We start from the raw sequence: 56,621 nt of genomic DNA, 5'->3' as shown, positions 1-56,621 counted from the left end.
ATGGGGGCCGTTCGCCTCCTTCTCCCCCCGGGACCACTGCGGAGACCCTTCGCGCACCCTGCGCGAGAACCTCGAGGAGTTCCTCACCGGGCACGGGATCGCGTCCCCCGCGCAGATCCTCATGCTGTGCCACGCCCGGGTCTTCGGGTACGTCTTCAACCCCCTGACCGTCTACTGGTGCCGTGACGCTGCGGGGGAACCCCTCTGCGCCGTCGCCGAAGTCCACAACACCTACGGCGGACGCCACCGCTACCTGCTGCGACCCGGGCCCGGCGGAGAAGCCGAGGCCGCCAAGGACTTCTATGTCTCGCCCTTCCTTCCGGTGGCGGGCTCCTACCTGCTGAGCCTGCCGGAACCCGGCGCCCGCCTCGACCTCTCCGTCCGCCTCGAGACGCCCGGCGCACCGCCGTTCACCGCCGCGGTGCGCGGTGAGCGCCGCCCCGCCGCCTGGCCCGGCGTCCTGGCCGCCTTCCTCCGGCACCCGTTCGCGCCCCTGGCGGGAGCGGCCCGCATCCGCGTCGAGGGCGCCGGCCTCTACCTGCGCGGGGTGCCCCTCGTCCCGCGCCCCTCCCCCCCTCAAGGAGAAGCCCATGACCATGACCGCCGAAACGCCGGGGACACGCCGGTGGCCGGATCTGGAACCGGTCCCGCGCGCGCCGCTGCGGTCCCTGGCGGCGCGGAAGCTGCTCCGCAGGGCGGTCCGTGACCTGCCCCTCCGGGTCGAGCTCGTCGGCGGGCCCTCCTTCGGACGCGGCGGCCCCGTCCTTCGCGTCCTGCGGCCGGAGGCGTTCTTCACCCGGATCGGCGGATCCGGCCTGATCGGGTTCGGCGAGTCCTACATGGCCGGGGAGTGGGAGGCCGACGACCTCGTCGGGGTGCTCACCGTGCTCGCCTCCCGGGTGGGATCCCTGGTCCCGCGCGGAGTCCGGTGGCTGCGCCCGCTGGCGGTGCCCCGGCGCGGCCCCGCCGAGGACGGCACGCCCGGCAACGCCCGGCGAAACGTGAGCAGCCACTACGACCTGTCCAACGACATGTTCGCCCTCTTCCTCGACGAGACGCTCAGCTATTCCGCCGCGCTGTTCCCCCAGGAGCGGGGGCTGCCGGTCGCCGGCGACCTGGCCGCCGCCCAGCGCCGCAAGATCGACCGGCTGCTCGACCGGGCGGGCGCCGGACCGGGGACCCGGCTGCTGGAGATCGGGACGGGCTGGGGCGAGCTGGCAATCAGAGCCGCTCTGCGCGGCGCGGACGTGCGGACGGTCACGCTCTCGGCCGAGCAGCGCGGCCTGGCCCTGCGGCGGGCCGCGGCGGCCGGGGTGGCCGACCGGGTCCGGGTCGACCTGTGCGACTACCGCGACCTCACCGGCGAGTACGACGCGATCATCAGCGTGGAGATGATCGAGGCCGTCGGCCACCGGCACTGGAAGGCCTACTGCGCCGTCCTGGACCGGCTGCTCGCCCCGGGCGGGAAGGTGGCGCTGCAGGCCATCACCATGCCGCACGACCGGATGACCGCCTCCCGCGGCACCTGGACGTGGATCCAGAAGTACGTCTTCCCCGGTGGTCTGATCCCCTCCAAGAGGGCGCTGGAAGAGGCGCTTTCGACCACCGCCCTGCGCATCGGCGAGGACTTCCGCTTCGGCGCGCACTACGCGGAGACGCTCCGGCTCTGGCGGGAGGCGTTCGACGCGCACGGCTTCCAGGTACGGGAGCTGGGATTCGACACCACGTTCCAGCGCATGTGGCGGCTCTACCTCGCCTACTCGGAGGCCGGTTTCCGAGCGGGATACCTGGACGTCCGGCAGCTCCTGCTGACGCGGGAGGAGGCGCCGTGATCTGGGTGAACCTGCTGGTCGCCGTGCCGGTGGTGGCGGTCCTCGTCGGCGCCACCTTCGCACTCGGCGTCAGGCGCGACGTCCACAGCCTGATCGACGTCACCTGGGGCCTGCTCTTCGCCGCGGTCGCCGTGGTGAGCCTGGTCCTCTCGAGCGGCCACGGCGATCCCGTCAGGCGGTGGACCGCGGCGGCGCTGACCGTGGTGTGGGGTGTCAGGCTCGCCGTCCACCTGGGGCGGCGCAACTGGAGAGCGCCAGAGGACCCCCGCTACACCGACCTGCTCTCGGCCGCGCCGTCCAGCCGGGCCCTTTACGCAGTAAGGCGCGTCTACCTGCCGCAGGGGCTGTCCGCGCTCCTGGTCTCGCTGCCCGTCCAGGTCGCGATGTACCAGGACGCCCCGCCCGGGTTCTTCTTCTGGCTCGGCGCGTCCGTGTGGGCCGCGGGGTTCGCCTTCGAGGCGGTCGGCGACCACCAGCTCGCCGCGTTCAAAGCCGACCCGGCGAACCGGGGCCGCATCCTGGACACCGGCCTGTGGCGCTACACCCGGCACCCGAACTACTTCGGCGACTTCCTCGTCTGGTGGGGCCTGTTCCTCCTGGCCTGCGACGACCCCGCCGGCCTGGCCACCGTCGTCTCGCCGCTGGCCATGACCTGGTTCCTCACCCGCGTCACGGGCCAGCGCCTGCTGGACGCGCGGATGGCCGCCACCCGCCCCGGCTACCGGGAGTACATGGCCAGGACGAGCGGCTTCCTTCCACGGCCTCCCAGGATCAGGACTTGACCTCCAGCGCCACCACGCAGGTGTCGTCGTCGGTGTCCGACGCCCCCTGCCTCAGCAGGCTGTCCAGATGGGGCTCCAGCTCCACGCCGTCGGTCGCGGCGATCGACAGGAGGTGGCTCAGCGCCTCCTCGACGCTGCTGTCCCGGCGTTCGATGAGGCCGTCGGTGTACAGCAGGATGCGGTCCCCCTGCGCCAGCTCGACCGAGCCCTCGTCGAAGTCCAGGTCCGGCAGGACGCCCAGCACCACGCCGTCGATCGGCGGCAGCGGCGCCGCCGCCCCCTCGCGCAGCAGGATCGGCTGGGGGTGGCCCGCCCGCGCCCAGCGCAGCACGCCGTCCTCGGGGTCGAAGATCCCGCAGACCGCGGTGGCGGTGACGTTGTCGGTCAGGTGGACGGTGACGTTGTTCAGCCAGTACAGCAGCTGGGCCGGGCCCGCGCCGGTCGCCGACAGGCCGCGCAGCGCGTTGCGCAGCACCACCATGTCGGTGGCCGACTGGATGCCGTGCCCCGCCACGTCGCCGACGGAGATGAGGACCTTGCCCGTCGGCAGCGACAGCACGTCGTACCAGTCGCCGCCCACCAGCAGCTCGTTGCCGGCGGGCCGGTAGCGCACGCCGACCCGCAGCTGCGGGGTGTCCAGCGGGCCCTGGCTCGGCGGCATGATCGCGTGCTGGAGGCGGAGCGTGAGCTTGGCCTGCTCGGCCGCCTGCTGCTGGGTGTGGTTGAGCTCGTCGCGGGTCGCCTCCAGGGCGATCTCCGTCCAGTGCTGGGAGGAGATGTCCTGGTAGGCACCGCGGATCGCGATCGGCCGCACCCCGCCGTCCATGACGGGCTCGGCCGAGACCCGCATGTGCCGGTAGGAGCCGTCCTGGCGCTGGAGCCGGAACGCCGCCGTCGTGGCGTGCCCCTGGTCCAGCAGCGTGCTCAGGAACGTGCTGACCGCCGCGGCGTCGTCCGGGTGGGCCCTGCCGGGCAGCTCGGCCAGCGCCAGCGGGCCCGAGCCCGCCGGCAGCCCGTGCAGCTCGAACAGGTGGTCGTTCCAGATGATCTCGCCGGTGAGGAGGTTCTCCTCGAAGCCGCCGATCCTGCCCAGCCGCTGGGCGTGCTGCAGCAGCTCGGCCAGCCGCGTCGACTCGTCGTGCAGCCGCCACATCACCAGGAGGTCCTCGCCCTGGCGCAGGATGCTGTAGGTGGCCGGGCCCGAGAGCATCAGCTCGTCCACGTGCGCGAGCATCGGGGCGCTGACCCGGCGCAGCGCGTCACCGGTGGCGTGCACGTAGACGAGCTGCTCGAACAGCCCGCCGGCGCGGGCCGCCATCGGATACGACTCCAGGAAGCGGGTGCCCATGATGGCCGGGCGCGGCCGCCCGGCCAGGTCGGAGAACTTCTCGTTCACATGGTGGACGACGAAGTCGACGACCTGGTCCCCCTCCAGCACCGGCCGCAGCACCAGCGCCGAGTCCAGCGCCGCGTCCGCGAGGTCGGCGAGCGGGGAGACCTCCTGCGGCTCGCCGCCCGGCCGGTGGTCCAGGGTGTAGGCGCACAGCTCCGCCAGGGAGTCCAGCTGCCGGTGCACCGGCGCGGGCTGCTCCTCCAGCGGTCCGGGCCAGCAGACCTCCAGGACGCCCAGCAGCCTGCCGCCCGTGCCCGCGGGCACCGCGACCCGCGCGCCGACCGGGAACTCGGTGCGCCCGATCGAAGGCGGGTACTGCTGCCCGGCCGCCAGCCACACCGGCTGCCGCTCGGTGAGCGCCTGGCGGGCCAGGGTCGTGACGGCGGGCGGGACGTGCCGCCAGCGCCGCGCCTCCGGCGGGGTGAAGCCGGCGGCGCCGGCCAGCCGCAGCGAGCCGTCGGCGTCGGCCGCCCACACCGCGACGGTCTCGGCCTCCAGCTGCGCCAGCGCGTACTCCAGCAGCGAGACGGCCATCGCCTGGGTGTCGTCGGCGGCCAGCGCGGCGCTCTCGGCCGCCCGCATCCGCTCCTCGGCCGCGACCGGATCGCCGGGCTCCTCCTCCTTCGTCCCGGCGAGGAAGGCGTGGGCGACGGCGGCGAGCTCGCTCTTGGCCGCCTGCGCCACGATGTCCGCGGCGATCTCCAGCTGCGAGACGCCCGCGCGCTCGGCGAGGGAGTCCAGCTGCTGGTGCGCCGCGACGAGACCGGAGCCGAGCCGTTCGGCGAGCACGCCCGCCGCCAGTTCGACCAGGGCCCTGCCCCCGGTGGAGTACTGGGCCTCCCGCACCTCGCGGCGCAGCCGCTCGACGGTCGTGGCGAGCCTGCCGAAACCGTCGTCGAGCGGCTGCCCCCGGGTCCCGGGCGGCCGCACGGCTGAGGCTGAGGCGTCCATGGACATGGCGCTCACCGCTCCAGCAGCCGCTGGATGGCCGCGATGAGGAGGTCCGCGTCCACCGGTTTGGTCACGTAGTCGCTGGCGCCCGCCGCGAGGCTCTTCTCCCGGTCGCCCTGCATCGCCTTGGCGGTGACCGCGATGATCGGCAGGTCGGCGTACCGGGGCATCTCCCGGATCGCGGTGGTCGCCGCGTAGCCGTCCATCTCCGGCATCATCACGTCCATCAGGACGAGCTCGATCTCGTCGTGCGCCCGGAGGGTCTCGATGCCGGCGCGGCCGTTGTCGGCGTGCAGGACCCGCATGCCGTGCAGCTCCAGCATCCCGGTCAGCGCGAAGACGTTGCGGGCGTCGTCGTCGACGACCAGGACGGTCCGCCCGGCCAGGCCGCTCTCGCCCGCCGGAGGCTGCTGGGACTCCTCGCCCGCGTTCTCGGCGGCGGCCAGCAGCGGCAGGACGTCACCGGGCTCGGCCGCGGTGAGGTGCAGCGCGATGCGCTCGCGTAGCTCGTCCAGGCTCGGCAGCACCTCGATCGGGCGGTTGCGGGAGCGCTCCTGCAGCGTCCGCCGGATCTGCGGGTCCAGGCCCCGGTTGTTGTGCACCAGCACCGGCACCCCGGCCAGCGCGCTGTCGCCGTCGAAGGCCTCCAGCAGGCGCAGCGCCTCCCCGCCGGGCATGTCGAGCCCGAGGACCACGCAGTGGCAGGGCTCGGTCGCCAGCAGCGACGCCGCCTGGGTGGAGCTGACCGCGGTGAGTACCCGGGCCACCCCGAAGTCGCGTCCCGCCAGCTCGGCGACCGCGCTCTCGGCGACGAGGGTCAGCAGGCCGCGCGGCTGCTCCTCGACCACCAGCAGGCGGCGGACCAGCTGCTCGGGCTCGGCGGCCTCCGGCTCGGCCGCCACCGGGGCGGGGCCGACGGGAAGGGTCAGCACGGCGGGCTCCGCCGTCCCCGCCTCCTCCATGGCGGAGGAGAGCTCGAGACCGGTGGCGGCCACCGGGAGGTAGAGCGTGAAGGTGCTGCCCTTGCCGGGCACGCTCTGCGCGGTGATCGCGCCGCGCAGCAGGTAGGCGATCTCCCGGCTGATGGATAGGCCGAGGCCGGTGCCGCCGTACTTGCGGCTGGTCGTGCCGTCCGCCTGCTGGAACGCGCCGAAGATCGTCTCCAGCTGGTTCTCGGGGATGCCGATGCCGGTGTCGGTGACCCGGAAGGCCACGACGGAGCCGTCCCGCGCCATGTCCGGCGGCAGCTCCTTGTCCGAGGCCGGTTCGATCCGCAGCTCCACGCTGCCGTTCTCGGTGAACTTCACCGCGTTCGACAGCAGGTTGCCCAGGACCTGGCGCAGGCGTGCGTCGTCGGTGACGATCTCGTCCGGCACGCCCGGGGCGCTGGTGACCCCGAAGTCGAGGCTCTTCTGCACCACCAGCGGGCGGAACGTGGCCTCCACGTAGTCGGCGACCCGGCGCAGCGAGACCCGCTCGATGTTGACGTCCATCTTGCCGGCCTCGACCTTGGACAGGTCCAGGATGTCGTTGATCAGCTGGAGCAGGTCCGAGCCGGCCGAGTGGATGACGCCCGCGTACTCCACCTGCTTGGGGGTGAGGTTGCGGGTGGGGTTCTGGGCCAGCAGCTGGGCGAGGATGAGCAGGCTGTTGAGCGGGGTGCGCAGCTCGTGGCTCATGTTCGCCAGGAACTCGGACTTGTACTTGGAGGCCAGCGCCAGCTGCTGGGCGCGCGCCTCCAGCTCCTGGCGGGCCTGCTCGATCTCCAGGTTCTTGGTCTCGATGTCGCGGTTCTGGGTGGCCAGCAGCGCCGCCTTCTCCTCCAGCTCCGCGTTGGCCAGCAGCAGCTCCTCCTGGCGGACCTGCAGCTCCTGGGAGCGGGCCTGCAGCTCGACGGTGAGCCGCTGGGACTCATCCAGCAGCTCGTCGGTGCGGACGTTGGCCAGGATGCTGTTGACGTTGACGCCGATCGTCCCCATCAGCTGGTCGAGGAAGGCCCGCTGCACCTCGGTGAACCGGTGCAGCGCGGCCACCTCCAGGACGCCCAGGACCTGGTCCTCCACCAGGATCGGCAGCACGATGAGGCTGGCCGGGGCGGCGCCGCCCGAGGCCGAGGAGACGAGGTACCCGGCGGGCACGTCGTCCACGGCGATGGCGCGCCGGCTCCGCGCGGCCTGCCCCACCAGGGACTGGCCGAACCCGAGCCGCTCGGGCGCCCTCTGCGCGCCGGCCGTGCCGTAGGAGGCGATGAGCTGCAGCACGGGCCCCTCGCCGCCCTCCTCTGCGAGGTAGAAGGCGCCGTACTGGGCCGAGACCAGCGGCACCAGCTCGTCCATGATCAGATCGGCGACGGCCGAGAGGTCGCGGCGGCCCTGCATCAGGTCGGTGATCGCCGCCAGGCTGGACTTCAGCCAGTCCTGCTCCTGGTTGGCGCGGGTGCTCTCGCGCAGCGAGAGCACCATCGAGTTGATGTTGTCCTTCAGCTCGGCGACCTCGCCGGAGGCCTCCACGGTGATGGAGCGGGTGAGGTCGCCCTGGGTCACGGCGCTGGTGACCTCGGCGATCGCGCGGACCTGGCGTGTGAGGTTGCCGGCCAGCTCGTTGACGTTCTCCGTCAGCCGCTTCCAGGTGCCCGAGACGCCCTCGACCTCGGCCTGGCCGCCCAGGCGGCCCTCGCTGCCGACCTCGCGGGCCACGCGCGTGACCTCCGCGGCGAACGAGGACAGCTGGTCGACCATGGTGTTGATGGTCGTCTTCAGCTCCAGGATCTCGCCCCGGGCGTCGACGTCGATCTTGCGGGTGAGGTCGCCCTGGGCGACGGCGGTGGTGACCTGGGCGATGTTGCGCACCTGGTTGGTCAGGTTCGTCGCCATCGAGTTGACGTTGTCGGTGAGGTCCTTCCAGGTGCCCGCGACGTTGGGCACCCGGGCCTGGCCGCCGAGGTCGCCCTCGGTGCCGACCTCGCGCGCCACGCGCGTGACCTCGTCGGCGAAGACCGAGAGGGTGTCGACCATCGTGTTGATGGCGCCGGCGAGCGCGGCGATCTCGCCCTCGGCCTCGACGGTGATCTTCTGCGAGAGGTCGCCCTTGGCCACTCCCGTGGCCACCTGGGCGATGGAGCGCACCTGCGTGGTCAGGTTCGACGCCATGACGTTGACGTTGTCGGTGAGGTCCTTCCACGTGCCGGACACGCCGCGGACCCGGGCCTGGCCGCCGAGCTTGCCCTCGGTGCCGACCTCGCGGGCCACGCGGGTGACCTCGTCGGCGAACGCGCCGAGCTGGTCGACCATCGTGTTGATGGTCTCCTTCAGCTCCAGGATCTCGCCCCGGGCGTCCACCGTGATCTTCTGCGTCAGGTCGCCGCGCGCCACGGCGGTCGTCACCTGGGCGATGGAGCGCACCTGCGTGGTGAGGTTGCCCGCCATGGCGTTGACGGACTCCGTCAGCGCCTTCCAGGTGCCCGAGACGCCCTCCACGTCGGCCTGGCCGCCCAGGCGGCCCTCGCTGCCCACCTCGCGGGCCACGCGCGTGACCTCCGCGGCGAACGAGGACAGCTGGTCGACCATCGTGTTGACGGTGTTCTTCACCTCGAGGATCTCGCCCCGGGCGTCCACCGTGATCTTCTGCGTCAGGTCGCCGCGCGCCACGGCGGTCGTCACCTGGGCGATGTTGCGGACCTGGTCGGTGAGGTTGCCGGCCATGAAGTTCACCGAGTCGGTGAGGTCGCGCCAGGTGCCGCCGACGCCCGGCACCTGCGCCTGGCCGCCGAGCCTGCCCTCGCTGCCCACCTCGCGCGCCACGCGCGTGACCTCGTCGGCGAACGAGGACAGCTGGTCGACCATCGTGTTGACGGTGTTCTTCAGCTCCAGGATCTCACCGCGCGCGTCGACGTTGATCTTCTGGGTGAGGTCGCCCTCGGCGACGGCGGTGGTCACCTGGGCGATGGAGCGCACCTGCGTGGTGAGGTTGCCCGCCATGGCGTTCACCGAGTCGGTGAGGTCGGCCCACGTGCCGGACACCCCGGGGACCTCGGCCTGACCGCCGAGCCGCCCCTCCGTGCCGACCTCGCGGGAGACCCGCGTCACCTCGGACGTGAACAGGGACAGCTGGTCGACCATGCCGTTGAAGACGAGCGCGATCTCGCCCAGCAGCCCTTCCCCGTCGCTGGGCAGCCGGGTCCCGAAGTCCCCGTCCCGTACCGCCGTCAGTCCCGCGAGCAGCTGCCGCAGCTCTGGTTCCGCGACGCCGGCCACGCTCGTCGTAGTGCTGCTCATACGGCCCCTGCCGTCATCACTGGTTCCCATCTCCGGCCGGGCCTCGGAAGCACCTTGTGGCACCACCATCCCGAACCGTTATCAGTTTAAGACCCGATCTCCCTCGATCGGCCACATGTTCTAAACCTCCCGCCATCGCCGGCGCGGGTGGCGGGAGGGCGGGGGCAACGCGAGAGGCCGGATCCGTGATCGGATCCGGCCTCTGTCCCGGGTGGGCGATACTGGGTTCGAACCAGTGACCTCTTCGGTGTGAACGAAGCGCTCTCCCACTGAGCTAATCGCCCGGGTTCTGCTCTGCGGTCTCCCGCTCGGCGGTGGCCCTACATTAGCGCGAAACGGGGGTGGTTCGCACATCGATTGCGCCGGAGGGGCTCAGCGCGTGCTGGGGCGGCTCCAGTCGACGTTCCAGGGCAGCTCAGTGCCGACGTAGTAGAGGTAGGCGATGAGGGCCGCGGCGCAGACGAGGCCGAGCAGGACGGCGAGGATGATGTTGCGCCGCCGGGCGCGCGGGTCGAGCGCCTTCTCCTTGGCGCGCTCGGCGGCGGCCTTGGCCTTGCCGAGGGCGCGCTGGGCCCAGACGAACTCGGTGGCCAGGATCGCCAGGCCGACGACGATGGCGAGCATGCCGGGCCCCGGCATCACCATCATGACCACGCCGGCGAGCAGGACCACCGCGCCCACGGTGAAGACGCCGATCCGCCAGGTCGTGTAGAGCAGGGGATTCTGGCGCATGACCTCGCGGAAGCGGTGGTAGCGGCCGCCTTCGCGCAGCTCTTTTTCCTGGTTCATCGACACGCTTTTACCCTACGGGACGGGGCGGGGAGCAAAGAGCCGCACCACGGGTGACAGGGGGTCAAACCTTACCCCCCGCACGGAGATCGAGTTCCCCTTTCCTTCGCGTTTGTCCTGGTCATCGGCGTGTCGATCGCCCGAGAGGGGAAGTTCGCGCAAACGGCTGCTGGGAATGTTCTGACGACTTGCAGCAGTTACGTGTCTGAGATCGGGGGGACATCCGTTGAAGAGACGAAGTCCTCGAAGTCCTCATCATCGAGATCATCGAGATCGCTCACCACGGGCCCGACGCTGAAGGAATGGCGATGAACAGCAGCACCACCATCTCCGCCGAGCTTGGCCTTCGTCTCGTCGTGCCCGACCGCTCGACGGTCCCGCTCATGGCCACGCTCGAGTACGCGGCCGACGACCCGTACGCCATCAGGATGGCCTTCCACGTGGGCAACGAGGATCCGGTGGAATGGATCTTCGCCCGCGAGCTCCTCACGGTCGGCATCGAACGCAGGGCCGGGTTCGGCGACGTCCGGGTCTGGCCGTCGGGCCGGGAGGACGACAGGACGCTGCAGCTGGCGCTGTCCTCCCCGTTCGGGGACGCGCTGTTCGACGTCCCGCTGATCCCGATGGCCGACTTCCTGCACAAGACGTACGACATCGTGGCGGCGGGCCGGGAGTCGGAGTTCGTCGACATGGACACCGAACTCGAGCACCTGCTCTGGTCGTCCTGAGGGACGCCGCTCACGCCTCCCCGGTCAGCCTGGCGATCGCCCGCATCTTGTTCATCGCGTCCAGCGCCGCCACCTTGTAGGACTCCGCCAGCGTCGGGTAGTTGAAGACGGCGTTGACCAGGTAGTCGATCGTCCCGCCGCAGCCCATGACCGTCTGCCCGATGTGCACCAGCTCGGTGGCGCCCGTCCCGAACACGTGCACGCCCAGGAGCCTGCGGTCCTCCGGGGAGACCAGCAGCTTGAGCATGCCGTACGAGTCGCCGATGATCTGGCCGCGGGCCAGCTCGCGGTAGCGGGAGACGCCCACCTCGAACGGCACCCGCTCCCGGGTCAGCTCGTCCTCGGTGCGGCCCACGAAGCTGATCTCCGGGACGGTGTAGATCCCGATCGGCTGGAGCCCGTGCATGTCGGCCACCGGCTCGCCGCAGGCGTGCTGCGCCGCGACCCTCCCCTGCTCCATGGAGGTCGCCGCCAGCGCGGGGAAGCCGATCACGTCGCCGACCGCGTAGATGTGCGGGACCGCGGTGCGGTAGTTCTCGTCCACCGAGATCCGGCCGCGGGCGTCCGCGGCCAGCCCGGCCGCCTCCAGGCGCAGCTCGGCCGTCTTGCCCTGCCGCCCGGCCGAGTACATGACGCAGTCGGCGGGGATGCGCTTGCCGCTCTCCAGGATGGTCAGCGCCCCGCCCGCGCGCCGCTCCACCGCCGCCACGCTCTCGCCGAACCGGAACGTCACCGCCAGGTCGCGCAGGTGGTACTTGAGCGCCTCGACGATCTCCAGGTCGCAGAACTCCAGCATGCGCTCGCGCCGCTCCACCACGGTGACCTTGGTGCCCAGCGCCGCGAACATCGAGGCGTACTCGATGCCGATGACCCCGGCGCCGACCACCACCATGGTCTCCGGGACGCGGTCCAGGTGCAGGATCGCGTCGGAGTCGATGACGGTGCGGTCGTCGAACTCCACGCTGCCGGGGCGGGCCGGGGACGTCCCCGTGGCGATCACGATCCGCTCGGCGGTGACCTTGCGCTCCTCGTCGCCCTCGCCCAGGACCCCGACGGTGTGCTCGTCCAGGAAGCGGCCGGTGCCCTGCAGCAGGGCCACCCGGTTGCGGGTGAGCTGGCTGCGGATCACCTGGATCTCGCGGCCGACCACGTGCCGGGTGCGCAGGCCCAGGTCGGCGACGGTGATCTCGTCCTTGACGCGGTAGCTCTGGCCGTACAGCTCGCGCTGGTTGAGGCCGGTGAGGTAGAGCACCGCCTCGCGCAGGGTCTTGGACGGGATCGTCCCGGTGTTGATGCAGACGCCGCCCAGCATGTGGCGCTTCTCGATGATCGCTGCTCTCCTGCCGAGCTTGGCCGCGGCTATCGCCGCCTTCTGGCCGCCCGGCCCCGACCCGATGACGAGGAGATCGAAGTCATACACGCCGTCCAGTCTGAACCCCGGGCCTTCCCGAGATAAGGCCTTGGACGTAACAAGCCTCATACTTCGCCTCAAGGGTCGACCTTTCCGCACCCCGGGTGTCGACCTTTTCCCCTTCGCGTTCCCCTTCGCGCCTCAGGGGTCGACCTTTTCCGCCGCGCGGAGGGCGAAGGCCTCCTGCGCCTTGCGGGTGACGGGGCCCACCGGCAGCTCCCGGCCGTCGATCAGGGCGATCGGCTGGATGTCGCGGGTCGTGGACGTGAGGAAGGCCTCCTCGGCGTCGGCGAGCGCGGCCAGGGGGACGTCGACCTCCTCGGCGCCGATCCACTCCAGGACCAGCGCCCGGGTGACGCCGGCCAGGCAGCCGCTCGCCAGGGTCGGGGTGACCAGGCGGCCTCCCAGGACGAGGAAGATGTTCGAGCCGGTGCCCTCGCACAGGTTCCCGGCGAGGTTGCCGAAGATCGCCTCGCCCGACCTGCGCTCCTTGGCGTAGGCCAGGGCCACCACGTTGTCGGCGTAGGAGGTGGTCTTGAGGCCGGTGAGCGGGCCGTGCTCGTTGCGCGGCCAGGGCACCGAGGTGACCGCGGCCGTGGCGGGGAACGGCTTCTGCTCGCCCGCGATGATGATCGTCGTGGGGCCGTCGGGACCCCGGTCGGAGCCGAGCGGGCCGGGGCCGCCGGTGTAGCTGATCCGCAGCCGGCCCAGCTCCCACGGCTCGGCGGCGGCCAGCACCTCGGCGGCTCCCGCGCGCACCAGCGCCTCGTCCGGCTCGGGCAGCCCCAGGCCGCGCGCCGAGGACGCCAGGCGCTCCAAGTGGCGGGTCAGCGCGAACGGCTCGCCCCGCACCAGCTTGACCGTCTCGAACACGCCGTCGCCCACGGTGAGGCCGTGGTCGAAGACGCTGACGGTGTCCCTGCCGAGCTCACCGTTGATCCAGACCTGCACCCGCCACCTCCAGGAGGTTCTTCGCCTTCAGCTCCGTCTCCCGCCATTCTCTCGCGGGATCGGAGCCCCACGTGATGCCCGCCCCCGTGCCGAACCGCAGCAGCCCGTCCTCCACCCAGAACGTGCGGATCCCCACGGCCAGCGCCGCCGTGCCGCGGTCGGCGTCCACCCAGCCGACCGCCCCGCAGTACGGGCCGCGCGGCACCGGCTCCAGCCGCTCGATCAGCTCCAGCGCCGACGACTTGGGCGCGCCCGTCACCGAGCCCGGCGGGAACGTCGCGGCGATCAGCTCCGGCCAGCCGGCGGCCGTGCGGGCCCGCACCGTCGAGACCAGGTGCACCAGGCCCGGATGGGCCTCCACGGCGCACAGCTCGGGCACCTCGACCGTGCCGGGCCGCGCCACCCGGCCCAGGTCGTTGCGGACGAGATCGACGATCATCACGTTCTCGGCCTCGTCCTTGGGCAGCAGGTCCGCCTCGGTGCGCCCGGTGCCCTTGATCGGCCGGGACGTCACCAGCTCCCCGTCCCGCGCCAGGTACAGCTCCGGGCTCGCGCAGGCCACCTGGAGGTCCGGCAGGCTCAGCGTCATCGCGTGCGGCGCCGGGTTGCCCGCGGCCAGCCGCCGCCCCAGCCCGGCGATCTCCCCGCGCACCGGCGCGGACAGCACCCGGCACAGGTTGGCCTGGTAGACGACGCCCTCGGCGATCGCGGCGCGGATCTCCGCCACGCCGCGCTCGTAGGCCGCCCGGTCCAGCGAGCTCGTCCACTCCCCCGGCGCCGCCCACGCCCCGTCGGGGTGCGGCGCCGGACGCACGTGCTCGAACCTGGCGCAGACGGCCTCGCCCTCGTAGGTGACCACCACCGCCCACCAGCCCCGCGTCCCCAGCACGCGGAGATCGTCGGAGACCTCGGCCAGGCCGGTCGCCAGCAGGCCGTCCACATGGGCGAACGCTTCCATATCGCCCAGTCTCCCGCCCCCGCCGACCCGGCGCATCCCGCCCCCTCCGGTATTCGGTTTGGCACCCGGGCCGGAGTTTGGCTATGGTTTTCCTCGTCGCCAACGGAGGGGAAGCCCCCCGGAAAGCACACGCGGAAGTGGCTCAGTGGTAGAGCATCACCTTGCCAAGGTGAGGGTCGCGGGTTCGAATCCCGTCTTCCGCTCGGAGAGGCCGCGAGGCCTTACCACGGTGGAGTGGCCGAGAGGCGAGGCAGCGGCCTGCAAAGCCGTGCACACGGGTTCAAATCCCGTCTCCACCTCGCAGTACCCTGGACGATTAGCTCAGCGGGAGAGCGCTTCCCTGACACGGAAGAGGTCACTGGTTCAATCCCAGTATCGTCCACTGCTCGGCCCCGTGGGCCATCGAATTCCGTTCGATGACCCACGGGGCCGCTGTGTTTTTCGGGTCTCCCGCGCCTCTCGGCGGGGTTTCGCCCTCGCGGCCCTGTCACCGTCAAGCGCCGTCACCTTGTCCGCAACCGATGGGCGCCGGTTTCCCGTACCCCACGGAGCGTGGATCTCCTGATCGAAACCGGGTGTGGAATTCCGGCTGGATCAGATGCGGAATTCCCCGCTCAACCTGTTCGATGCGGGGTTCCCCGCCTCACCGGCAGTGGCCGCCGTGTCCGTGACCCGGTGATTCACAACCCGCTCGGATGCTCGGAGAGCCAGGACGCATAGCGGGACTTCAGAGCATCACGCTCCCGCACCGTCGCGGCGATGACGTCCCCGCCTCCGTCATACGGGTGGTAGAGCCACCTCAGGTCCGGCGGGGAGATGATCGCGTGGCCGAGCCGCTCGTCGGCCACGCCCCGGAGGAACGGATCCAGCGTCGCGCTCCCGTAGACGACTTCGCTGACATAGAGCTTCAAAGGGATCTCGAAGAACGAACGCTCATCGGGCATGACCGTCAGCCACGGGACCGCGCCCGGGTGGTCCGGACCCGGGCGGTCCGGGTCTGGACGGTCCGGGTCTGGGTGGTCCGGATGAGGAGACGCGGGACCTTCGGCCTCCTCGAAGTAACCGGCGATCAGGCAGAGCCGGTCCTCGACTCCCAGTGCCCGGAGCAAGGTGCGATGACGGTCGAGGACGACGCCGTACTCTGCTTCGGTCTCCGCATAGCGCTTCGATTCCGGAAGGCTGTGGAACCTCACCCAGCGATCCGCGAAACGCTCACGGAGCTCGTACCCGACCGGCGAACCACCCCACCGGGCCCGCCACACCGCCGTGAGCCCCGCCAGATCGCCTTCGGTCACAAAACTCCCCCAAACGCGCGAAACAGACGACCTCATGGTGCCAGGTGAGCCGTTCACCCCGCTGCGCCAACGACAGGTGGATCCCGGCCTCCACAGGTCAAAGCACTCGGGAACGAGCCCGGTCACATGCGGCAGCCCCAGGACACGGCTCCCGGAGAGCCATCCGGCGCGTGGTGGAGGAGGTTGGCCGACACGTCGCTTCCGGCCCTCGAGACCTGACGGTTGCCGTAGATCCTCGAACTACTCCTCCCTCGCGGTCAGGGAGACAGATGAACAGATGAGAAGGAGAGCGGCCCTTGGAGGCGGGGCGATCCGCTTCCAAGGGCCGCTTGGTCATATCGGGAACAGGGTGCCGGGCCCTCTGATCGGGGGCCTGGCCGTCTAATCAGAAGCCGGGCCCTCTGATCAGGGGCCGGGCCGCTCGTCCGGCCGGAGGTGCTCCGGGCCGGGCGGGTGGGTCAGGAGACGGGTTCGAGCTCCTCTTCCGAGCTGGGGTCCTTGGTTCCGGTCGCCTTCTGCGCGGCCTTGGCGGCCTTGCGGGCCTGGCGGGACTCTCGGTGGGTCTCGACCATGGTGTAGAGGACCGGGATGAGGACGAGGGTGAGGGCGGTGGAGCTGAGCAGGCCGCCGATGACGACCACGGCCAGGGGCTGGGAGATGAAGCCGCCGGAGGCGGTCAGGCCCAGGGCCATGGGGATCAGGGCGAAGATCGTGGCCAGCGCCGTCATGAGGATGGGGCGGAGCCTGCGGCGGCCGCCCTCGGTGACGGCCTCGGCGACGCTCATGCCCTGGGCGCGGTACTGGTTGATCAGGTCGACCAGGACGATCGCGTTGGTGACGACGATGCCGACGAGCATCAGCATGCCGATCATCGCGGCGACGCCCATGGGGACGCCGGTGATCAGCAGCAGCAGGATCGCGCCGGTGGCGGCGAACGGCACCGACACCAGCAGGACCAGCGTCTGGCGGATGCTGCCGAAGGCGGCGACCAGCAGCAGGAAGACGATCGCGATGGCGGCGGCGATGGCCAGGCCCAGCTGGGCGAAGGCCTCCTCCTGGTCGGCGGTGACGCCGCCCAGGGTGTAGGTGACGCCGTCCGCGGGCTTCAGGGAGTCCAGCTTCTTCTGGATCGCCTGCGACGCCTTGGCCAGGTCGTCGCCGACCGGGACCGCGGTGACGGTGGCGGTGCTCTCGCCGTCCTGCCGGGTGCGCTCGACCGGGCCGTCCACCTGGGCGACGGTCGCCACCTGGCCGAGCCGGACCGCGCCGCCCGGCACGCCCGGGACCCGCAGCGCCTTGAGCTCCTCGACCGAGGCGGGCGCCTGGGCCGAGGCCCGGACGACGACGTCGGTCTCACCGCGCTCGAGGTTGACGGTCGTGACCGTGTTCCCCTGGACGGCCTGCGCCACCACCTGGGCCAGAACCGCGTCGCTCAGCCCCATCCGCGCCGCGGAGTCCTTGGCGCGGACGCTGAGCATCGGCACGCTCTCGGACAGGTCGCTGCCGACGTCCTTGACCTCCGGCACCCCGGACAGGGCGTCCTGCAGCTGCTTGACGGCGGTGGCGCGCGCCTCGTCGTCGGGGGCGTCCACCTGCACCTCGACGTTGTTCCCGCCGCCCATGCCGGTGTTGGGAGCGACCTTGAGCTCACCGGCGCCGGTGAGCGCCTTCAGGTCGTCCTCCAGCACGGACTGGACGCGGTCGGAGTCGGCGTCCTCGGCGAGGGCCACGCTGTAGGTGGCCTCGCTCGAACCGCCGCTCATCAGCGCGCCCATGATGCCGCCCGGGGAGCCGACGGTCACCTGGTAGGACTCCACGCCCTCGGTGTCGGCCAGGACCGCCTCGACCTTGCGGGTCGCCGCGTCGGTGGTCTCCAGCGCGGTGCCCGCCGGCAGGGTCTGGGTGACGCTCAGGGACTGGGTGCCCGAATCGCCGAGGAAGTCGGTCTTCAGGCCGAAGGCGAGCACGATGGTCAGGCCCAGGACGAGCGCGGCTCCGGCCAGCACGGTCTTGCGGAACCGCACGGCCCAGCCGATCAGCGGCACGTACACCAGCTGCAGCACGCCGGTGCGCTCCTCCTCCTCGACACGGCGGCGGAACACCTCGGGGTCGTCGCCGACGTCGGGGACCTTCAGGAACCAGTACGCCAGCACCGGGATGATCGTCAGGGAGACGACCAGGGAGGCGATCATCGCCACGGTGACGGCGATGGAGAACGAGCCGAACAGCTCCCCGACCATGCCGCCCACCAGCGCGATCGGCAGGAACACCGCGACGGTCGTGAGCGTGGAGGAGGTGACCGCGCCGGCCACCTCGCGGACCGCGTCGAGGATCGCCCGGCGCTTCTCCTCGCCGTAGCCCAGATGGCGCTTGATGTTCTCCAGCACCACGATCGAGTCGTCGACGACCCGGCCGACGGCGATGGTCAGGCCGCCCAGGGTGAGCATGTTGAGCGAGTAGCCGTTGAACTTCAGCACGATCAGCGCGACCACCAGCGACAGCGGGATCGAGATCGCGGTCACCAGGGTGGAGCGGGCCGAGCGCAGGAAGAGCACGATCACCAGGACGGCCATGACCAAGCCGAGCAGGCCCTCCTCCAGCAGGCCGAGGACGGCCTCGCTGACGGCGGGCCCGGTGTCGGAGACGATGGTGATCTCGGCGGTGCCGCCGAGCGCCTTCTCCAGCTCGGGCAGGAGGTCGCGCACGTCCCCGGAGACCGACGAGGAGCTGCCGTCGCGGTCGAGCATGAGGGAGATGCCGAGGCTCTCCTTGCCGTTGGTGCGGGTCTTCGAGGTGGCGTCGGCCTCGACCAGGGAGACCGACGCGACCGAGCCGAGCTGCACCGGCGTCTTGGACCCGGTCAGCCACAGGTCCTTGATCTGCTGAACCGAGGTGATCGGCCCGCCGATCTGGACGCTCAGGCTCTGCTCCCCGGAGGTGATGGCCCCGCCCGGAGCGGTACGGCCCGCGGTGCTCAGCGCGGTGCCGAGCGCGGAGGCGTCCAGACCGCTCGCAGCGAGTTTGGCCGGGTTCGGCATGATCCGTACGACTTGCTCGCGCTCACCGGAGACGGTGACCTCGTTGACGCCGTCCACGGACCGCAGTTCCGGCGCCACCTTCGCCTCGACCGCGGCCGCGAGCCCGTCGAGCCCGCCCTGGCCGCCGGAGGTGACGGCGAGCGTCATGGTCGGCAGGTCGTCGGTGGAGAACGTCATCACCTCGGGTGTGACGCCGGCGGGCAGCCTGCCCGAGATCCGGTTGACCGCCTGGCGGACCTCCGTGACGAGGGTGTCCGAACCGGTGCCGTACTCGAACATCAGCGCCACGGTCGCCATGCCCTGCCGCGACGTCGCCGTCATGGACTCCAGGCCGTCGATGCCCTTGACCGCGTCCTCGAGCGGTTCGACCACCTGTTCCTCCACCACCTCGGGCGAGGCGCCCGGGTAGGGGGCCATCACGAGGCTCGCGGGGACGGAGATGTTGGGCAGCAACTGCTGCTGCAGGGTGGGGATCGCATACGCGCCGAGCGCGAGCAATCCGAGGGTGATCAGCAGCACCAGCTTGCGGTGCGTGAGACTGATCTTGGACAGCCAGGACACGGTGGGACTCGTTTCGCGCGGGGAGTCGGACTCGGGTTTCACGGTAAGGCAAGGTCAGGGGCGCGCCGGACGCCCTGTGGACAAGCGGTGGATCACCTCGGGGGTTCTCCCCCGATCCCGGTGATCTGTTCGAGTTCGGCGAAGGTGAGGGCGGGCTCGGGCAGCGGGGTGAGGCCGGGGCGGGGGCGCAGGCCGTCCAGGACGAGGGTCAGGTAACGCCGCCACACCTCGGGCCGAGCGCTCTGGGCCAGGAGGCCGACGGAGCCGATCATCCCGTGGAGGAGGGGGATGTCGGTGGGGCTGAAGTCGGCGCGCAGCACCCCGGCCTCCTGGGCGCGGTGGACGATCGCTTCGGTGAGCGGGACGAGCCGGTCGCGGATCCGGCCCAGCCGGTCGTGGGCGTAGGCGTCGGAGAGCATCACCTCGCGCAGCCCCTGGTCGCAGGCCATGTGCTCGGTGCCGTCGACCAGGAAGTCGACGAAGGACCTCCAGGGGTCGGCCTCCTCCAGCGCCTGCTCCGCCCTGGCCACCAGGAGGTCGATCTCCTCGGCGAACAACGCCTCGACGAGGTCCTCCTTGCCGGGGAAGCGCCGGTAGACGGTGCCGACGCCGACTCCGGCGTGCCGGGCGACGTCGTCGAGGGTGACGTCCAGGCCGTGTGCGGCGAACAGCTCGCGAGCGGCCGCCAGGATGCGGCGGCGGTTGCGCTCGGCGTCCTTGCGCAGAGGACGGTCCTCCCCCGGGGTGCGGGAGGCCACAGGCGGTTCCATATCGCCCATCCTACGCAAACGGAGGACATGCCTCCGCTTCTACCGCGCTCGGCCACCTCGGAGGAGCCTCCTCCGCTTCTACTGCGCTCGGCCGACCCTGCGGAGCCTCCTCTGCTTCATTCGTTTCGTCCGGCCGACCCGCGGCCCGCCGACCTCACGGAGTCATCGCCATGTCCTTCACCCCCGCCCCGGCGGGCCCGAGACCAACGACCACCCGAGCAGGCCGCGCAACTTCGGGCCGATCTTCGCCGCGCCGATGCCCACCATGCTGCTCGGCGCACTGAACCAGACCATCTTCACCGCCGCACCGCCGACGATCGTCGGGGAGTTCGACGGCCTGGAGCACATGGCGTGGATCGCCACCGCCCGCATCCTCGCCGCGACCATCGGCATGCCGCTCTACGGTCCGCAGCCCGATCTTCACCGTGGCGGCCCTGCTGGGCATTCTCCATCGGGCTCGGCGTGTTCGCGACCGTCGGCTACCTGCCCGGCCGCTCGTCGACCCCGGCGCTGGTCCGCTCTCTGCAGCCGGAGCCGCAGCCGCAGGAAATCGTCGTGCGCTCCTGCCAGGAGGCGCTCGTGCCGATCTTCCTCTACCCGACGCCGGTGTTCCTGATCGGTGTGGTGACGGCTTTCCTGCTGCCGGAGAAGCCGTCGGCCGACGGCGACGACCGGCACGCCGCGAACGCCGATGGGAACGTGAAGAAGCTCACTCCGGCCCTCTGACCTTCGAATTCGGACCCGAAATGTGCGCATTCCAGCGAGTGGCCCGGGTCCTCATCTTTTCGGGGAAAGGCATTTATGTAGGATGCATATTAAGTGCACCATGCACATGAAGGGCCTGTGCCACACAAGGCGCGCACGCGCTTCCCCCCGGTTGGAGCACCCTTGTCCTCGCCCTCCCCCCATGCCGAGCGCAGCGGCGCGATCGTCGCCGTCCTCGCCGGCGCCGGCATCACGGTCTCCCTGATGCAGACCCTGATCGTCCCGCTGATCGGCGAACTGCCCGTCCTGCTGGACACCACCGCCACCGACGCCTCCTGGACCCTCACCTCGACCCTGCTGGCCGGCGCGGTCGCCACCCCCGTCTTCGGCAGGCTCGGCGACCTCTACGGAAAACGCCGGCTCATGCTGGCCTGCGCCGCCCTGCTCACCCTCGGCTCCCTGATCTGCGCGCTGAGCAGCACACTGGTACCGGTCGTGGCCGGCCGCACCCTCCAGGGCTTCGGCCTGCCCCTCATCTCCCTGGGCATCAGCGTGATGCGCGACGTGCTGCCGCCCGAGCGGCTCGGCTCCGCGATGGCGCTGATGAGCTCCTCGCTGGGCGTCGGCGGCGCGATGGGCCTCCCCCTCGCCGCGGCCATCGCCCAGAGCGCCGACTGGCACGCCCTGTTCTGGCTGTCGTCGGCGGGCGGCGTGCTGATCGGCGTGCTGCTCCTGGCGGTCGTGCCCGAGTCCCCCGTCCGCGCCCGCAGCCGGTTCGACCTTCCCGGCACGATCGGGCTCGCCACCGGCCTGGTGTGCCTGCTGCTCGCCGTCACCAAGGGCCAGGACTGGGGCTGGACCAGCGGCACCGTCCTCGGGCTGCTCGCCGCCGCCCCGATCGTGTTCGCGGTGTGGGGGTTCTGGGAGCTGCGGACCGACGCGCCGCTGGTCGACCTGCGGGTCAGCGCGGGGCGGCAGGTCCTGGTCACCAACCTGGTCTCCGTCCTGATCGGGTTCTCCATGTACGCGATGTCGCTGGTCGTCATCCAGGTGCTGCAGCTGCCCGAGAGCACCGGCTACGGCATGGGGCAGACGATGATCCAGGCCGGCCTGTGGATGGCCCCCGGCGGACTGGTGATGATGGCGGTCTCCCCGCTGGCGGCCAGGCTCGTCGCCGCCCGGGGCCCGAAGATCGCGCTGACGCTCGGCGCGCTGGTCATCTCCGCCGGCTACGCCCTGGCCGCCCTCATCATGGACCGGCCCTGGCAGATGCTGCTCTTCACGATGCTGATCAGCGCCGGAGTCGGCCTGTCCTACGCCTCCATGCCCGCCCTCATCATGGGCGCGGTCCCCCTCACCGAGACCGCCGCCGCCAACGGGCTGAACTCCCTGGCCCGCTCCATCGGCACCTCCGTCTCCGCCTCGGTCGTCGGCGTCATCCTCGCCCACATGACCGTCCCCCTCGGCCCCGTCTCCGTTCCCTCCGAGGCCGGCTTCCGTACGGGCCTCGCCATCGGCGCCGTCTCCGCCCTCCTCGCGGCCCTCGTCTCCCTCGCCCTCCCCCCGCGGAAGTCGGCGCCCTCCCTCCTCCTCGAACCTCCCGTGAAGGCCGCCGCCTGACCCTCCGTCCCTCCCCGAACCTCCCATGAAGGCCACCACCTGACCCTCCGCGAGCCCGTCGCCTCCATAGGTGGCGGCGCGGCAGCTTCGCGAGTGGCAGGCAGAGCGACGGCCTCGCGGATAACAGGAAGAACGTCAGCTTCGCAAAGGTGGCGGGCGGAGCATCGGCTTCGCGGGCTGCAGGCCGAGCGGCGGCCTCGCAAAAGCGGCGGACGGAGCGGCGACTTCGCGAAGGCGGCAGGCGGAGCATCAGCTTCGCGGGGATGGCGGGCCGGGTAGCGACTTCGCGAAGATGGCAGACGGAGCATCAGCTTCGTGAAGGCGGCAGGCCGGGCAGCGGCTTCGCGGGGAAGGCAGGCCGGGCAGCGGCTTGGGGGGAAGGGCCGGCGGGGCGGCGGGGTCGTGGAGGGTGGGCGAAAAGTGCCGGTGCTGGGCCTTTGAACGGGCAGGAGCCGGTGTTAGCGTCACCCGCATGTTGCGAATGCGGACTCCTTCCCTGAGCGGTCGCCGGGTGCTCATCACCGGCGCGGCCCGCGGTATCGGCGCGGCCCTCGCCCGCCGCCTGCACCGGCGCGGAGCCCGCGTCCTGCTCACCGGGCTGGAACCGGAGCTGCTGGCCAAGGTCGCCGCCGAGTGCGGCGACGCCCCCTGGCTGCCCGCCGACGTCGCCGACCGCGCGGGGCTGGCCTCCGCCATCGACGACCTCGTCGAGACCGCCGGGGGCCTGGACGTCGTCGTCGCCAACGCCGGCATCGCCTGCCAGTGGCCCGTCCTCACCGGTGACCCGGCCGTGCTGGAGAAGACGCTCCAGGTCAACGTCCTGGGCACCTACAACACCCTGCGCGCCGCCGGACCGCACATCTCCCACCCGAGGGGCTACGCCCTCGCCGTCGCCTCCCTCGCCGCCGCCGTCCGCGCCCCGCTGCTGGGCGCCTACAGCTCCTCCAAGGCCGCGGTCGAGGCCCTGGGCGACACGCTGCGCGTCGAGCTCCAGCCCACCGGCGCCAAGGTCGGCGTCGCCTACTTCGCCGAGCTCGACACCGACATGACCCACCGGGGCTTCGACACCCGGGCCGTCTCCGCCATGCGCACCGGCGGCTCCACCTTCACCGGCGTCACCCCCCTCAAGGCCGGCATCGACGCCCTGGAGTCCGGCATCGCCTGGCGCTCCCGCCGCGTCTACGCCCCCCGCTGGGTCGGCCCCCTCCTCCCCGCCCGCGCCATCGCCCAGCGCGTCTTCGAACTCCTCATCGCCCCCTCCGTCCCCGAAGCCGTCCGCCTCGCCTCCGAAGAGCGCCCTCCTTTCACCACCCCCCAGCCCTGACCCCTTTCACCACCCCCAGCCCTGACCCCTCCGCCCCGGCCCGCCCTCCTTTCCAGCCCGGAGTCCGCCTTTCCGACCCGCCCGCCGGTCGGCCCCTCGCCACGCCCGGGGATCGTGGTGCGGGAGCGGGCGAGGGCTCCGTGCGGTGATCGGACGGTGTCCGCGCCTGCAATAGCATGAACGGCGGAAACGGGACTCTGTGGAGGGAATGGAATGTCGGGGAACGCGCGGCCGATCACGCTCATCGGGGAACCGGTCCTGCACCGGCCGCTCAAGGAGGTCACCGAGTTCGACCAGGCGCTGCGCGACCTGGCCGACGACATGTTCGCCAGCATGTACGAGGCGAACGGGGTGGGCCTGGCCGCCAACCAGATCGGCGTCGACCTGCGGATCTTCGTCTACGACTGCCAGGACGCCGAGGGCGCCCAGCACAAGGGCGTGGTGGTCAACCCGACCATCGAGTACCCCGACCACGACCGCGTCCTGGACAACGACTCCGAGGGCTGCCTGTCGGTCCCCGGCCCCTACGCCGACGTCGCCCGGGTCGCCCACGTGCACTGCAACGGCTTCGACCTCGACGGCAACCCCCTCAGCCTGCACGGAACCGGCCAGCTGGCCCGCTGCTTCCAGCACGAGACCGACCACCTCAACGGCAAGCTCTACGTCGACCGCCTCTCCACCAAGGCCCGCAAGCAGGTCCTCAAGGAATACGAGGCCCGCCGCACCAAGACCACCTGATCCCCGCACCCGCCCAGCACGGGACGACCTGACCGACCGCGCCAAGCCCACCCAGGGCAGGGCGTCCGGGGATCCCGGTCCGCCCGACGCAAAGGCGCCCTGACCACGCCCCGCTCATCGGGACGAGGTCCCCTGGCCTCGCTCGGCCCGCCCAGGACGGGAGGCGTCCCGACCGCACCCAGACCTACCCAAGGCCGGGGTCGAACCGGGGAACTCGATCCGCCCGGCACGAAGACGTCCTGACCGCGACCCACCCGCTCAGGACGGGAGGCGTCCTGAGCGCGCCCAGTCCGCCCAAGGCTGTCAACGCGGGGAGTTCGGTCCGCCCAAAGCGGGGGTCGGGGAGCCCGGTCCGCACAGAGGCGGGGTCGACCTGGGGTACTCAATGCACCCAGCACGGAGACACCCTGACCACGTTCCGCCCTCCCAGAGCGGAGCGCCCTGGCAACGCCTGGTCCTCCCAAGGCGGCCAACCCGGAGAGCTCGATCCGTCCAAGGCAGAGGGTCGGGCAACCAGGGAGCCCGGTCCGCACAGGGCTGGAGGTCGGGCAACCAGGGAGCCCGGTCCGTCCAAGGCAGGGGTCGGGCAGTCGGGGAGCTCGGTCCGCGCAGGGCTGGGGGTCAACCCGGGGAGAGGGAGTCGCGGAGCAGGACGGTGAGGCCGTCGAGCTGGGTGAGCGTCTGACCGAAGAGGGCTCGTGCCTCTTCCAGCTGTTCCAGGGCCGAGCCCAGTTCGGTGCGGTCGTCGGCAAGGAGGATCTCGGCGAAGAGCACGGAGGTGCTGGCCAGCAGGCCGGTGGCGGCGCCTCGGGCGGCGACGCCGGGGAGGGCGGTCAGCTCGCGGACGGTGCGCATGAGGCGTTTGAGCGCCACGGTGGAGCGCTGCTCTTCGGGGAGGACCGAGCGGTAGCCCTCGTCGAAGAGCGACCAGTCGCGGCAGCGGCCTCCGGAGCCGGCGGCCAGCTCCACCGCCGCCACCAGACGGCCCGCCAGGTAGGCCTGGTCCTCCGGCTGGGTGGGGAGGGGAGAGAGCTCCGGCTCCTCGGGACGCAGGAGAGCCAGTGCCTGCCGCGCCGCTCCGGGGTCGAACGCGAAACCGTGATCTGCCATCGGTGCTTCTCTTCCTTCGGGGTCTTCGTACGCGTCGACGATCAACGCGATCCATGCATCACATGGTGCGCCGCGCCTGCGCCTTCCAACGCACCGAATCAGATTCTGTGGATTCCGAAGCCGATGCCTCAGGCTTGCGGGCCGGGACATGCATCATTCGGGGCCGTTTTGTCCGACTTATCCCGTGGCTGGCCTGCCGCCGTCCTGTTCGTCAGCAGCCGCCAGAACCCGGCAACGCTCCGCCAAGCGTGCGTCCTTCTGGACGTGCGTCCTTCTGGAATCGTGCGATGTGCGTCAGCGCGCATTCGATTGCGGGCAGCACGCCGCCAAGCGTGTGTTCTTCTGGGGGTGGCGGGATTCTGTAGGGCAGGACTTCGGACCGGGAGAGCGTGAGCTGCCTGAAGGCGGATCGGTTCACGGGTGGAGGCCCGGCAGCGGACGGTGAGTGCTGATGACCTGTGGTTTTCGCCGGAGGGACGAGGACTGCGAGGGACCGACGGCCGTCAGGTCGACGTTATCCACATCAAGGGGAGACGGCATCGGGGCTCTCCGCGTCCGTCCTAGAGTGAGCGTTGTCCTGAAGGACGACGACTCACCGCCGGGGGCGGGGACATGGAGGAGAAGAAGTGCTGGAGATCGGACCGGAGATGCTCGCCTTCTGGCGGGAGCGGCACCTGTGCACCCTGACCACGATCAGGCCTGACGGGACGCCGCATGTGGTGCCGGTCGGCGTGACGCTCGATCCCGAGGCGGGGGTCGCTCGCATCATCTGCGACGGGGCTTCGCGCAAGGCCCGCAACGCCGGGCGGGAGGGGGCGCGGGCCGCGGTGTGCCAGGTCGACGGGAGCCGCTGGGCCACGCTGGAGGGAACGGCACGGGTCCTGCGCGATCCGGAATCCGTCGCGGACGCCGTCCGCCGCTACACCGAGCGCTACCGTCCGCCCCGGGAGAACCCGAACCGCGTGGTGATCGAGATCAAGATCACCCGTGTCCTCGGCAACGCCCGCGCGTTCGCACCGTCCTCCCGCTGACCGCCCTCCGCCACCCGGCCCTTGGCCGTAGCCCACCGCCGACCTACCGCCCGACCACCGTCACTCACCGTCCGCCGTCACCCACCCGCCCGTCTGCCGTCCGTCCGCCGTCACCCGCCCACCGTCGCTCATCGCTCCCCCGCTGCCCATGCGTCGTCACCCGTCGCTCGGCCACCGTCAGCCCGACACTCACCTGCCGCCCAGCGGCCGATGCCCATGGCTCAGCCGCCACTCGGCCACCAAAAATCCAGCGTTCGCCCGACTGACCGACCACCGTCGCCTACCAGCACACGCCCGCCATCCACCTACCGCCCGACCACCATCACCCCTCACTCACCCGTTACCCGGGCACCGTCACACACCGCTCCCCGCCGCCCGACCGCCGTCAATCCGACACTCGCCCGCCGCCCAGCGGTCGATGCCCATAGTCGCCCACCGCTCGGCCACCAAAAATCCAGCGTTCGCCCGACTGACCGACCACCGTCGCCTACCAGCACACGCCCGCCATCCACCTACCGCCCGACCACCATCACCCCTCACTCACCCGTTACCCGGGCACCGTCACACATCGCTCCCCGCCGCCCGACCGCCGTCAGCCCGACGCTCGCCTGCCGCCCAGTGATCGATGCCCATGGCTCAGCCGCCGCTCCGGCCATTGCTCGGCCGCCGAAATCCAACGCTTGCTCGGCCGCCGTCGGCCCATGGCCCGTCTGCTGCCCTACCGCTGTCAGCCCAGTGTCCACCTGCTGCCCGGTGGACGGCCTGCCTGGTGGACGGCGTCCTTGGCTCACCTGTCGTTCGGTCGCCGGGGCACGTGGGTCATCCGTCGACAGGTCGTCGACGGGCATGGCTCGTGCGTCGTTCGCCGCCTGGCCGTCGTCGCCTGTCGTCCGGTCGGCGTTCGGTCGGGCGGCGGTGGGGCGGGTGGGGTAAAGGGGGTCGTGGCTCACGCATGGAGTGGGGGGAATGCGGTTAGGGTTCTCGGTGTGACCACCGGTTCGGGAGTGCGAGGAGACCGCGCGTGAAGATCCGATTCGGCGTGGTGGCCGCCGCTGCGGTCACGTGGGCCTTTCGCGATGTGCCGGTCGCGGTGGGGGCGCTGGATCCGGGGGTGCGGGTGCGCCGTTCGCCGCACTACCGGGACGGGGCCTTTCACAATCTCGACGCGGGGGACGCGGCGCCGCCGGACACGCGGGTGGCCGCGCGGGAGATGCTGCGCAGGGAGCGGCGCAGGCCGCTGCTGCCGGTGCCGGTGGTGGCGCCGCGGTTCGGGCCGCCCGGCGAGCTGGAGGTCTGCTGGCTGGGGCACGGCACCTCGCTGGTGGACGTCGAGGGCAAGCGGGTGCTGTTCGATCCGGTGTTCTCCGAGCGGTGCTCGCCCAGCCGGCTGCTGGGGCCGCAGCGGGTGCATCCGGTGCCGGTGGCGGTGGCGGACCTGCCGAAGGTCGACGTGATCGCGATCTCGCACGACCACTACGACCATCTGGACCTGCCCTCGGTGAAGGCGCTGCTGCGCACGCAGACCGCCCCGTTCGTGGTGCCGCTGGGCGTCGGCGCCCACCTGGAGTACTGGGGGGTGCCGTCCTCGCGGATCATCGAGCTCGACTGGGACGAGTCCGCGGTCGTCGCCGGGCTGAAGGTCACCGCGACGCCCGCCCACCACTTCTCCGGCCGCGCCTTCGCCCGCAACCCGACGTTGTGGTGCTCCTTCGTGGTCGCGGGCGGCCGGCGCCGCCTCTACTACAGCGGAGACTCGGGGTATTTCTCCGGATACGCCCAGATCGGTGCCGCGCACGGCCCGTTCGACGTGACCCTCATGCAGGTCGGCGCCTACAGCCCGGCCTGGCCCGACATCCACATGACGCCGGAGGAGGGCCTGGCCGCCCACCGCGACCTGCGCGGCGACCTGTTCGTCCCGGTGCACTGGGGAACGTTCGTGCTCGCCCCCCACGCCTGGAACGACCCGCCGAACCGGGTCCGCGCCGAGGCCAAGGCGCTCGACCTGCGCGTGGCGATCCCCCGGCCCGGCGAGCGCGTCACCGTCGCCAGCCCGCCCGACCCCGACGGCTGGTGGGAGTCCCTCAGCTGACCCCCGGCTGAACACCCCGACCTCGACGACCGACGAGCGCCTTCAACCGAACACCACCACTCCCACACACGCCTTCAACCGAGCCTCCGGCCGAACACCGCGGCCTCAACGACCGACAGCGGCCTTCAGCCGGGCTCCAGTCCGGCACCGTGCTCCCCACAGCCGCGTGAAGAACCCCGCCCCGGCACCGCGGTGCCGGGGGGCGGGCTCAGCCCGGGTCGCGGTCGGATACCGGGACGCCGGTGGAGAGGGCCTCCTTCTGGGGGGCGCGGACCAGCAGGCAGGCCGCGGCGCCCATGAGGACCGCCACGATGGCGAAGGCCTGGGTGGGGCGGACGGCGTTGATGAGGGCGGTGCCGAAGACCTCCTCGGCCAGGGCGCGTACCTGCGGCGGGGCGTCGCCCGCCGCGGTCTGGTGGTTCGCGCCCAGTTCCAGGCCGCCCGCGGCGGCCCGGGACAGTCCCGCGACGAAGCCCTCGCGCAGGGGCTCGGGGAGTTCGCCGGACCGCTCCAGCGCGCCCGCCCGCAGTTCGGCGGCCATGCGGTTCTGCAGGATCGCCCCCGCCACGGTGCCGCCCAGCACCGAGCCGATCTGGCGGACGGTGTTGTTCACGCCGGAGGCCGATCCCGCCAGGGCCGGCGGGATCTCGCGCATCGCCTCGGTGGCCATCGGGGCGAACATGCAGCCGGTGCCCAGGCCCGCGACGAGCATCGGGGCGAGGAAGACCGTCCAGTGGGGGTCCAGGCCCAGCACCAGCGACAGCCAGGTCAGGCCCAGCGCGTACACCACCAGCCCGAACATCAGGATGCGCTTGCCGCCGATCCGGTCGGAGAGCCGCCCCGCGCCGGGCGCCACCACCATCGACACCACCGAGCAGGGTGCCAGCAGCAGGCCCGTCTTCAGCGCCGAGTAGCCCAGCACCGCCTGCAGGTACAGGGAGATCGGCAGGAACATCCCGATCATGCCGATGGACACGGTCAGGCCGACCATGCTGAGGACGGTGAAGTTGCGCCGCCGGAACAGCGTGAACGGCACGAGGGGCTCGGCGCCCTGGCGCCGCTTCTGCTGGAGCGCGAACGCCGCCAGGACCGCGGCCGAGGCCGCGAACGAGCCGAGGATCAGGCCGTTCCAGTCGTACCGCTCGCCCTCGGTGAGGGCGAAGGCGAGGAAGAACAGCCCGAGGGTGGCCAGGAGCACGCCCGTCAGGTCGAGGCGGTGTTCCCGCGAGTGCCGCACGTCCGGGATGAACGACCGCGCCATCACCAGGACCGCGATCCCGATCGGCACGTTGACGAAGAAGATCCACCGCCAGTCCAGCAGGGTGACCAGCACCCCGCCGACGGTCGGCCCCGCGATGGTGGCCAGTCCGGCGACGCTGCCCCAGATCCCCATCGCCGTGCCCCGCCGGTCCGGCGGGAAGGTGGCGATGATCAGGGCCATGGTCTGCGGCATGAGCAGCGCGGCGCCCAGGCCCTGCAGCAGCCGGGCGGCGATGAGCTGCCAGGGCTCCTGCGCCAGGCCGCACAGGAGCGAGGCGCCGGTGAAGACCGCCACGCCCAGCATGAACATCGGCCGCTGCCCGCGCAGGTCGCCCAGCCGGCCCGCGGTGATCAGCAGGACCGCCAGGACGAGGGTGTAGCCGTTGACCACCCACAGCACCTCGTCGAGGGAGGCGTCCAGGTGGTCGATCATGCCGGGGAGGGCGATGTTGACGATCGTCAGGTCCAGCAGGGTCATGAAGAAGCCCAGGGACAGTGTCACCAGGATCGCCCAGGGATTGCCGTGCCAGCGGCGCAGGGGGGAGGTCACGGCGGACGACGATACGCCATCGGCATGGTCAGTGATCCCGGATGCGCAGGCCCAGGGCCCCGGCGAGTTCCATGGCCTGGCGGGGGTCGATGACCGCCCCGTTGAGGCGGGTGCTGCGCGGGTCCATGGCCGACAGGTCGCTGCCGCGCAGATCGCAGTTGTCGAAGACGGCGCGGTCCAGGCGGGCGCCGGACAGGTCGCAGTCGCGGACGGCGCCGTCGACGAAGCGGGCGCCGCCCAGTTCGGCCTCGCGCAGGCGGACGCCGCGCAGGGAGCAGCCGCTGAGGTCGGCCTTGGCCAGGTCCACCGACGACCAGTCGCCGCCCTCGGCCCTGATCAGCCCGTAGTGGCACGCCTCGAACCTGCTCCCGGCGAACCGGCACCGCTCGAACGTGGCGTCGAAGAAGTCGCAGTTGACGAAGGTGCAGCCCGTGAACTCCGCCTCCTCGTGCGCCGAGGCGTTGAACCGCACGTCACGGAAGGTGCAGCCGAGGAAGGAGGCGCCCCTGTCGATCACCTCGGTCATGTCGTCCGCCACGAAGACCCGGCCCTCGAAGGTCTCCCCCGCTTGGATCTCCCTGCCGTTCCAGTCCATGGCCTCAGGGTACGTTCCGGCTGTTCGCGGCCGCGGGACCGGCCTACGATCAAGGGTATGGAAGCCGAGGACTGGGACCGCAAGTACGCCGCGAAAGAGCTGCTCTGGTCGGTCGAGCCGAACCGCTTCGCCGCCGAGGGGCTGGCGGGGCTGCCGCCGGGCCGGGCGCTGGACCTGGCCTGCGGCGAGGGCCGCAACGCGCTCTGGCTGGCCTCGCGCGGCTGGAAGGTCAGGGCCGTCGACTTCTCGCCGGTGGCCGTCGCCCGGGCTCGGGAGCTCGACCGGGAGGGCGCAGTCGAGTGGGAGGTCGCCGACCTGACCGCCTACCCCTTCCCGGTGGCCGCGGAGGACCTGGTGCTCGTCTCCTACCTGCACCTGCCGCCCGCGCAGATGCGGCCGGTGCTGGCGAACGCCGCCCGCGCCCTCGCCCCCGGCGGCACGTTCTTCTTCGTCGGGCACGACCTGGAGAACCTCGAGCACGGCACCGGCGGCCCCCAGGACCCGGACGTCCTGCACACGCCCGAGGCCGTCGCCGGCGCGCTGGACGGGCTGGAGGTCGTCCGGGCCGAACGCCTCACCCGCCCGGTCGGCGAGCGCACCGCCGTCGACACGCTCGTGGTGGCCAGGGCGCCGGCGGCCTAGAGCGCGCGCAGCCGCTGCCTGTCGGCGTCGGTGAGCGGCCGGTAGCGGCCGCCGGAGTCGCGGAAGTAGGCGGTCCCCGCGTCGGGGACGCCTTCTTCGCGCAGCGCCCGGGTGAGCAGCCGCGCGTACGCGCTGGTCTCGATCTCCTCGACGACGCGGATGAGGTCGGGGCCCTCGTCGGGGAAGGCGGCGGTGAAGTCCTCCGACGAGACCGGCGCGCGCAGCGTCACCGCGGCGGCCAGCAGCTCGAACCGGCCGACGGGGATGCCGTAGGCCACGGCCAGGTCGACACCCGGCACGTCACCGATGCGGTCGCGGACGGAGGCCGTCGGCACCATCCCCTGGGGCGTGCGGACGAGTTCGGAGGTGCGGCCGACCATCCAGTGGTCGCCGTCCTCGTCGCGCTGGAAGAGGTCGCCCGTGGCCACCCAGGAGTCCCCGGGCTCGAAGACGCCGCGCAGCGGGTCGGGGACGCCGCTGCCGCGAACCAGCAGCAGGCCCGTCTCCCCCGGTTCGCAGCGGACGGCGAACCCGTCCCTGCCGGGGACGATCAGCCCGCGGTCGAGGTCGTACCGCACGATGCGCGTCCGGGCGCTGCCCGGCAGGGGCCGGCCCAGCGAGCCGCGCTTCTTGCCGGTCAGGTTCACCAGCACCGCCCCGCCGGAGCCCGAGGCGTAGAACTCCAGGACGCGGGCGGGCTTGAACCGCGCCTCGATGCGCCGCCACAGCCCGCGCGGCATGCCGGAGCCGATGAACAGCCGCACCGAGTGGTGGCGCTCCCCCGGGTGCGGGGGCGCCTCGACCAGCCCGTGCAGCAGCGTCCAGGTGTAGGAGACGACGGTGACGCCGTATCTGCGCGCCTCCTCCCAGAACGTCGCCGGGTCGTAGGAGGTGGCCAGCGCCAGCCGGGCGCCGCCCGCGATCGCCCCGCCGAGGCTCATCAGCAGCGCGGACGGGTGCGACAGCGGGGCGAGGCTGTAGACGGTGTCGGCCGGGGTCAGCGCCGCCGACGAGGCGGTGCCGAACGCCGACAGCGCCCAGCGCCGGTTGGTGACGCGGCTGACCCGGGTGTCGTCGCCGGAGCCGGTGAACAGGATGAACGCCAGGTCCCCGGCGTGCCCGGGGTTGGGCTCGTACCAGCCGGGCAGCTCGACGCCGTGCGGGTCGACGCGCTCCAGGTCGGCCTGGCCGGACTCCCGCTCGCCGCCGCCCAGCAGGTGCACCTCGACGCCGTCGACGAGCCGGGCGTGCTCGGGGTCGGCGACGACCCGGGAGACCTGGCCCAGCGCCAGCTCCTGCGCCAGGTCGCCGTCGGGGCGCAGCAGCACCGCGACGGCGCCGAGCCGGTTCAGCGCCGCGACCAGCGCCAGCGCGCTGGGCCGGGTGCCCATGAGCACCCCGATGTGCTCGCCCTGGCGCACTCCGATGGAGATGAGGCCGCGCACGACGCCGTCGATGCGGCGCTTGGCGGCGGCGTGGGTGTGCGCCCGGTCCTCGAACAGGAAGAGGACGTCGCCGGGCGCGCGGCGGGCGTTCTCGTCCAGCAGCAGTCCCAGCGACACGCGGGTGTCGCCGGTGAGGCGCTCCAGGCGGGCCAGCCGGGGCAGCAGCTCGGCGGCCGCCTCCCCGAACTCCACGACGCCCCGGACCGCGGCGGCGGTGGTGCCGACGGCCGAGCGCACCGCGCCCGCCCCGACCTGGACGGCCAGCTCCATGCCGTAGGCGATCCGGCCTCCGCCGGGCTCCTCCTCGCGTACCGGGCCCACCTCCGGCGGCACCATGCCCTGCCCGGACCGCCAGTGCACCCAGCCCGCGACGACCGGCCAGGTGGACGCGGCGGCGTGCGCCCCGGCGACCAGCCCGAAGTGCCCGGTGCGCTGGCACGCCTCGTACACCTCGGCGCGCGGCGCGGCGCGGACGATGCCCCGCACCATGGGCGGCGGGGCGATCTCGTCGACCTCGCCGACGAAGGCGAGCACCGGGCAGTCGATGTCGGCCAGGGTCACCAGCCGGTCGCCGATGACGAAGCCGCCGCGCAGCATGCGGTTGTGCGCGACGAACTGGCGCAGGAAGTCGGCGAGGGCGGGGCCCGGCCATGCCGCCCAGCCCTCGCTCTGCATGAAGCGCCGCTGCCGCTCGCGGGGGGCGAGCACCTCGCGGTCGTGCAGCTGCAGCAGGAACTCCAGCCGGTTGCGGACGGACTTGGCGGGGCTGAGCGCCTGGAACGCCGAGCGGGTCACCCAGCCGGGGATGGACAGGCCGGGCAGGCCGGGGATGTCGCCGAGCAGGTCGACGAACGGGCGCCGCGGCACCCAGCCGGGCACCCCGAAGGGGTTGGCCGCGTCCAGGTCGGCGGGGCTGCCGAAGGTGATGAGCGACTCGACGCCCTCGCTGCGCCGGTAGGCGGCGGTCTGGTAGGCGAACATGCCGCCCTGGGAGTAGCCGGCGAGGTGCACGTCCCGGCCCGTGATCTCCCTGATGCGGTCGACGGCGTCGCTGACGGCCAGGACGTGGTCGGCCAGGGAGCGGCGCAGGCCGCCGGGCTCGCGTTCGGGCCTGCCGAAGTCGACGACCCAGGCGTCGAGCCCGAGGTCGTGCAGGACGGCGACCGCGCTGGCGGCGGGGGCGATGTCGTAGATCTCGGCGGTGAGCATCAGGGGCGGCACCAGCAGGACCGCGGGCCGCTCGCCCAGGGTGTCGGGGAAGTAGCGGCGCAGCCGGTAGACGGGCTGCTCGGCCACCACCTGGTGGGGCGAGGCCTCCTCGTCCGTGCGCAGCCCGCCGAAGCGGGCCACCTCCAGGGCGTTCTGGGCGGTCGCGCTCACGCCGCGAGCCAGCCTGTTCCCCAGACGGACGAGGTTCTTGGGCAGTGGTGCCGCCAGACGCTCCCTCACACCCGACATCGTCGTCGTTCGCGCGGCCCGGGTCAACGGGCGACGTGCCGGTGGAGGGTCGGTGACCAACCCCACACCCCGCTCTCGACCGTTGTTGATTCGCTGTCGAATAACGCCCTCTAGGCTCGGTGGCATGGCCTCCCCGACCGCCTGGAACCCGCCCCACCCCGCCCTCTTCGCGGCGCTGGACGTGGCGCTGGCCCCCGTACGGGCGCTGAACTCCCCCGTCTTCCACGGCATCGAGAACGTGCCGGAGCGGGGCCCCGCCCTGCTGGTGGGCAACCACACCGTGATGCCGCTGCTGGACGTGCCGGTGATGATGGCCGAGATCCGGGCGAGGCGCGGGGTGTGGATCCGCTCGGTGGCCGACCACGTCCACTGGCGGGTCCCGCTGTGGCGGGACGTCCTGAACCTCGGCGGCTGCGTCGACGGCACCCGCGAGAACTGCCGGGAGATGCTGGCCGCCGGCCAGACGGTGCTGATCTTCCCCGGCGGCGCGTACGAGGTGACCCGGTTCCACGGCCGCAAGTACCAGCTGGCCTGGCGGGAGCGGTTCGGCTTCGTGCGGCTGGCGATCGAGGCGGGCTGCCCGATCATCCCGTTCGGCGCGGTCGGCGCGGAGGACCAGTTCCCCCTCCTGGTGGGCTCCGAGCACTTCCTCCAGGCGCCGATGCGCGCCCTCAGCCGGCGCGTCCTGCGCCGCAACGACGAGCTGACCGTGCCCGTCATCGGCCTGGACCCGCGCCCCGAGCGCCTCTACTTCTCCTTCGGGGAGCCGATCGAGACGGCGCAGTGGGCCGGCTGCGCGGACGACGTCGTGGCGCTCACCCAGGCGCGCGACCTCGTCCGCAAGACGGTCGCGGGCCTGGTGGACGATCTGCTGGCCGAGCAGGCGGTGGATCCGGGACGCCGTCCGTGGGGAAGGCTGTTCACCAGACGGTGAGGCACCGCACAATCGGGTGACGACGCTACCCCCGGCTCGCAGGAGGCCCCATGGACCGCCCCGTCCCCCTGGTCATCGAACGGCACCCGCACGTCAGCTGGCGGGCCAGGGCGCTCGCCGCGGGGGTGCAGGCCGTGCTGACGCCCGCGATCCGGCGGATGCCCCAGGGGCCGATCGACTTCCACCGCGCCGCCTCCCTGGACCGGCTGGCCCGGCGCGCCCGCCCGCCGCGGGGCAGCCGTGTCGAGCGCGTCCGGCTGGAGGACTTCCACGCCGAGTGGGTGCACGGCCCGGGGGTCGGCCGCGACCGCTCCCGGGTGATCCTGTACTTCCACGGCGGCGGCTGGATCTCCTGCGGGCTCAACACCCACCGGCGCATGATCGCCCACCTGTCGGGCGCGGCGGGGATCCCCGCGCTGTCCGTCGCCTACCGGATGCTGCCCGAGGTCACCTTCGCCGAGGAGGCGCTGGACTGCCTGGCCGCCTACAGGTGGCTGCTGGAGCAGGGCGTGTCGCCGCGGGACATCGTGATGTCGGGTGACTCCGCCGGCGGGTACCTGACGTTCGCCACCGCGCTGCTGGCCCGCGAGGACGGGCTGCCGCTGCCGGCCGGCCTGATCGCCCTGTCCCCCATGCTCGACATGGACCTGGCCGCCAAGACCGCCCACCCGAACGCCGAGCTCGACCGGGTCAGCCTCCTGCCGCTGCTGGACGCCTTCGTCGCCGAGATCCTCGGCGGCCTGGACCCGCTGGACCCCAAGGTCTCCCCCGTGCGGGCCGACCTGCGCGGGCTCCCGCCGTCCTATCTGTGCTGCAGCTCCAGCGAGGTGCTGGCCTGCGACTCCGAGACGATGGCCGAGCGGCTCGCCGCCGCGGGCGTTCCCACGAGGCTGCAGACGTGGGCCGGGCAGCTGCACGTCTTCCAGATGTTCGGGTCGGCGCTGCCGGAGTCCAAGGCCGCCATCGCCACCTATGGTGAATGGACCCGCGACGCCCTGAGCAGGGCCCGCGAGAAGGAGCAGGCAGCCTGATGGACATCTTCGCCGACATGGCGGCCGAGGGCGAGGCACTGGACGCGCTCGTCGCCGGTCTCGCTCCCGAGCGGTGGGCGCTGCCCACCCCCGCCGAAGGCTGGACCATCGCCCACCAGATCACCCACCTGATGTGGACGGACCGGCAGGCCGCGCTGGCCGCCACCGACCCCGGGGCGTTCGTGGAGTCGCTGCGGCACGCCGCGCCCGACCTGGTGGAGCGGGGCGCCGACCCGTCGGCGTACCCGCCGGGCGGCCTGCTGGCGGCCTGGCGCAGGAGCCGCGCCGAGGTGGCCGAGGCGCTGCGCGCCGTCCCGCCCGGCGGCAGGGTGCCCTGGTTCGGACCGCCGATGGCCGCGCCCAGCATGGCCACGGCCCGGCTCATGGAGACGTGGGCGCACGGCCAGGACGTCGCCGACGCGCTGGGCGTGGTGCGCACGCCCACCGACCGGCTGCGGCACGTGGCGCACATCGCCATCCGGGCCCGGGACTACGCCTTCTCCGTGAACGGGCTGCCCGCGCCGAAGGAGCCGTTCCACATCGTCCTGGACTCCCCCTCCGGCGACCGGTGGAGCTGGGGCCCCTCCACCTCCGCCCAGAAGGTCACCGGCCCCGCGCTCGACTTCTGCCTGCTGGCGGTGCGCCGCCGCCACCGCGACGACGTGTCGGTGGCGGCGCGGGGCGCGGACGCCTCCCGCTGGCTCGGTCTCGTCCAGGCCTTCGCCGGCCCGCCCGGACCGGGAAGGCCGCCCGCCCAGGGGGCTCCCGCGGCGCCGAGTACGCACTGAGTCCCGAATTCCTGTAGGGTTAACAACGTCGCCACGGGGGAACCCGAAAGGCCGACAAGCGGAAGTGGCTCAGTGGTAGAGCATCACCTTGCCAAGGTGAGGGTCGCGGGTTCGAATCCCGTCTTCCGCTCGGAGAGGCCATCGCCTCGCGGTGGAGTGGCCGAGAGGCGAGGCAACGGCCTGCAAAGCCGTGTACACGGGTTCAAATCCCGTCTCCACCTCCACGGACGATTAGCTCAGCGGGAGAGCGCTTCCCTGACACGGAAGAGGTCACTGGTTCAATCCCAGTATCGTCCACCACCCGGACCGACCGGTCGGCGAACGCACTTCGTCGGCCGGTCGACCAGGGACACCGCGGGGAAGCCTTCCCCGCACGCGGAAGTGGCTCAGTGGTAGAGCATCACCTTGCCAAGGTGAGGGTCGCGGGTTCGAATCCCGTCTTCCGCTCCACGCCTCACACCGTCCGCCCGGGAAATTTTGCCCCGGGCGGATTCTTTTCGTCCCTCTGACGGGGAACGAGAACCGGCATGCCGGTCGCCTCCCCGTCCCACCGCTACGCCCCGGGCTACATCCTGCTGATGGGCACCGCGGCCGCGGTGGTCGTCCTGGCGGGACTGCGCGCGGTCTCCTCGATCGCGGGCCCGTTCTTCCTCGCGCTCGTCCTCACCGTCGCGGTCAGCCCGCTGCGCAACCGGCTCACGGGCCGGGGCCTGCCCACCCTGGTGGCCGCGCTGATCCCGCTGGTCGTGGTGCTGGCCGGCCTCGTGGCGATGGCGGTGGCACTGGCGCTGTCCGCGGCGCGGCTGGCGGCGCTGATCCCCGGCTACACCGAGGAGCTCACGCGCAACGCCGACGAGGCCATCGGGCTGCTGACCCGGTTCGGCGTCACCCCGGCCGAGGCGCAGAAGTTCGTGTCGGGCTTCGACCTCGGCCGGCTGCTGCCCCTCATCCAGTCGTTCATGAACGGCCTGGTGGGCGCCCTGTCGTCGGTGCTCCTGGTGGTGATCCTGCTCTACGGGATGAGCCTGGACGCGCTGGGGTTCGGCCGCGCGCTGGAGCGCCTCTCCGACGACCGGCCGGAGCTGGTGGCGGCGCTGCGCGAGTACGCCCACGGCGCCTACCGCTACCTGATGGTCACCACGGTGTTCGGGCTGATCGTCGCGGTCCTGGACGTGGGCGTGCTGGCCTGGCTGGGGGTGCCCGCCCCGCTGGTGTGGGGCCTGCTGTCGTTCATCACCAACTACATCCCCAACGTCGGCTTCGTCATCGGCCTGGTGCCCCCGGCGCTGCTGGCCTGGCTGGAGTCCGGCTGGGCCGACGCGGTGTGGGTGATCGTGCTCTACTCGGTGATCAACTTCGTGCTGCAGTCGCTGGTGCAGCCCAAGTACGCGGGCGACACGGTGGGCCTGTCCCTCACCGCCACCCTGGTGTCCCTGGTGGTGTGGAGCCTGGTCATCGGCCCGCTCGGCGCGATCCTGGCGGTCCCGCTCAGCGCACTGACCCTGGCGATCTTCGTCGACCCCGACCCGGGCAAGCGCTGGCTGCGCCCCCTCCTCTCCGGGCGCTGAGGCGGCCGCGAGATGGGAAACGCGCGCACCCTGCTGCTCCTGACGCTCCCGGCGTTCGTCGTCGGCGTCGCCTCCAGCCTGCTCCTCATCGGGATCAGCAGGCCGGCCGAGGCCCTCTCGCACCTCCTGTGGCTCCACGACTCCCCGTGGTGGACGCTGCTCCTGCTCACCTTGGGCGGCCTGCTCACCGGCCTCATCCTCTGGAAGGTGCCCGGCCATGGAGGGCCCGACCCCGCCACCGAGGGGCTGGTCGCCCCGCCGGTGCCGCTCACGGCCGTCCCGGGCATCCTGCTCGCCCTGTCGGTGACCCTGGCCTTCGGCGTCAGCCTCGGTCCGGAGAACCCCACCATCCTGGCGAACGTGGCGCTGGCCACCGCCCTGGGACACAGGTTCCTCCCCCGCGTGCCCGACCGGGCCTGGACGGCGTTCGCCCTCGCCGGGACGATCGGCGCGCTGTTCGGCACCCCGGTCGCCGCGGCCCTGCTGCTGTCGGAGTTCTCCTCCGGCGACGAGACGCCGCTGTGGGACCGGCTCGTCGCCCCGCTGGCGGCCGCGGCGGCGGGGGCGCTCACCACCCACCTGGTCGCCCCGGACCAGACGTTCACCCTGGCGCTGCCCGCCTACCGGGGATTCCAGCCGATCGACCTCGTGTCCGGCTCGGTGATCGCCGCGGCGGGCTGCGCGCTCGGCCTCTGCGCCGTCTACGCGCTTCCGCGCCTCCACCGCTCCGCCCACCGGATCGGCCGTCCGGTCGTCCTGCTGACCCTGGGCGGCGCGGTCCTCGGCGTGCTCGGGATGATCGGCGGGCCGATCACCCTGTTCAAGGGCCTGGAGCAGATGCAGGAGCTGGCCCGGGAGCGGACGGCCTTCGACGCCCCCGGACTCCTGCTCATCGTCGCGGTCAAGCTCGTCGCGCTGGTCGTCGCCGTCGCCGTGGGGTTCCGGGGCGGGCGGATCTTCCCCTCGGTCTTCCTGGGGGTGGCCCTGGGGCTGCTGGCCGTCGCGCTGGTGCCCGCGGTGCCCCCCGTCCTGGCCGCGGCCTGCGCCGCGATGGGCGTCTGCGTGGCGGTCTCGCGCAGCGGGTGGCTGAGCCTGTTCATCGGCGCGGCGCTGGCCGGCGGCGCGGAGCTGCTGCCCGTCCTGTGCGTGGCGATCCTGCCCGCCTGGCTGCTGGCCACCGGACGGCCGGAGATGAGGGTCGAGGCGGTTGCCTCCCCCGACCCCGGGTAGATCAGGTTCACCGGCCGCAGGGGGGCGGCCGCGGAACGTTCGGGGGACGACATGGGCAGTCTCATCGCGATCGCCTACCCGGAGGCGGCGACCGCGCTGAAGATGCGCGACCGGCTCGTCGGCATGCGCAGGCGGCACCTGCTCCAGGTGGCCGACGCCGCGGTGGTGGAGAAACGCCGCGACGGGACGGTGCGGCTCCACCAGGTGCACGGCGCGGACATCGGCGCCTCTTGGGGGCTGCTGTGGGGCAGCCTGATCGGGCTGCTGTTCTTCGTTCCGCTGCTGGGCGCCGCACTGGAGGCGGGGGCGAGTCCCGCGGCCGGCGCGCTGAACGAGCAGGGCGTCGACGAGCGGTTCGTCAAGGAACTGGGCGCCGCGCTGCGGACCGGGGGCGCCCTGCTGTTCCTGCTGCTGGTCCAGCAGACGCCGGAGCAGGTGCTGCCGGAGATCGCCGAGTACGGCGGCGAGGTCGTCAGCACGTCGTTGAGCCCGCTGCAGGAGACGCACCTGCGCGAGGCCTTCCAGGCGGCGCGCAGCACCTGAGCCGTGCGCCGCGCTCACTGCTGCCGCGGCGGCCCGGCGTTGACGATGAACGAGATGGCCGTGGTGACGATGATCAGGTCGAAGACCATCTGGATCGACACCACGGCCCGCACGCCCGGCCCGACCGGGGTGATGTCGCCGTACCCGACGGTGCACAGCGTGGACACCGTGAAGTACAGGGAGTCCATCCGGGTCTCCAGCCCGGCGAAGTGCTCGGCGTTGGCGTAGTAGATCAGGGCGAAGAACACCACCACCAGGTTCACCGCGCCCAGCAGCGGGGCGAGCCGCTCCAGCGGCAGGCGGCCGCGGCGCAGGCTCCGGCGGACCTGGACCACCAGCACCAGGGTCACCAGCGCCAGCGCGGCGACCAGGAGCAGGACCCGCAGCAGCGGCGGGTCCCGCACGAGGTCGTGCCGGCTCAGCGGCACCAGGAAGTAGAAGAGGCCGAAGGCCGCGGTCCCCGCCGTCATCTCGGCCCAGCACCGCAGGCGCCGCCTCGCGAGCGGGCTCACCGGTCGGGTTCGGACCGGGCCAGGGCGTCGACCGCCACGGCCGTCGCCAGGACCAGCGGGACGTCGAACCCCTCGCCGACGTCCACGGTGTAGGTGTCGCGCAGGCGCAGCCACCTGCGGGAGACCGCGGCGACGCGGGCTCCGTCGGAGTCGCGGTCGATCTCGTACTCCTTGCCGATGAGGTCGCCGGTGGCGGTCCACTCCTCGCCGCCGGCGAGGTCGACGTCGAACCGGTCGCGCACGAGCTTGACCTTCCGGCGGATCCGGGCGACGGCGGCGCCGTCCCGTTCGACGACCATGGTCTCGCGCAGCGCGACGATCTTCCGCCTGATCTCCAGGAGCACCTCGCCGGTGTCGTCCTTCAGCTCGTACGTCTGGCGGACGCGCAGCGTCTTGCCGTCGAGCAGGAACGGCCGCCCGCCCTGCTCGTCCTCGATCCAGGAGTCGTCACCGATCGAGAACGCCTTGTCCTGTACGCGGTACCGCATGGCCGGGCTCCGTTCCTCGCTGCCCGGAGCCCTACCCCTCCCGCTCGCCGAAGGCTGCCAAACGATGCCGAACTGTCGGCGACCATCGGGCAAAAGCCGGGGCTCAGCCCGTGCGGACGGCGTCCAGGGCCAGGGCGAGCAGCACCACGTCGCGCGGCTCGTCCAGCTTGCGGGAGGTGACCTGCTCCAGTCGGCGCAGCCGGTTGAGGACGGTGTTGCGGTGGCAGTACAGCCGGCGTGCCGCCTCGGTGGTGGAGCCGACCTCCAGCCAGCAGGCGAGCGTGTCCAGCAGCGCGGACATCTCGTGCTCGGGCAGCGCCAGCAGCCCGGACATGATCTGGCGGCGCAGCAGCTCGGCCAGGTCGGGCGAGGCCAGCACGAACGAGCGGACCAGGTGGTCGTCCAGGGCGATGACGCCGCGGTCGGCGGGGCGGCGGCCGGCCAGCGCGGTCTCGGCCAGCCGGCGGGCGAAGCAGAGCGAGGACAGGCCGCGCACCCGCGGGCTGAGCCCGATCGGCCCCTCCAGCTCGGCCTCCAGCGCGGGGGAGAGCCGCGCGGTGTCCGCGCCGCGCGTGACGACCACCGCGATGTCGCCGTCGGCGCCGGGCGACCAGAGCACGCGCGAGCCGTCCAGGACCTCGGGGTGGCGGAACGCCCCGCCGCGCGCGGGGCGGGCGTAGCGGGTGACCGCGACGGCGTACCAGCCGTCCTCCTCCAGGCCCAGCGCGTCGCGGACGGCGTCGACCAGCACCGGGTCGGGTTCGTCCGCCTCCAGGAGGCGGCCCAGCAGCATCCTGGCCCGCTCGTCCTGGAAGCGGCGCTGCTCGGCCTGGGCCTGGCGGTAGGCCTCGGCGGCGGCGTCGGCCTGCCGCTCGATGCCCGCCCAGACGTGCATGCTGCTGCGCATGAGGAGGTCGAGCCGGCCCGGGGACTCCTCGCGCACGGTCTGCACCAGCTCGTCCCACACCAGCTGGACCGAGAGGTGGTAGGCCTTCACCAGCTCGTCCAGCGGGACGCCCTGCGCGGCGCGGCGGCGGCCGGTGCGCGCGGCCTGGGCCAGTTCGCGCCGTTCGGGGCCCGGTTCGGGGATGGTGGCCAGGCCGTAGGTCAGCCCGAGCCGCACCGACTCCAGCTGCTCGGCCTCGGGCACCAGCCTGGCGCTGGAGGGGCAGGACGTGCGGATCCTGGCCAGGAGCCGGGTGGCGAGCGCGGGGACGTCCGAGGACAGCCGCCTGGCCGCCGAACCCACGACCTCCCGGTGGGTGTCGTCCCGCTCGATGAGACCGAGTACGCCCAACGTGACCTCCCTCAACCGGTCTACCAGCTTGCCCAGAGGGAAGACCGTCGCGCAAGACCTCCCCAAGAGTAATCGACAAGTCACCTTAAGTATCATCAGAAGGGATACCGGAAGGGGGGCCGGACGCTGAAGTCGATCCAGGGGCGCTACACCCTGCTGGTCACCGTGCTGGCCGCGCTGCTCTTCCTGCTGGCGGCCACGGCCGCCGACCAGTTCATCCGCTATTCGCTGGAACGGGACAACTACCAGGAGCTCCAGCGGACCTCCCTGAACTGGGCCTCCCGCTACCGGGAGGGCACGCTCCCGGCCCGCATCCCCACCGAGGAGAGCGACCCGAGCATCGTCCAGGTGGTCAACGTCGGAGGCGAGGTGCTGGGGACGAGCGAGAGCGACCCCGGGCGCCCGCTCAGCACCCTGCGGCCCCCGCTCGGGAACCGCGTCGAGAACTTCATCCAGTGCCGCACCGAAAACGACTGCCTGATGATCTCGGCGGTCCGGGCGGAGGCGGCCGAGAACTCCGTCGTCGTCTACACCGCGCGGTCGGCGCCCGCCCTGCTCACCGGCCACACGCTGGAGTACACCCTCCTGCTGCTGTGCCTCCCCCTGCTCGCGCTCTTCTCCTGGGTCACCTGGGTGATGACGGGCAGGACCCTGCGCCCGGTCGAGGAGATCAGGGCGCGCATCGCCGAGATCACCGCCTCCGACCTGGGCCTGCGGGTGCCCGTCCCCACCTCCTCCAGGGAGTTCGCCGCGCTGGCGACCACCTCCAACGACACGCTCTCGCGGCTGGAAAAGTCGGTGGAGGAGCAGCGGCGGTTCGCCTCCGACGTCGCCCACGAGCTGCGCAATCCGATCGCGGGCCTCAGCCTCCAGCTGGAGGAGGCGCTGATGGACCGCGAGGACACCGATCCCTGGCCGGTGATCGAGTCGTCCCTGACCGCCGCCGAGCGGCTCTCGGCGATCGTCGACGACCTGCTGACCATCGCGCGGCTGCAGTCCAGGTCCCCGAAGATGGAGCCGATCGACCTGGGCGACCTCGCGACCGCCCGGGCGCTGAACTATCCGCAGATCAGGGTGGAGGCCGAACCGGGAGTGCTGGTGGTGGGCAACCGGATCAGGCTGACCCGGCTGCTGGCCAACCTCCTGAACAACGCCGTCCGCCACGCCGACTCCCGGATCGAGGTCGAGGTGCGGCGGGAGGGCGACCTGGCGCTGCTGGCGGTCACCGACGACGGCGCCGGAGTGGCCGAGGCCGACCGGGAGAAGATCTTCGAGCGGTTCGTCCGGCTGGAGGAGAGCAAGGAGCGCGACCCCGGCGGGACGGGGCTGGGCCTCTCCATCTCCCGGGAGATCGCCGAGGAGCACGGCGGCGGCCTCGTCCTCGCCGACAGCGACCGGGGGGCCCGTTTCGAGCTGCGCCTGCCGCTGCTCGACACCTCCGACCCGGCGGAACGTGAGGCGGATCACCCGCCCCGAGAGTGACGTCCCGCCCCTTCCTGGCGCTTGATAACCCGTGGAACCGGAGGACCCCGACCTCGGCGCGCTCGTGCTGCGCGCCCAGCGGGGTGATGTCGATGCCTTCGACCGGATCTATCTGGACGTGCAGCCCCGGCTGCTGCGCTACCTGAGGACCCTGGTCGGGGACGAGGCCGAGGACGTGGCGTCCGAGGCCTGGCTGCAGATCGCTCGTGATCTTGGAAAGTTCTCCGGGGATTCCGCGGGATTCCGCGGCTGGACCGCGCGCATCGCCCGCAACCGCGCGATGGACCTCCTGCGGCGCAGGCAGCGCAGGCCGGTCGAGCCGGTGCCGCTGGAGCGGCTGGTGGACCTGGCGGGATGCGCCGACGGGACCGAGCAGCTCGTCCTGGACGAGCTGTCGACCGACGCGGCCGTGCGGCTCATCGCCACGCTGCCCCGCGACCAGGCCGAGGCGGTGGTGCTGCGCGTGCTCTTCGAACTCGACTCCGCGGGCGCCGGGCGGGTGCTGGGCAAACGGGCGGGGGCCGTGCGCACCGCCGCGTACCGGGGGCTGCGCAACCTGGCGAGGAGACTGGAGCGGATTTCCGGAGAGCCCGTGACGCGGCGGACCGCGGCGGCGCTAGAGGACACGACATGAACACAGAAGAGACGCGGGCGCTGGACCGGGTGCTGGCCGCCCTCACCGCTCCGGCGCATCCGGACGAGCTGGAAGGCAGGGACCGGGCGCTGGCCGCGTTCCGGGAGGCCGCGGCCGGCCCGTCCCCGGCGGCCCCGCGGCCTCCCGCGAGAAGGCGGCTTCCGACCGGAAGGCTGCCCCTGCGGATCGGTGTCGCGGCGCTGTGCGCGACGCTGCTGGGCGGTGGCGTGGCCATGGCCACCGGCGCCAGGCTCCCCCTGCCCGGCGTCGGCGAGGAGACCCGGTCGGCGGCGCCGGAGAAGGGCCCCCGGCTCGTGCCCAAGAAGGCGCCTTCCCCGGTGCCCGCGACCACCGCCCCCGCGGCGCGGCCCACCCCGTACGGCTCGCCGGCCCCCGGCTTCGCCGAGCTGTGCCGGCGGATCCTGCGGGAGAAGAAGGGGCGGCGCTGGCGTCCGGAACCGGCCGGGCCCCGCGGCGAGGTCTACGCCGCGCTGGTCCGGGCGGCGGGCGGGCCGGACCAGGTGTACGGCTACTGCCTCGCGCTGGGCCCCCGGGCCTCCGGACCCACCGCCCGGCCGGACGACAGGCCGAACGGCAGGCCGGAGGGCGGACCGAACGGACCGGAGGGCGGCCCGGACGGCGGGCCCCGCCCGGGCGAGGAGAGCGGCGACCGGGACGGCTGGGACCGCGGGGACGGCGACCGGCCGTCGGCGCGCCCCGGGCGCACCGACCGGCCCGGCGGTTCGAGCAGGCCCGGCAGGCCGGGCCGGCGTTAGGCGCTCTCCAGGACGGCGCGCCCGGCCAGGGCCAGCAGGGCGTCGCAGGCCTCCAGCAGCGCCGCGCGCAGCGGGGCCGCCTCCTCGGTGAAGCCCCGCTGGTGCGCGGCGTACTCGGCGCGGCCCTCGGCGGTCTCGACGCGGATGGGCTCGTAGCCCAGCGCGCCCAGGTCGTACGGGCTGGCCCGCATGTCGACGGCGCGGATGCGCCGCGCCAGCGCGAAGCAGTCGGCGACCAGCTCGCCGGGGACCAGCGGGGAGAGCTTGTACGCCCACTTGTAGAGGTCCATGTTGGCGTGCAGGCAGCCGGGCTGCTCCAGCTCCACCCGGTTCTCCCGGGAGGGGCTCAGCACGTTGAGCGGGCGGGCCGGCTCGGTGAAGAAGCGGAACGCGTCGAAGTGGCTGCACCGCACCCCGCGCTGGTCCAGCAGCGCCGCGACGTCCTCGGCGGGCAGCCGCAGCGGCCATGAGGCGTGGCGGATCCGCTCCGGCTCCAGCCGGTAGACCATGGCCCACTCGTGGAGGCCGAAGCAGCCCAGGTGCGCGGGGCGGGCGGCGATCGCCGCGAGCAGGTCGCGGATCCAGCGCACGGCGGCCAGGCGGCGGGGCAGCAGCGCCGCCGTGTCGAGCACCGCCCCCTCGGGGGTGTCGGCGTATCCGGCGCCCAGCTCCTCGGCGCGGGCGCCCGCCAGCACGGCCCCCGCGCCCGGGTGCCAGGCCATCAGCCTTCCCGGGCGGTGGCCGTAGTAGGTGAACAGGAAGTCGTCGACCGGATGGGAGCCTCCCTCGCGCCGCAGCGCGAGGTAGCCGCCGATCATCTCCTCCAGGCGGGTCCGGTGCGCGGCGGCCCGGGACCGCCATTCCTGCTCGTCGAGAACGGTCACCACCCCTGCATGGTAGGAACCGCGGGCCGCGGGGGCGAACCGGCGCCGGTCAGCCGCCCTGCCGGAAGGAGGCGAGCATGGCGTGCGCGACGTGGGAGTTCATCTTGATGAGGACGGCGGGCTGCCCGCCGGAGTCCACGTAGGGCGAGACGCTGCAGGTGTTGTGCACGCCTCGGCTGTGCAGCCACTCCTGCATGGAGCGCTGCAGCTCGCTGGCGAGCGTCACGGCCTGCTGGTCGCTTTCGCTGAGGTAACTCATCCTGGCCTTCCGAGGGGAGAAGAGCAGTCGGCGAAGCGGCAGGGAGCGCGCCGCGATCAAGCCTGACTCCAACTGTTTTCTGTGATTATCTTCCGAGCTGTCCGGAGTTCATGCAAGCGCAACTGATAAAACAGATACAAGTACAGATGCACGTGCAGCCACTGCGCGTGACGGGACATCACTCAGGGGAAGAGAAATATCCCGTCCTGTCCAGATTGAACATTGCGCTGAGTAATTCTCGACTTCTGCCGAATCCGCCGTGATCTTCGCCGCCGGCGCCCCCGGCCGGACGCCGCGGACGGCGAGTTCGACGTCCGGCCGTCAACGATTGACGAAAGATGCGAGACTGACGCGGACCGCCTGAACTCTCCCCCGGGAGGGACCATGTCGCCCGCACCGCCGTCCGCCCCGGCGGCACCCGCCCGCCCGGGATCCGCCGGCCCGCCGCGTCCCGCGGCCGCCCGCACCGGGCCGACCGCCCTGCGCCTGATGGTCGGCGCCCGGCTGCGGCGGATGCGGGAGGGCAGCGGCGTCAGCCGGGAGGCGGCGGCCGACGCGATCCGCGCCACCCACTCCAAGATCAGCCGGCTGGAGCTGGGCCGCAGCGGCTTCAAGCGGCGCGACCTGGTCGACCTGCTCAACCTCTACGGCGTCGCCGACCCCGCCGAGCGCCAGAGCCTGCTGGAGCTGGCCCGCCAGGCGGGCGAGCCGGGCTGGTGGCACCGGTACCAGGACGTCATGCCCGGCTGGCTGGAGCCCTACATCGGGCTGGAGCAGGCGGCGTCCGCCATCCGCGGCTACGAGGTGCAGTTCGTGCACGGCCTCCTGCAGACCGAGGACTACGCCCGCGCGGTGGCCTCCATCGGCGCGGTGGAGGTGCCCGGGGACGAGGTCGAGCGCCGGGTGGAGCTGCGCCTGGAGCGGCAGCGGCTGCTGACCGCCCCGGACCCGCCCCTGCTGCGGGCGGTGCTGGACGAGGCGGCGCTGCGCCGCCCCCTGGGCGGGCGCGCGGTCATGCGCGGCCAACTGGAGCACCTGCTGGAGCTGACCGAGAGGCCCTCGATCCACCTGCACGTGGTGCCGTTCCGCGTGGGCGCGCACCCGGCGGCCGGCGGCCCCTTCACCATCCTCAGCCTCCCGCAGCCCGACCTGCCGGACGTGGTCTACCTGGAGCAGCTCAACAGCGCCCAGTACCTGGACAAGCCGGAGGAGGTGCAGGGGTACCTGGCCACGATGGACCGGCTGCACCGGGTGGCCGAGAGCCCCGAGCGCACCCGGGAGACCCTGCGCGGGATCCTGCGCGGGCTGTGAGCCCGGGCGCCGTGTTTTCCCGGGAAGTACGGCCGCCGGGACGGGCCCGGAGTTAGGATCGGAGCGGTCCCCCCAGGGAGGTCGCATGACCCACACCGCCGAGCGCAACTCCGGCAACCTGCCCGCGGAGATCTCCAGCTTCGTCGGCCGCCACGGGGAACTCGACCGGCTCGCCGCCCTGCTCCACCGCTCCCGGCTGGTCACCGTCACCGGCACCGGCGGCGTCGGCAAGACCAGGACCGCGCTGCGCGCCGCCGAACGGGCCGGCGCCCGCTTCCCCGACGGGGTGTGGCTGGCCGACCTCTCCGGCCTGCAGGACCCCGACCTGCTGCCGCACACCGTCGCCCGCGTCCTGGGCGTGAGCGACCAGGGCACGCGCCGCCAGCCGGAGGTGCTCGCCGACTTCCTGGCCGAACGCTCCCTCCTGCTCGTCCTGGACACCTGCGAGCACCTGCTCGACGCCTGCGCGGAGCTGGTCGGGACGCTGCTGGCCGCCGCGCCCGGCCTGCGCGTCCTGACCACCGGCCGGCGCCCGCTCGGCATGCCCGGCGAGCAGGTCCTGGTGATCGAGCCGCTGCCCGTCCCGCCCGAGGCCGAGTACGCCCACGACGGCGCCGTGCTCCGGCAGGAGGCCGACGCCCTGCTGGAGCACGCCTCCGTCGCCCTGTTCGTCGACCGGGCGCGGGCGGTCGACCCCGCGTTCTCCTTCACCGGGGCCACCCCCGCCGCCGTCGCCCGGCTGTGCCGCCGCCTCGACGGCATCCCGCTCGCCATCGAGCTGGCCGCCGTCTGGCTGCGCACCCTCACCGCCGAGGAGCTCGCCGACCGGCTCGCCCGCCGGTTCTCCCTGCTGACCGGCGGCGACCGCGGCCTGGCCCGGCACGAGACGCTGCACGCGGCGATCGGCTGGAGCCACGAGCTGCTCAGCCCGCCCGAACGCCTGCTGTGGGCGCGCCTGTCGGTCTTCCCGCGCTGCTTCGACACCGAGTCCGCCGTCCGGGTGTGCGCCGACGAGCTGCTGCCGGCCTCCTGGATCCCCGGGCTGCTGGAGAGCCTGGTGGAGACCTCGATCCTGCTGCGCGTCGAGCACGGCGGCCCGTTCGGCGAGGGCGCCCGCCACCGGCTGCCGACGCCGGTCCGCGAGTACGGCGCCGGCTGGCTCGCCGAGCTCGGCGAGGTCGAGCACGTCCAGCGGCTGCACCGCGACCGCTTCCTGGAGCTGGTCCGGCGCTACGACGCCGAGTGGTACGGGCCCATGGAGGTCCTGTGGTGCGAGCGGATGCAGCAAGAGCTGCCCGGCATCCGCGCCGCGCTGGAGTTCTGCCTGGAGCGCCCCGCCGAGCACGCCGCCGGGCTGGAGATCTTCGGCGACCTCTTCCTGTTCTGGCTGCCGTGCGGGCACATCCGGGAGGGCCGCCTCTACGGCGAGCGGCTGCTGGCCGCCGACCCCGCGCCCGGCCCCGCCCTCACCAGGGCGCTGTGGGTCGCGGCCCGGCTCGCCACCGCCCAGGGCGACGTCGAGGCGGGCATGCGCTACCACGACGAGTGCCTGCGCCACGCCCGGCGGCAGGCCGACCCGTCGGCGATGGCCATGGCCGACTACGTCGCCGCCTCCGCCGCCATGATCCGCGGCGACTTCGCCGCCTCGGTGCGGCTGCTGGAGAGCGCCGCCGCGCGCTACGAGGGCAACGCCGAGTACGGCGACCTCATCACCACCTACTTCCTGCACGCCCTGGTGCTGGTGCTGGGCGGGGACATCGAGGCGGCGGTGGCGATGTCCGAGCGGTGCCGCTCGGCCGCCCTGCGGCACCTGGACGGCTGGGGGCTGTCCTCGGCCGACTACGTGCGGGCGCTGGCCGAGGTGCGCCGCGGCGCCACCGGCTCCGCCGTCGAGTACGCGCGCGCCGCACTGCGGTTCAAGGCGCGGCTGAACGACAGCCTCGGCTGCGCCCTGGCGGTGGACGTCCTGGCGCTGGCCGCGGCACTCGGCGGCGAGGCCGGGCGCGGGGCACGGCTGCTGGGCCTGGGCCAGAAGATCTGGCGCACGTTCGGGACCCCCTCGATCGGCTCCGCGGACCTGCGGCGCATCCGCGACCTGTGCGAGGAGCTGGCCCGGGGGACGCTCGGCGGACACGCCTACGAGCGGGAGTTCGCCGAGGGCCGCGCGCTGGACCTGGAGAGGGGTTTCGCCTACGCGATGGGTGAGGGCTTGTGACGACACGACCGGGACTCGACGATCTGATGCGCAGGCGGACGGCGCGGGAGCGCGGCTCCACCGACCCCACGCGCTGGCTGGCCGAGATGGCCGCGCCCTCGATGGTCGACTTCGCCCTGATGTACGTCTTGGACCGGGTGCTCACCGGCGCGCCCGGGGGCCACGAGGACGTGCTGCGGCTGCGGCGCACCGCGTGCGCCGGCCGCGACCCGGCGCTGACCGCCCTCTTCCCCGAGAAGGAGGAGGTCCGCTGGCGCCGCGACGCCCCCGCCCCGCGCGCGCTGCTGAAGGGCGAGGCGGTGCGCCTGGCGGTGGCGGACGGCCAGGGCGCCGCGCGCCTGGCCGCGGAGCTGGACGAGCCGCGGCTGGCCGAGGCCGCGCACACCCGCATGGTGCTGCTGCTGCCGCTGCTGGACGACGGCCGGCTGGTGGGCGCGGCGCTGCTGCTGTCGGCGGTGCCGCTGCCGGGGCACCGGCTGGAGGCGCTGGCCGAGTTCGCCCGCTGGACCGGCCAGGCGCTGGGCGCCGGACGGGAGCTGCGCGACAGGCTGGCGGTCGTCGCCGAACTGGAGCGCGCGGCCCTGCCCGCCGCCGAGACGCGCCGGCCCGGGCTCGAGGTGGCCGCCCGGCTGAAGGAGCCGCTCGACGGCCACTGGTGCACCGTGCTGGCCCTGCCCGCCGGGCGCACCGGCCTGGTCGTCGGGGACGCGGGCGGCCCGGGTCCGCACGCCGCCGCCCGACTGTTCCGGCTGCGCGCCCAGATCCAGGCGCTGGCCCTGACCGAGCCGCCGCCCGGCCGGATGCTGGACCTGCTGGACGCGGCGGTGCGCCAGGAGGACCACGGCCCCCGGGACCGGCCCGTCGGCTGCCTGTACGCGGTGTACGACCCGGCGACCGGCGAGGTCCAGCTCTCCTCGGCCGGCCGGATCACCTCGGTGCTGGTCCGCCCGGACGGCCACGCCGAGCTGCTCGACCCCTCCCCCGCGCCGCCCCTGGGCACCGGGCACCCCGCCTACCCCACCCGCTACCTCAGCCCCGAGCCCGGTTCCCTGATCCTGCTGGGCACCCGGGGCCTGACCCTCGTCGGCCACGACCTCCTGGGCGTCGTGCCGCCTGCGGCGGAGCCGCCCAAGCTGACCGAGACCGCGGAGTTCACCGGTGTCGGCGGCCTGTCGGGCCTGTGCGAACGGCTGCTGAAGGACGCCGGAGGGGGCGCGCTGGCGCTGCTGGCCGCCGGGCTGCCCGCGCCCGCCCACCGGCCCCCGCCGGGCTCCCCGCCCGCGGCGCCCGTCCGGCGGCCGGGCCGCGACGGCGAGTTCGTCGGGCGCACCACGGAGCTGCACGAGGTGCGGCGGCTGCTGGAGGACGCCCGCCTGGTGACGGTCACCGGCGGCCCCGGCATCGGCAAGTCGCGGCTGGCCGCCGAGAGCGCGGCCGCCCTGGTCCACGACTTCCCCGACGGGGTCGTCGGCGTCGACCTGTCCGCGGTGCGCTCGCCGGCCGGGGTGCCCCGCCCGGTGGAGGAGGCGCTGCGCGAGACCGTCGGCCTGTCGCTGGTGGAGCTCACCGTCCGGCGGCTGCTGCTGGTGCTCGACGGCTGCGACGGGCTGCTGGAGCCCTGCGCCCTGTTCGTGCGCTCCCTGCTGCGCGCGGCGCCGCGCCTGCGGGTGCTGGGCACCGGGCGCCAGCCGTTCGGCCTCACCGGCGAGCACGTCCTGCCGCTGTCCCCGCTGGGCCTGGACGCCGCGGTCCGGCTGTTCACCGCCCTGGCCTCCCCGCGTCCGGCCGGGGAGGACCCGGCGGACGTGCGGCGGCTGTGCGCGCGGCTCGACGCGGTACCCCTCATGGTGGAGCTCGCCGCCTGCAGCGCGCCCGCCGGGGCCGACGCCGCAGCGCTGGCCGGGCGGTTCGACGCCCTGGGGGACTTCGCCGGGTTCGGCGACGAGGCGGCGGCCGAGGCGGCCCGCGCCGCCGTCGAGCGCAGCCATGAGCTGTGCACCGACGCGGAGCGGCTGCTGTGGGCGCGCCTGGCGGTGTTCCAGGGCCGGTTCGACCTGCATGCGGTGGAGCAGGTGTGCGTCGACGAGCGGCTCCCGGTGGAGGAGACGCTGCGGGCGCTGTCGGCGCTGATCGACAAGTCCGTCGTCACCAGCGAGCTGGGGCGGCGGGGGCGCGGCTACCGGCTGCTGCACGGGGTGCGCGGCCACGGCGCGGAGCGGCTGGCCGCGCTGCCGGAGCACGCGACGCTTCCGGCGCGGCGCGACGCCTGGCTCGCCGAGGCCGCGGGGCACGACCTGTAGGCTCGAGCGTATGGATCTTGTGAATCCGCAGGTCGCCGAGTACGTGCTGGCCCACTGCACGCCCGCCGACGAGGTGCTGCGCGAGCTGGCGGTGGAGACCTCCGCGGCGCTGCCGGCCCGGGCGGGGATGCAGATCTCCCATGACCAGGGGACGCTGCTGACCCTGCTGGTGCGGCTCAGCGGAGCGCGGCGCGCCGTCGAGGTGGGCGTCTTCACCGGCTACTCCTCGATCTGCATCGCGCGCGGCCTGCCCTCCGACGGCGGGCTGCTCGCCCTGGACGTCAGCGAGGAGTGGACGGCGGTGGCGCGCCGCTACTGGGAGCGCGCCGGGGTCGCCGACCGCATCGACCTGCGGCTGGGCCCCGCCGCCGAGAGCCTGCGCGCCCTGCCGCGGGAGCCGCTGTTCGACTTCGGGTTCATCGACGCCGACAAGGGCGGCTACCCCGTCTACTACGAGGAGCTGCTGGCGCGCCTGCGCCCGGGCGGCCTGCTGGCGCTGGACAACGTGCTGCGCGGCGGCCGGGTGCTCGACCCCGGGGCACGGGGCGCGGAGGACCTGGCCGTCAAGGAGCTCAACGACCGGATCGCCGCGGACCCGCGGGTCACCTCGGTGATGCTCCCGCTGCGCGACGGCATCACCCTCGCGCGCAAGAACTGACGACGGCACGGCCCCGGTCCGCACGGCCCGAGGCGCGCCGCCCTCGCGCGGCCGGCCCGCCTCAGGCCGGCCGGACCTCCTTCACCAGGACGTGCACCCCTTCTCGGGGCCGCATGGCGGTGATGCTGCGGGGCGTCACGGGGGCGCCGTCGTGCACCAGGTCGGTGCGGGCCAGCAGGCGCGCCAGGGTGACCTTGATGCCGGTGAGGGCCAGGACCGAGCCGATGCAGCGGTGCTGGCCGCCGCCGAACGGCAGGAACGTGGCGGGGGTGGCCGGGCGGTGCAGGGGCGAGTCCGGGTCCCAGCGGTCGGGGCGGAACTCCCCCGGCTCGGGCCACAGCTCCGGCATCCGGTGCGTGACGTAGGGGCTGTAGAGGAGCATGGTCCCGGCGGGCACCCGGTACCTCTGGAACTCGAAGTCCTCGGCGACCCTGCGGGCGCTCATCACGACCGGCGGGCGGAGCCGGAGCACCTCGTCGACCACGTGGCCGAGGTAGGTGAAGGCCGGCAGGGACTCGGCGGTCGGCGGCGCGTCCCCCACCTCGGCGCGGGCGCGCTCCCACACGCCCTCGGTGGTGAGCATGAGGTGGACGGCCCAGCCGAGCGCGGCGCTGGTGGTCTCGTACCCGGCGGCCATGAGGCTGATCGCCTGGTCCTGCAGCTCGACGTCGGTGAGCCCGCCGCCGTCCTCGTCGCGGGAGTCCAGCAGCAGGCCCAGCACGTCGTGGCGGGGGGTGGGGTCCATGCGGCGGTCGGCGATCTCCCGCATGAGCCGGTCGAGCACGGTCGTGCGGGCCTGGAGGACCTTGCGCCAGAACGGGTTGGGCACCGAGCGCAGCGCGACGAGCTGGCTGTAGGGGCGGTCGATGCCGTCCAGGAGGGTCTGCAGCTCGCCGGCGAGGAGGTCCTCGTCGGCGGCGAGCCGGTCGCCGAACAGCAGCTGGACGGTGGTGCGGCGGGTGACCTCGCGCAGGACGGCGTAGACGTCGACGGTCTCCCCCGGCCGCCAGGTGTCGATGAGCGCGTCGGCGTTCTCGGCCATCCGCGCGATGTAGCCGTCGACCCTGCGGCGGTGGAAGGCCGGCTGCACCAGCCGCCTGCGGTGCTTGTGCGCCGCGCCGTCGGAGGCGATGAGCGCGGTCTCCCCGTTGACGGGGACGAGGACGTCGAAGGCCTCGCGGACGGTGAACAGGCCGGAGTTGGCGAAGAGGAAGGCGTTCGCCTCGGGGCCGAACATCAGCGCGTAGCGCACCGGTCCCCAGCCAAAACCGGCAATATTCCCAGAATCCGCCTGAACCCTACACAAACCCTCATAAGGGTCGCGCGCCAGCATCAACCCGAGGCGCACCAATGCGGAAAAGGAGGAAAGACCGGGAAGTTCACCTACACGAGGAACGTCTGATTCGTCGCTCACCGCGCCACTATGGCACGGTTAATTGAATTCTAGAGTATTTTCCTGATCACGACCGGGTCTCGGGCGTTCCGCCTGGCAGGCCCGCCGCTCCTCCAGCAGCCACGGTCCCAGCAGCGCGTCCGGATCGATCCCCACCGCGCGCAGCCGGCCGACCGCCGCGGGGACGCCCATCGGCCGCCGCTCCGCCGGCCCGGCCGCGGGCCGCCGCCGCGCGGCCAGCCTGCGCCCCGCCGCGAACACCGCGCTGACCGCCAGGAACGTCACCACGAAGAGCAGAGGCAGGATCACCAGGTCCGCCGGGGAGGACGTGCCGTCCGCGATCATTCGCCCCTCCCCTGCCGCGGCACCAGGGTGTGCGCGGTGACCGGGCCCCGCCCGGCGTCCCTGGTCAGCACCTCCTCCAGCGCGTCGCGCACCCCGGCCAGGCCCGTGACCAGGCGCTCGTGCGCCTGCGCCAGCTCGCCCACCCGGGAGGCGACCTCCCGCTCCAGGGTCTCGGCCACCTGGTCCTCCAGCTCCCGCGCCCGCCTGCGCGCCTCGGCGACCAGCCGCTCGGCCTCCGCCGCCGCCTCCCGCACCTTCTCCCGCGCCTCCTCGTCCATGCGGTCGGCCAGCTCCCTGGCGCTGAGCAGCGTCAGCTCCGCCTGCTCGACGGACTCCTCCCTGCGCTGCTCGGCGGACTCGCCCGCCAGCCGCAGCAGCCGGGCCACCGCGCTCTCCCCCGTCGGGGAGGAGCCGATCACCGTGACGTCGCCGGTGCCGCCGGAGCGCGTCCGCAGCTCCCGGCGCACCTCGTCGACGAACGCGTCCACCTCGCGGCGGGAGTATCCGAACAACCGGATCCCGAACTCGGGTTCTCGTACCTCGGCCATGGGGCGCAGATTATTGAGCGCGGTGGCGCCGCGGGCCGCGACTCGGACCCGGCGGGCGCAATCTTTGCCCAACAGGGGCGTCGGAGGGAGAAAGCACATAGGATTTTGGAACCATCCGATCCCTGACCGTCACTGGAATGATGCCGACCATCAGGCTTTACCAGGCAGTTCTGCGTGATCCTGGACCCACCCTGGGCAAACGGCTGCGCCGGGCCTTCAGCACCTGGCTGGCCGGCCAGGGCTTCCCGGAGATCCCGATCAGCCCCCACGTGGAGTACACCCGCCAGGAGCGGCGCGCCTGCCTCGAGGCGCGCCCCGGTTGCGGCCGCTTCGTCCTGGCGGACTCCCGGCTGCGCACCCGCGTGACGTACGCGCAGAGCACCGGGCGGATGACGGGCTGGGCGGTGGTCACCGTCGAGCAGCACGCCGGGGATCCGGTGGAGGCCTACGCGCCGGGCTTCGTGCCCGCCTACCTGGCCACCGAGCGCGTCACCGACGGGGCGGTCCAGCTCTTCGCCGCCGCCGAGGAGGCCGACGAGGACGGGGTGGTGCACCTGCTGGCGGAGCTGGCCAGGCCGCGCCGCCGGGTGCCGGTCGCGGTGGTGTCGGCCGACGCCAGGCACCCGCAGGCCGCGCGGACCAACGCCGCCTACCTGGCGGCGCGGGTGGCCGGGACGGCCCAGGTGGTGTGGCTGGCCGACCTGCGCGCCCAGGACAGGTTCAACGACGGCGTCGGCGAGGAGCTCGGCGTCTACGGCGGCGGGGTGCGCACCTATCTGGCGCCCTGGCGCCCCGGCGAGGAGAACTACCCCGACCGGCACCGGGTGATGGGCGGCCGGATGCTGCGCGACCGGGGCGAGGCCGCGCTGGACCTGGCCGCCGGCTACGTCATCGGCGAGACCGCGCCGCAGAAGCTCCCCGACGAGCTGCGCGAGCCCTACCGGCTGGTCGGCCGGATCCTGCAGGGCGAGCTGCCGCCGGAGGCGCTGCACGCCGGCGCGGCACGGCCGCGGCCCGCGCCGCCGCCCTTCGCCGACTCCGAGATCTACCGCAAGATGATGGCGCTGGCCACCGCCCGGACCGCCGAGACCGCCGAGCCGACGAGAGCCGCCGGGCCGGCCGGGG

Annotated in this window: 47 protein-coding genes and 8 tRNA genes (1 of these 55 running past the window's edge); 32 read left to right on the top strand and 23 right to left on the bottom strand. The window is 72.9% G+C overall.

Going from position 1 to position 56,621, the window contains the following annotated elements; genetic code table 11:
* The 3 genes in view from ABD140_RS14625 to ABD140_RS14615 are tightly spaced (each overlapping or abutting the next) and all read left to right on the top strand, a layout consistent with a single transcriptional unit that may run on beyond the window.
* Positions 1-706: the 3' portion of a DUF1365 domain-containing protein gene (locus ABD140_RS14625; RefSeq protein WP_344240933.1), read on the top strand. It extends 119 nt beyond the left edge of the window; only the last 706 of its 825 coding nucleotides appear in the window; its start codon lies beyond the left edge, outside the window; it ends in the stop codon at positions 704-706.
* Entirely contained in the window at positions 591-1,832 is a 1,242-nt protein-coding gene (locus ABD140_RS14620) for a class I SAM-dependent methyltransferase (protein WP_344240931.1), read from the top strand. Before ABD140_RS14625 ends, ABD140_RS14620 begins: the two co-directional genes overlap by 116 nt.
* Positions 1,829-2,614, top strand: coding sequence for a DUF1295 domain-containing protein (locus ABD140_RS14615; protein ID WP_344240929.1), 786 nt, complete (start codon positions 1,829-1,831; stop codon positions 2,612-2,614). The genes ABD140_RS14620 and ABD140_RS14615 overlap by 4 nt, the downstream gene beginning before the upstream one ends.
* Here ABD140_RS14615 and ABD140_RS14610 read toward each other — a convergent pair.
* The 4 genes from ABD140_RS14610 to ABD140_RS14595 form a co-directional block, all read right to left on the bottom strand.
* Entirely contained in the window at positions 2,604-4,964 is a 2,361-nt protein-coding gene (locus ABD140_RS14610) for a SpoIIE family protein phosphatase (protein ID WP_344241233.1), read from the bottom strand. The genes ABD140_RS14615 and ABD140_RS14610 overlap by 11 nt on opposite strands.
* Positions 4,965-4,969: 5 nt before the next feature.
* Positions 4,970-9,232 carry a HAMP domain-containing protein gene (locus tag ABD140_RS14605; protein WP_344240927.1) on the bottom strand — a complete coding sequence of 1,421 codons (4,263 nt, stop codon included), beginning with the start codon at positions 9,230-9,232 and terminating at the stop codon, positions 4,970-4,972.
* Positions 9,233-9,444: 212 nt separating this feature from the next.
* Positions 9,445-9,516, bottom strand: a tRNA-Val gene (locus tag ABD140_RS14600).
* Between the two features lie 88 nt (positions 9,517-9,604).
* Positions 9,605-10,021, bottom strand: coding sequence for a TIGR02611 family protein (locus ABD140_RS14595; protein WP_344241231.1), 417 nt, complete (start codon positions 10,019-10,021; stop codon positions 9,605-9,607).
* 308 nt (positions 10,022-10,329) lie between these two features.
* On the opposite strand from ABD140_RS14595, the gene ABD140_RS14590 reads away from it, so the two are divergent.
* On the top strand, positions 10,330-10,749 hold the full coding sequence (locus tag ABD140_RS14590; protein ID WP_344240925.1) for an SsgA family sporulation/cell division regulator: 420 nt from the start codon (positions 10,330-10,332) through the stop codon (positions 10,747-10,749).
* A gap of 10 nt (positions 10,750-10,759) precedes the next feature.
* On the opposite strand, the gene sthA is transcribed toward ABD140_RS14590, so the two are convergent.
* From sthA to ABD140_RS14575, 3 genes are all read right to left on the bottom strand, one after another.
* Positions 10,760-12,169: a Si-specific NAD(P)(+) transhydrogenase gene (gene sthA / locus ABD140_RS14585; protein WP_344240923.1), complete on the bottom strand. Its 1,410-nt coding sequence runs from the start codon at positions 12,167-12,169 to the stop codon at positions 10,760-10,762.
* A gap of 132 nt (positions 12,170-12,301) precedes the next feature.
* Complete coding sequence (locus tag ABD140_RS14580) at positions 12,302-13,111, bottom strand: aminotransferase class IV (RefSeq protein ID WP_344240921.1); 810 nt, start codon at positions 13,109-13,111, stop codon at positions 12,302-12,304.
* Positions 13,089-14,069 (bottom strand): anthranilate synthase component I family protein, encoded by a 981-nt coding sequence (locus ABD140_RS14575; RefSeq protein WP_344240919.1) that lies wholly within the window; start codon positions 14,067-14,069, stop codon positions 13,089-13,091. Before ABD140_RS14575 ends, ABD140_RS14580 begins: the two co-directional genes overlap by 23 nt.
* A 131-nt stretch (positions 14,070-14,200) precedes the next feature.
* Here ABD140_RS14575 and ABD140_RS14570 point away from each other — a divergent pair.
* The 3 genes from ABD140_RS14570 (at position 14,201) to ABD140_RS14560 (ending at position 14,451) form a co-directional block, all read left to right on the top strand.
* Positions 14,201-14,272, top strand: a tRNA-Gly gene (locus ABD140_RS14570).
* A gap of 25 nt (positions 14,273-14,297) precedes the next feature.
* Positions 14,298-14,368, top strand: a tRNA-Cys gene (locus ABD140_RS14565).
* 11 nt (positions 14,369-14,379) lie between these two features.
* A tRNA-Val gene (locus tag ABD140_RS14560) sits at positions 14,380-14,451 on the top strand.
* 298 nt (positions 14,452-14,749) lie between these two features.
* Here ABD140_RS14560 and ABD140_RS14555 read toward each other — a convergent pair.
* From ABD140_RS14555 to ABD140_RS14540, 4 genes are all read right to left on the bottom strand, one after another.
* A complete protein-coding gene (locus tag ABD140_RS14555; RefSeq protein ID WP_344240917.1) occupies positions 14,750-15,364 on the bottom strand; it encodes a DUF3885 domain-containing protein in 615 nt (204 codons plus the stop codon).
* A gap of 458 nt (positions 15,365-15,822) precedes the next feature.
* Positions 15,823-18,963: an efflux RND transporter permease subunit gene (locus tag ABD140_RS14550; RefSeq protein WP_344240915.1), complete on the bottom strand. Its 3,141-nt coding sequence runs from the start codon at positions 18,961-18,963 to the stop codon at positions 15,823-15,825.
* 92 nt (positions 18,964-19,055) lie between these two features.
* Positions 19,056-19,733, bottom strand: a complete 678-nt coding sequence (locus ABD140_RS14545) for a TetR/AcrR family transcriptional regulator (protein WP_344240913.1) — start codon at positions 19,731-19,733, stop codon at positions 19,056-19,058.
* 177 nt (positions 19,734-19,910) lie between these two features.
* Positions 19,911-20,126: a hypothetical protein gene (locus ABD140_RS14540; protein WP_344240912.1), complete on the bottom strand. Its 216-nt coding sequence runs from the start codon at positions 20,124-20,126 to the stop codon at positions 19,911-19,913.
* Positions 20,127-20,195: 69 nt separating this feature from the next.
* On the opposite strand from ABD140_RS14540, the gene ABD140_RS14535 reads away from it, so the two are divergent.
* The 4 genes from ABD140_RS14535 to def all read left to right on the top strand — a co-directional run bounded on the left by ABD140_RS14535 (position 20,196) and on the right by def (position 24,120).
* Complete coding sequence (locus ABD140_RS14535; protein WP_344240910.1) at positions 20,196-20,459, top strand: hypothetical protein; 264 nt, start codon at positions 20,196-20,198, stop codon at positions 20,457-20,459.
* Positions 20,460-20,621: 162 nt separating this feature from the next.
* Positions 20,622-22,058 carry an MFS transporter gene (locus ABD140_RS14530; RefSeq protein WP_344240908.1) on the top strand — a complete coding sequence of 479 codons (1,437 nt, stop codon included), beginning with the start codon at positions 20,622-20,624 and terminating at the stop codon, positions 22,056-22,058.
* Positions 22,059-22,539: 481 nt separating this feature from the next.
* Positions 22,540-23,382 carry an SDR family NAD(P)-dependent oxidoreductase gene (locus tag ABD140_RS14525; RefSeq protein ID WP_344240906.1) on the top strand — a complete coding sequence of 281 codons (843 nt, stop codon included), beginning with the start codon at positions 22,540-22,542 and terminating at the stop codon, positions 23,380-23,382.
* Between the two features lie 213 nt (positions 23,383-23,595).
* Positions 23,596-24,120 (top strand): peptide deformylase, encoded by a 525-nt coding sequence (def, locus tag ABD140_RS14520; protein ID WP_344240904.1) that lies wholly within the window; start codon positions 23,596-23,598, stop codon positions 24,118-24,120.
* A 621-nt stretch (positions 24,121-24,741) separates the two neighbouring features.
* Here the strand turns inward: def and ABD140_RS14515 are convergent.
* Positions 24,742-25,230, bottom strand: a complete 489-nt coding sequence (locus ABD140_RS14515; protein ID WP_344240902.1) for a hypothetical protein — start codon at positions 25,228-25,230, stop codon at positions 24,742-24,744.
* A 647-nt stretch (positions 25,231-25,877) separates the two neighbouring features.
* Here ABD140_RS14515 and ABD140_RS14510 point away from each other — a divergent pair.
* Together ABD140_RS14510 and ABD140_RS14505 are read left to right on the top strand one after the other, a co-directional pair.
* Positions 25,878-26,261, top strand: coding sequence for a pyridoxamine 5'-phosphate oxidase family protein (locus ABD140_RS14510; protein ID WP_344241229.1), 384 nt, complete (start codon positions 25,878-25,880; stop codon positions 26,259-26,261).
* 1,021 nt (positions 26,262-27,282) lie between these two features.
* Entirely contained in the window at positions 27,283-28,350 is a 1,068-nt protein-coding gene (locus ABD140_RS14505; protein WP_344240900.1) for an MBL fold metallo-hydrolase, read from the top strand.
* Positions 28,351-28,558: 208 nt separating this feature from the next.
* Here the strand turns inward: ABD140_RS14505 and ABD140_RS14500 are convergent, their stop codons facing one another.
* Entirely contained in the window at positions 28,559-30,160 is a 1,602-nt protein-coding gene (locus ABD140_RS14500) for an MFS transporter (protein WP_344240898.1), read from the bottom strand.
* A 28-nt stretch (positions 30,161-30,188) separates the two neighbouring features.
* Entirely contained in the window at positions 30,189-30,755 is a 567-nt protein-coding gene (locus ABD140_RS14495; RefSeq protein ID WP_344240896.1) for a pentapeptide repeat-containing protein, read from the bottom strand.
* Between the two features lie 57 nt (positions 30,756-30,812).
* Here ABD140_RS14495 and ABD140_RS14490 point away from each other — a divergent pair, with 57 nt between their 5' ends.
* Positions 30,813-31,397 (top strand): class I SAM-dependent methyltransferase, encoded by a 585-nt coding sequence (locus ABD140_RS14490; RefSeq protein WP_344240894.1) that lies wholly within the window; start codon positions 30,813-30,815, stop codon positions 31,395-31,397.
* Here the strand turns inward: ABD140_RS14490 and ABD140_RS14485 are convergent.
* A complete protein-coding gene (locus tag ABD140_RS14485) occupies positions 31,394-34,291 on the bottom strand; it encodes an AMP-binding protein (RefSeq protein WP_344240892.1) in 2,898 nt (965 codons plus the stop codon). The genes ABD140_RS14490 and ABD140_RS14485 overlap by 4 nt on opposite strands.
* 133 nt (positions 34,292-34,424) lie before the next feature.
* Here ABD140_RS14485 and ABD140_RS14480 point away from each other — a divergent pair, with 133 nt between their 5' ends.
* The 10 genes from ABD140_RS14480 (at position 34,425) to ABD140_RS14435 (ending at position 40,394) form a co-directional block, all read left to right on the top strand.
* Entirely contained in the window at positions 34,425-35,234 is an 810-nt protein-coding gene (locus ABD140_RS14480; RefSeq protein WP_344240890.1) for a lysophospholipid acyltransferase family protein, read from the top strand.
* A gap of 50 nt (positions 35,235-35,284) precedes the next feature.
* A complete protein-coding gene (locus tag ABD140_RS14475; protein WP_344240888.1) occupies positions 35,285-36,265 on the top strand; it encodes an alpha/beta hydrolase in 981 nt (326 codons plus the stop codon).
* Positions 36,265-37,053: a TIGR03084 family metal-binding protein gene (locus ABD140_RS14470; protein WP_344240886.1), complete on the top strand. Its 789-nt coding sequence runs from the start codon at positions 36,265-36,267 to the stop codon at positions 37,051-37,053. Before ABD140_RS14475 ends, ABD140_RS14470 begins: the two co-directional genes overlap by 1 nt.
* A gap of 58 nt (positions 37,054-37,111) precedes the next feature.
* A tRNA-Gly gene (locus ABD140_RS14465) sits at positions 37,112-37,183 on the top strand.
* Between the two features lie 20 nt (positions 37,184-37,203).
* Positions 37,204-37,277: transfer RNA gene (locus ABD140_RS14460), tRNA-Cys, on the top strand.
* A 1-nt stretch (position 37,278) separates the two neighbouring features.
* A tRNA-Val gene (locus ABD140_RS14455) sits at positions 37,279-37,353 on the top strand.
* Between the two features lie 75 nt (positions 37,354-37,428).
* A tRNA-Gly gene (locus tag ABD140_RS14450) sits at positions 37,429-37,503 on the top strand.
* Between the two features lie 77 nt (positions 37,504-37,580).
* Positions 37,581-38,621 carry an AI-2E family transporter gene (locus ABD140_RS14445; RefSeq protein WP_344240884.1) on the top strand — a complete coding sequence of 347 codons (1,041 nt, stop codon included), beginning with the start codon at positions 37,581-37,583 and terminating at the stop codon, positions 38,619-38,621.
* Positions 38,622-38,633: 12 nt separating this feature from the next.
* Positions 38,634-39,851 carry an ion channel protein gene (locus ABD140_RS14440; protein WP_344240882.1) on the top strand — a complete coding sequence of 406 codons (1,218 nt, stop codon included), beginning with the start codon at positions 38,634-38,636 and terminating at the stop codon, positions 39,849-39,851.
* A 51-nt stretch (positions 39,852-39,902) separates the two neighbouring features.
* The gene (locus tag ABD140_RS14435; RefSeq protein ID WP_344240880.1) at positions 39,903-40,394 is read left to right on the top strand and encodes a DUF1269 domain-containing protein; all 492 of its coding nucleotides are present in this window, start codon (positions 39,903-39,905) and stop codon (positions 40,392-40,394) included.
* Between the two features lie 14 nt (positions 40,395-40,408).
* On the opposite strand, the gene ABD140_RS14430 is transcribed toward ABD140_RS14435, so the two are convergent.
* The 3 genes from ABD140_RS14430 to ABD140_RS14420 all read right to left on the bottom strand — a co-directional run bounded on the left by ABD140_RS14430 (position 40,409) and on the right by ABD140_RS14420 (position 42,691).
* Positions 40,409-40,864: a potassium channel family protein gene (locus ABD140_RS14430; RefSeq protein WP_344240878.1), complete on the bottom strand. Its 456-nt coding sequence runs from the start codon at positions 40,862-40,864 to the stop codon at positions 40,409-40,411.
* A 38-nt stretch (positions 40,865-40,902) separates the two neighbouring features.
* Positions 40,903-41,394 (bottom strand): LURP-one-related/scramblase family protein, encoded by a 492-nt coding sequence (locus tag ABD140_RS14425; protein ID WP_344240876.1) that lies wholly within the window; start codon positions 41,392-41,394, stop codon positions 40,903-40,905.
* A gap of 103 nt (positions 41,395-41,497) precedes the next feature.
* Complete coding sequence (locus tag ABD140_RS14420) at positions 41,498-42,691, bottom strand: PucR family transcriptional regulator (protein ID WP_344240874.1); 1,194 nt, start codon at positions 42,689-42,691, stop codon at positions 41,498-41,500.
* A 165-nt stretch (positions 42,692-42,856) separates the two neighbouring features.
* Here ABD140_RS14420 and ABD140_RS14415 point away from each other — a divergent pair, with 165 nt between their 5' ends.
* From ABD140_RS14415 to ABD140_RS14405, 3 genes are read left to right on the top strand one after another with little or no spacing between them, the layout of a single operon-like run.
* Positions 42,857-44,173, top strand: a complete 1,317-nt coding sequence (locus ABD140_RS14415; RefSeq protein ID WP_344240872.1) for a sensor histidine kinase — start codon at positions 42,857-42,859, stop codon at positions 44,171-44,173.
* A gap of 31 nt (positions 44,174-44,204) precedes the next feature.
* On the top strand, positions 44,205-44,807 hold the full coding sequence (locus tag ABD140_RS14410) for an RNA polymerase sigma factor (protein WP_344240870.1): 603 nt from the start codon (positions 44,205-44,207) through the stop codon (positions 44,805-44,807).
* A complete protein-coding gene (locus tag ABD140_RS14405) occupies positions 44,804-45,583 on the top strand; it encodes a hypothetical protein (protein WP_344240868.1) in 780 nt (259 codons plus the stop codon). The genes ABD140_RS14410 and ABD140_RS14405 overlap by 4 nt, the downstream gene beginning before the upstream one ends.
* Here ABD140_RS14405 and ABD140_RS14400 read toward each other — a convergent pair.
* A complete protein-coding gene (locus ABD140_RS14400; protein ID WP_344241227.1) occupies positions 45,580-46,467 on the bottom strand; it encodes a 3-methyladenine DNA glycosylase in 888 nt (295 codons plus the stop codon). The two genes, ABD140_RS14405 and ABD140_RS14400, sit on opposite strands and share 4 nt — an antisense overlap.
* A gap of 49 nt (positions 46,468-46,516) precedes the next feature.
* On the bottom strand, positions 46,517-46,726 hold the full coding sequence (locus ABD140_RS14395) for a hypothetical protein (RefSeq protein WP_344240866.1): 210 nt from the start codon (positions 46,724-46,726) through the stop codon (positions 46,517-46,519).
* A 384-nt stretch (positions 46,727-47,110) separates the two neighbouring features.
* Here ABD140_RS14395 and ABD140_RS14390 point away from each other — a divergent pair, with 384 nt between their 5' ends.
* The 4 genes from ABD140_RS14390 (at position 47,111) to ABD140_RS14375 (ending at position 53,210) form a co-directional block, all read left to right on the top strand.
* Positions 47,111-48,037: a helix-turn-helix domain-containing protein gene (locus ABD140_RS14390; protein WP_344240864.1), complete on the top strand. Its 927-nt coding sequence runs from the start codon at positions 47,111-47,113 to the stop codon at positions 48,035-48,037.
* Between the two features lie 85 nt (positions 48,038-48,122).
* On the top strand, positions 48,123-50,252 hold the full coding sequence (locus ABD140_RS14385) for an ATP-binding protein (protein WP_344240862.1): 2,130 nt from the start codon (positions 48,123-48,125) through the stop codon (positions 50,250-50,252).
* A complete protein-coding gene (locus ABD140_RS14380) occupies positions 50,249-52,552 on the top strand; it encodes a SpoIIE family protein phosphatase (RefSeq protein ID WP_344240860.1) in 2,304 nt (767 codons plus the stop codon). The genes ABD140_RS14385 and ABD140_RS14380 overlap by 4 nt, the downstream gene beginning before the upstream one ends.
* Positions 52,553-52,562: 10 nt before the next feature.
* Positions 52,563-53,210 (top strand): O-methyltransferase, encoded by a 648-nt coding sequence (locus ABD140_RS14375; RefSeq protein ID WP_344240858.1) that lies wholly within the window; start codon positions 52,563-52,565, stop codon positions 53,208-53,210.
* 61 nt (positions 53,211-53,271) lie between these two features.
* On the opposite strand, the gene ABD140_RS14370 is transcribed toward ABD140_RS14375, so the two are convergent.
* The 3 genes from ABD140_RS14370 to ABD140_RS14360 all read right to left on the bottom strand — a co-directional run bounded on the left by ABD140_RS14370 (position 53,272) and on the right by ABD140_RS14360 (position 55,496).
* Entirely contained in the window at positions 53,272-54,543 is a 1,272-nt protein-coding gene (locus tag ABD140_RS14370) for a cytochrome P450 (protein WP_344241225.1), read from the bottom strand.
* A gap of 99 nt (positions 54,544-54,642) precedes the next feature.
* Entirely contained in the window at positions 54,643-54,948 is a 306-nt protein-coding gene (locus ABD140_RS14365; protein ID WP_344240856.1) for a hypothetical protein, read from the bottom strand.
* Positions 54,945-55,496 (bottom strand): DivIVA domain-containing protein, encoded by a 552-nt coding sequence (locus ABD140_RS14360; RefSeq protein ID WP_344240854.1) that lies wholly within the window; start codon positions 55,494-55,496, stop codon positions 54,945-54,947. Before ABD140_RS14360 ends, ABD140_RS14365 begins: the two co-directional genes overlap by 4 nt.
* A gap of 137 nt (positions 55,497-55,633) precedes the next feature.
* On the opposite strand from ABD140_RS14360, the gene ABD140_RS14355 reads away from it, so the two are divergent.
* Positions 55,634-56,621: hypothetical protein (locus tag ABD140_RS14355; protein ID WP_344240852.1), on the top strand; the 988-nt coding region annotated here is incomplete at its 3' end.

It is taken from the genome of Actinocorallia libanotica (assembly GCF_039525175.1).
Taxonomy (GTDB): domain Bacteria; phylum Actinomycetota; class Actinomycetes; order Streptosporangiales; family Streptosporangiaceae; genus Actinocorallia; species Actinocorallia libanotica.
Note: the sequence above shows the minus strand (reverse complement) of the source record. Positions and strands in the feature narration are given on the sequence as shown.

Excerpts from the sequence above, each read along its gene's own strand:
- ABD140_RS14510 (WP_344241229.1), top strand. The coding sequence starts at position 25,878 with ATGCTCGCCTTCTGGCGGGAGCGGCACCTGTGCACCCTGACCACGATC.
- ABD140_RS14610 (WP_344241233.1), bottom strand. The coding sequence starts at position 4,964 with ATGTCCATGGACGCCTCAGCCTCAGCCGTGCGGCCGCCCGGGACCCGG.
- ABD140_RS14490 (WP_344240894.1), top strand. The coding sequence starts at position 30,813 with ATGGAAGCCGAGGACTGGGACCGCAAGTACGCCGCGAAAGAGCTGCTC.
- ABD140_RS14525 (WP_344240906.1), top strand. The coding sequence starts at position 22,540 with ATGCGGACTCCTTCCCTGAGCGGTCGCCGGGTGCTCATCACCGGCGCG.
- ABD140_RS14425 (WP_344240876.1), bottom strand. The coding sequence starts at position 41,394 with ATGCGGTACCGCGTACAGGACAAGGCGTTCTCGATCGGTGACGACTCC.
- ABD140_RS14575 (WP_344240919.1), bottom strand. The coding sequence starts at position 14,069 with ATGGAAGCGTTCGCCCATGTGGACGGCCTGCTGGCGACCGGCCTGGCC.
- ABD140_RS14430 (WP_344240878.1), bottom strand. The coding sequence starts at position 40,864 with ATGACGGCGGGGACCGCGGCCTTCGGCCTCTTCTACTTCCTGGTGCCG.
- ABD140_RS14375 (WP_344240858.1), top strand. The coding sequence starts at position 52,563 with ATGGATCTTGTGAATCCGCAGGTCGCCGAGTACGTGCTGGCCCACTGC.
- ABD140_RS14405 (WP_344240868.1), top strand. The coding sequence starts at position 44,804 with ATGAACACAGAAGAGACGCGGGCGCTGGACCGGGTGCTGGCCGCCCTC.
- ABD140_RS14595 (WP_344241231.1), bottom strand. The coding sequence starts at position 10,021 with ATGAACCAGGAAAAAGAGCTGCGCGAAGGCGGCCGCTACCACCGCTTC.
- ABD140_RS14365 (WP_344240856.1), bottom strand. The coding sequence starts at position 54,948 with ATGATCGCGGACGGCACGTCCTCCCCGGCGGACCTGGTGATCCTGCCT.
- ABD140_RS14605 (WP_344240927.1), bottom strand. The coding sequence starts at position 9,232 with ATGAGCAGCACTACGACGAGCGTGGCCGGCGTCGCGGAACCAGAGCTG.
- ABD140_RS14475 (WP_344240888.1), top strand. The coding sequence starts at position 35,285 with ATGGACCGCCCCGTCCCCCTGGTCATCGAACGGCACCCGCACGTCAGC.
- ABD140_RS14620 (WP_344240931.1), top strand. The coding sequence starts at position 591 with ATGACCATGACCGCCGAAACGCCGGGGACACGCCGGTGGCCGGATCTG.
- ABD140_RS14545 (WP_344240913.1), bottom strand. The coding sequence starts at position 19,733 with ATGGAACCGCCTGTGGCCTCCCGCACCCCGGGGGAGGACCGTCCTCTG.
- ABD140_RS14515 (WP_344240902.1), bottom strand. The coding sequence starts at position 25,230 with ATGGCAGATCACGGTTTCGCGTTCGACCCCGGAGCGGCGCGGCAGGCA.
- ABD140_RS14470 (WP_344240886.1), top strand. The coding sequence starts at position 36,265 with ATGGACATCTTCGCCGACATGGCGGCCGAGGGCGAGGCACTGGACGCG.
- ABD140_RS14540 (WP_344240912.1), bottom strand. The coding sequence starts at position 20,126 with ATGCCGATGGTCGCGGCGAGGATGCGGGCGGTGGCGATCCACGCCATG.
- ABD140_RS14390 (WP_344240864.1), top strand. The coding sequence starts at position 47,111 with ATGTCGCCCGCACCGCCGTCCGCCCCGGCGGCACCCGCCCGCCCGGGA.
- ABD140_RS14590 (WP_344240925.1), top strand. The coding sequence starts at position 10,330 with ATGAACAGCAGCACCACCATCTCCGCCGAGCTTGGCCTTCGTCTCGTC.
- ABD140_RS14440 (WP_344240882.1), top strand. The coding sequence starts at position 38,634 with ATGGGAAACGCGCGCACCCTGCTGCTCCTGACGCTCCCGGCGTTCGTC.
- ABD140_RS14370 (WP_344241225.1), bottom strand. The coding sequence starts at position 54,543 with ATGCTGGCGCGCGACCCTTATGAGGGTTTGTGTAGGGTTCAGGCGGAT.
- ABD140_RS14480 (WP_344240890.1), top strand. The coding sequence starts at position 34,425 with ATGGCCTCCCCGACCGCCTGGAACCCGCCCCACCCCGCCCTCTTCGCG.
- ABD140_RS14360 (WP_344240854.1), bottom strand. The coding sequence starts at position 55,496 with ATGGCCGAGGTACGAGAACCCGAGTTCGGGATCCGGTTGTTCGGATAC.
- ABD140_RS14495 (WP_344240896.1), bottom strand. The coding sequence starts at position 30,755 with ATGGACTGGAACGGCAGGGAGATCCAAGCGGGGGAGACCTTCGAGGGC.
- ABD140_RS14445 (WP_344240884.1), top strand. The coding sequence starts at position 37,581 with ATGCCGGTCGCCTCCCCGTCCCACCGCTACGCCCCGGGCTACATCCTG.
- ABD140_RS14395 (WP_344240866.1), bottom strand. The coding sequence starts at position 46,726 with ATGAGTTACCTCAGCGAAAGCGACCAGCAGGCCGTGACGCTCGCCAGC.
- ABD140_RS14385 (WP_344240862.1), top strand. The coding sequence starts at position 48,123 with ATGACCCACACCGCCGAGCGCAACTCCGGCAACCTGCCCGCGGAGATC.
- ABD140_RS14435 (WP_344240880.1), top strand. The coding sequence starts at position 39,903 with ATGGGCAGTCTCATCGCGATCGCCTACCCGGAGGCGGCGACCGCGCTG.
- def (WP_344240904.1), top strand. The coding sequence starts at position 23,596 with ATGTCGGGGAACGCGCGGCCGATCACGCTCATCGGGGAACCGGTCCTG.